This window comes from Cupriavidus sp. C3SS-1, from assembly GCF_057073755.1.
In genome coordinates this window covers 3,330,905-3,388,575 of the sequence record NZ_CP172699.1, presented here as the reverse complement: position 1 = coordinate 3,388,575, position 57,671 = coordinate 3,330,905, and the positions used below count along the sequence as shown (strand labels likewise).

The window sequence follows — 57,671 nt, the reverse complement described above, 5'->3', positions numbered from 1 at the left end:
CCAGTGCCACCACCGGCTGGTACAGCGGCCACTGCCAGCCGCTGCCGCCGGCCTGCGCGATCAGGTAGTCGGCGTCGGTCGGGCGTTCGCGCCGTGCGCGGTCGATGTCGGCCTGGCGTTCGCGGTCGAACTGTTCCATGGCAATCGCGGGGCGCCAGCCCTGCTCAACGGCGCGCGCGAGGGCGGCGAGCCGCTGCTGCTGTCCGGCGGCGTTGTCATGGACTTCACCGAGCAGCACGTAGGACTTGCCGGCGAATGCTGCGCTGACCGCGTCGGGACCCGGCGCCGGCGGCGTGGCGGCGCAACCGGTGGCGAGCAATGCGGCCGCGGCAATGCGAGGCAAAGTCATGCAGTGGTCTCCAGGAGCTTGAACATCCGAAAGCGGTGCCGCGCCTGCGGGCACGGCACCACGGCTCAATGCTGGTGCGCCACCTCGCCATGCACCGGCTCGGCCAGGCGATTGCCTTCCGCGTCGATCTGCAACGGCCCGGTACCCGAGAACCGGTCCAGCGCCAGATAAATCACCGGCGTAATGAACAGCGTGATGACCTGCGAGAACAGCAGGCCGCCTACCACGGCCAGGCCCAGCGGCTGGCGCAGTTCGGCACCCGCGCCAAGGCCCAGCGCCAGCGGCAGCGCCCCCATCACGGCGGCGAACGTGGTCATCATGATCGGCCTGAAACGCAGCAGACATGCCTGGCGGATAGCCCGCGCCGGCGCCATGCCCTGCTCGCGCTGCGCGGCCAGCGCGAAGTCGATCATCATGATGGCGTTCTTCTTGACGATGCCGATCAGCATCAGCACGCCGATGGTCGCGATCAGCGACAGCTCCACGTTGAACAGGAACAGCGTCAGCAGCGCGCCGATGGCGGCCGACGGCAGGCCCGCCAGGATCGTCAGCGGGTGGATGTAGCTCTCGTACAGCACGCCCAGCAGCGTATAGATGACCGCGATGGCCGCCACCAGCAGCACGATCTGCGTGGCCTGCGACGACTGGAACACCGCCGCGTCGCCACCCCAGCTCGTGAAGATGGAGGTCGGCATGGCGATGTCCTGGCGATAGCGGTCGATCTTGGCCGAAGCCTCGCCCAGCGCCGCACCAGGGGCCAGGTTGAACGACACCGTCACCGAAGGCAGCTGGCCCTGGTGGTTCACGGCAATCGGCCCGACCCGGCGCTCGGTGGTGGCGAACGCGGAGATCGGCACCATCTGGCCGGTCTTGCTGCGCACGTAGAGCTTGGTGAAAGCGCTCTCGTCCTGGCGATCGACATCCGCGGCCTGCAGGATCACGTAGTAGTTGTCGATCGGCGTATAGATCGTCGATACCTGGCGCTCGCCGAACGCCGAGTACAACGCGGTGCGCACGTCCTGCATCTGCACGCCGAGCGCATTGGCCTTGTCGCGGTCGATCGACAGCTGCGCCTCCAGGCCCGACTGCTGCGAGTCGCTGGTGACGTCGCGGAAGATCGAGTCCGCGCGCATCTTCGCCATGAGCTTGTCGCTGAACTCCTGCAGCTGGCCGGCCTTTACGCTCTGCAGCGTGTACTGGTAGCGGCTCTTGCTCTGGCGCCCGCCGAGGCGCAGGTTCTGCACCGGCGAGAAGTACACCGCCAGTCCCGCGATGCCGGACACGTCCTTGCGCAGCGACTCCACCACCTTCGGCATCTTGGGCCGCTCGCCGAGCGGCTTGAGTTCGATGAACATGCGGCCGGTGTTGATCGCCGGCGACGGGCCGCCGCCAATCGACACCACGATGCTCTTCACCGCCGGATTCGCGCGCATGCGCTCGGCGGCATCGCGCAGCCGCTCGGCCATCGCATCGAACGAGATGTCCTGCGGGCCTTCGGCGTTCACCTGGATCTGGCCGATGTCCTCCTCGGGGAAGAAGCCCTTTGGAATCTTGACGAACAGCACGGCAGTCAGCACGAAGGTGAGGCCCGCGGCAGCCAACACCACGCGCCGGTGCGCCAGGCACCAGTCCAGGCCGTGCGCGTACTTGTGCAGCGTCCACTCGAACAGGTTCTCGAACCACTGCGTCGAGCGCATCCCCAGCGTCTGCTTCTGCACCACGGCCGGCGCATGGCCGGCGTGATCGCCGTAGGCGTGCTGCGACTCATCGATCGGCACGTTCTCGGCCGACAGGAAGCGCGCACACAGCATCGGGATCAGCGTCAGCGACACCAGCGCCGACACCAGGATCGACAGCGACACCACCGCGGCGAACTCGTGGAACAGCAGCCCGATCACGCCCGGCATGAAGAAGATCGGGATGAACACCGCCACCAGCGAGATCGAGATCGACAGGATGGTGAAGCCCATCTCGCGCGAGCCCACCAGCGCGGCCTTGAGCGGCGGCACGCCTTCCTCGATATGGCGCACGATGTTCTCGAGCATCACGATGGCGTCGTCCACCACCAGGCCCACGGCCAGCGTGATGGCCAGCAGCGACACGTTGTCCAGGCTGTAGCCGAACGCTTTCATCAGCGCCACCGTACCAATCAGCGAGATCGGCAGCGACACCGTGGGGATCAGCGTGGCGGCGGCGCGGCGCAGGAACAGGAAGATCACCATCACCACCAGCGCCACCGTCAGCGCCAGCGTGAACTGCACGTCGTGGATCGATTCCCGGATCGAGTTGGAGCGGTCGTTGACCACCGCCACGTTGACCGAGCCCGGCATCTGGCTGACCAGGCGGGGCAGGGCGCCCTTGATGGCGTCGACCACGGCCACGGTGTTGGCATCCGGCTGGCGCAGCACGGCCAGCACGATCGAGCGTTCGTTATTGAGCCAGCTGCCGGTCTTGAGGGTCTCGACACTGTCCTCGACCTCGGCCACGTCGGACAGGCGCACCAGGGCGCCGTTGGGCTGGCTGGCGACGATGATGTTGCGGAACGCAGCGGCGTTGGCGAGCTGCCGATTGGCCTGGATCGTCAGCGTCTGGCGCGCGCTGTCGAGCGTGCCGACCGGCGTATTGGCATTGGCGCGGTTCAGCGCCGTGGCCAGCTCGTCGAGCGTCAGGCCGCGCGCGGCCAGCGCATCCGGATGGGCGCGCACGCGCACGGCAAAGCGCTTCTGGCCAAACACCTGCACCTGCGCCACGCCGGACAGCGTGGCCAGCGTCGGCGAGATCAGGTTGTCGCCAAAGGCGTTGAGTTCGGCGAGGCTCATCGCCGGCGAGTTGATCGCCAGCAGCAGCACCGGCGCATCGGCCGGGTTGACCTTGCGGTACGACGGCGGCACCGTCATCTCGATCGGCAGCGAACGCTGCGCGCGGAACAGCGCCGCCTGCACGTCCACGGCCGCGGCATCGATATCGCGGTCGCTGTCGAACTCGATCGTAATGCTTGAATTGCCGAGCGTGTTCGACGAGCTGATGACCTTCACGCCCGGGATCGTCGCAAACTGCTTCTCAAGCTGCGTGGCCACCGAGGCGGCCATGGTTTCGGGGCTTGCGCCCGGCAAGGTCGCCGTGACCTGGATCACGGGCGAGTTGAAGCTGGGCAACGCGGCGATGGGGATCGTCGGGTACAGCACGATGCCGGTGACGATGACCGCGATGCACAGCAGCACCGTCATCACCGGACGGCGGATACAAAGCTCGGACAGCGTCATGGCTTAGTGCCCCTGGGCCGCGGCCGGCGCGCTCGCCGGCGTGGCAGCAGCGGCAGGCGTCGGCGCGACTTCGCGCACCAGCACGCCCGGACGCAGGTTCTGCGTGCCTTCCACGACCACGCGCGTGCCCGGCGGCACGCCTTCGATCACGGCCGACGTGGCGGTGGTGGTCACCAGCTTCACGGGCACGCGGGCGACCTTGCTGTCCGGCTGCACGGTGTAGACGAAGCGGCCTTCGGGCCCCGTCACCACGGCTTGCGGCGGCACCGACAGCGCGTCCTTGAGCGTCTGCACCACGGCGCTGACGTTGGCGTAGGTGCCGGGCCACAGGCGCTGCTCGTCATTGTCGAACTGCGCCTTGACGCGGATGGTGCCGTACTGGGGATCGACCGTGTTGTCGATGAAGGTGATCTTGCCCGTCACCGGCGTCTTGCTGCCGTCGTTGGGCTGGGCGGTGACCTTCACGGGCCCCGCACGCAGCGCGTCGCGCAGCGCGGCGAGCTGCCGCTCGGGCAGGCTGAAGGTCACGGCGATCGGCTGGACCTGCGCGATGGTGACCATCGGCCCGGTGCTGTTGGGCAGCACCATCGAGCCCGGGAAGACATTGATCACGCCGGTGCGCCCGCCAATGCTGGCGCGGATCGCGCCGTAGCTGACCGCGACGCGGCTGGCGTCGATTGCGGCCTGGTCGGCGCGGATGGTGGCTTCGAAGCCGTCCACCTTGGCCTGGGCCGTGTCCACCGCGCTCTTGGAGATGAAGTTGCGCTCCAGCAGTTCCTTGCTGCGCGCCAGGTTGCGGCGCGCGTCGGACAGGTCGGCCTGGTCGCGCAGCAATTGCGCCTGGGCCTTGGCCAGGTTGGCCTCGTCCATGCGCGTGTCGAGCGAGAACAGCAGGTCGCCCGGCTTGACGGTCTGGCCTTCCTTGATGTGGACGGCGCGCACGGTGCTGGAGACCTGCGGGCGGACTTCGACAGTGGATAACGCCGTCACATTGCCGTTGGCGGTGAACTGCAGCGGCACGTCGCCCTGCGTCACCAGTGCCGTAGCGACCGCCACCGGCGCGGGCCCCTTGGCGACGGGCTTCGGTACCAGCCAGGTGTGCCATGCAAACCATCCCGCTGCGGCGAGCACCGCAACGGTGATCACCACCACCCACGGCGATACCCGGCCACGGCCGGTTCCGGCGGATGCACTCCAGTTGCCGTCGACAAACCCCTTGGGCTGGTCGATCCTGTCTGTCTTCATCTTGTGTGGACCCTCTTGGCTGCAGCGCGCCCCCCGGTGACGTCCCGCCTCTGTTCCCGCCGTGGCCGCCCGGTACGGGCAGCCCGGGGGCCGGGCGGATACGTGTCGCGCAAACCTCTACTAGTACAGCGGTTCGCCCCGCGGAGCCAGCACGGACTATTACAGCGCGTTACAGCGGTAACGGCGTGATCCGGACCTGGCTTGGCTTGCTACGAGGGGTGGCGTGGCGGATGCGGGGCGGATTGCTTGTATCAAGACACAAACATTATCAGAAAAGCCGCCAGCCATCGCGACGCGAGCGGTTTATGCTGTCGATCGACAGCTTTCGCGGCCCATGCTGCACATGGATGGCATCGCCGGCGCGCACCTCGCCGGACCGCAGCACGCCGAGGTAGACGCCGGAGTAGCCGCTCTCGACCATGTCGCGGACGGCGTGGCGGTAGCCCAGCACGGCGTTGAACTTGCATGCAGGCTGCCGGGGCGACGCCACGCGCAGCACTGCGCTGCCGATGTACAGCACGTCGCCCATCCACAGGTCGGCCTCGACCAGGCCTTCGATGGTCAGGTTCTCGCCCATGGCGCCGAACGCAAGTCCGCGGTATGCCTCGGGCTGGCCCGCGGCGCGGCGGCGCTTGTTCCACCACGCCTAGTGCTCGGACGGATAGGCATACACAGCCTTGTCCAGCCCGCCGTGCACGGCCAGGTCGGCTTGCTCGTCGCCGGCCACGCCCTGCGGGCGCACCTGCACGCGCAACGGGTGGACCAGCGTGCTGACCGGGTGCTTGCGGATGCCGGACATCACCACCGCCTCGGTGCCGGCACGGGATACCACCAGCGGAATGGCCTTGCCGATATTGATCGCCAGCACGCGTGCACCACTCAGGATTCCATTCGGTTCGCTCAAGATGCCCCCGCCGCGCGAGTTGTGGACAACTCCGTGGATAACGCAGGGAACAGGTGGTGGACAGTGCGTTGGACAACACTGTGGAAAAGCTGTGGAGCGAGACCTGGCCCGGGGACGGGCGGGGCCGCTCAGGCCTGTTGCGGGACCTGCCGCGGCGGCCACTGGCAGCCGAGCGCGCGGGCCCGCTGCGAGATCACCAGCGCCGCCAGCATCAGTATCGCGGCGCCCCAGTGCAGCGAACCGGTGCCGGCCACTGTATACAGGGCCGCGCCCGCCATGGCGCCGATGGCCTGGCCGAGGTAGATCGACGACGAGTTGAGCGAGATCGAGACCGATGCGCGGTCCGGCGCGATCATCACCAGCCGGGCCTGCTGCGCGCTGTTGGTAGCGAAGCCTCCCACGCCCCACAGCATGAACAGCAGCACCAGCGGCACGGTGCCCAGCCCCGCCAGCGGCCACAGCACCATCGCCGTGATCGACGTCAGCAGCGCGAACTGGACGATGCGGCTGGGTGTGATCCGGTCCATGCGGGAGGCCGCCATGGCATTGCCGAAGACCCCGCAGGCGCCGTAGGCCAGGAACATCAGGCTCAGCGCAGCGCCCGAGATGCCGTGCACGTCGCGCATCAGCGGGGCAATGTAGGTGAACATCGTGAACATGCCGGCCGACTGGATCATGGTGGCGGCCACCACCAGCATGATCGGCCGGTGGCGCAGCACGGCGCTCCAGGCCTCGCGGCCCACAGCCGGCACGTAAAGGCCGCGCGGCAACGCGCGCCAGACCGCCGCCGACACCAGCAGCGCCAGCACGCCCACCACCGCCATGCTGACGCGCCAGCCTAGCGTGCTCGCGATCCAAGTGCCCAGCGGCACGCCGACCACGCTGGCGATGCTCCAGCCCAGGAACACGAAGCTGATGGCCCGGCCGCGGGTCTGCGCGTTGACCAGCAGCGGCAGGGTAGCGGCAGTCTGCGGCGTGTAGATGGCCGCGCCGATCGCGGTCAGGAAGCGGATCGCCATCAGCGTGGCGAAGTTCGGCGCCAGGGCGGCCGCAAGGTGCAGCACGGCGTAGATCAGCAATGAGCCGGACAGCAACAGGCGGCGATCGATGCGTGAACCGAGCGTGGCGAACACCGGCGCGCCCACGCAGGTGGCCAGGGCGAACACCGAGATCAGCTGGCCGGCACTGGCCACGCCCAGGCCAAAATCGGCGGCAATGTCGTTCAACATGCCGGTCACGATCATCGCGCCGGTGCCAATGATGAAATTGCCGACGCAGAGCGTCACAAGCCTGGGGTCCATGCCGGGGGTGGCGCGTGGCGCCTTGTCGTTGTTGTCGGGACGCGCCGCGGGCCATTGCGGCCGGCGGTCAGGGAAGTCTCGAGTGTAGCGGTTCCGCGAAATTCGCGTCCGCGGGCGGAAGCCTTGAAGCGCCGGACCTTTGCCGACGCCATTGGAAGGAGGCTCCCCTGGCCCGCGAAGGGGAGAGGGGAGCAAACCAGCGGTGCTGGATGGGGCTCAGCGCGACAGTACCGGCGTCAACGCCTTCGGATTCACAATGCTCTCATGCTGCCCCGCCAGCACATCCAGGATGTTCTGGAAGGCAATGCGGAAGTACATCTCGTAGCTATCCCGCTCCACATACCCCAAATGCGGCGTGCAGATGCAGTTCTCCATCCGCAGCAGCGCGTGGCCCTGCAGGATCGGCTCGGACTCGAACACATCCACCGCCGCCATGCCCGGACGCCCGCGGTTGAGCGCCGCGACCAGCGCGTTTTCTTCCAGCAGCTCGGCGCGGCTGGTGTTGACGAACAGCGCCGTCGGCTTCATGCGGGTCAGGTCGGCCAGCTTGACCACGCCGCGCGTGTCGTCGTTCAGGCGCAGGTGCAGCGACAGCACATCGCTGTCGGCAAAGAACTGGTCCTTTGACTCCGCCACCGCCAGGCCATCGGCACGGGCGGCTTCCTGCGACGCCTCGCGTCCCCACACCAGCACGTTCATGCCGAAGGCGCGGCCATAGCCAGCCAGCAGCCGGCCGATCTTGCCGTAGCCCCAGATGCCCAGGGTCTGGCCGCGCAGCACCTGGCCCAGCCCGAAGTTGGGCGGCATGGTGGTCGACTTCAGGCCCGACTGCTGCCAGGCCCCGTGCTTGAGGCTGGCCACGTATTGCGGAATGCGGCGCTGCGCCGCCATGATCAGCGCCCAGGTCAGCTCGGCCGGTGCCACCGGCGAGCCCGCGCCTTCGAGCACCGCCACGCCGCGGTCGGTGCAGGCATCGACATCGATATGCGTGTTCGGCGCGGCGCCGACGCGGCCGGTCTGGCTGATGATCTTCAGCTTGGGCAGCTTCTCCAGCAACTGGCGCGTGATGCGCGTGCGTTCGCGGATCAGCACGACCGCTTCCACGTCCGACAGGCGCGCGGCCAGCTGGCCTACGCCCTTGACGGTGTTGTTGAACACCTTGACGTCGTGGCCTTCCAGCAGGCTGAAGCAAGGCAGCTTGCGCACGGCGTCCTGGTAATCGTCGAGTACGGCAATCTTCATCGGCAACTCTTTTTGTCTGCTGGCCTGGTGACCCGGGATTGGTGCGCGCGGCAACGGAGCACGCGCGCGACCAGCGCTATTGTCGGGTATCCGGGGCCGGCACATTCCATGCGTGAATCGGGGTCCGGCAATGCTGCGGAGCAAAAAACAGCGGTGTGCGGCAGTGGTATCCTTGCCCGTTCCGGTGCCGCCGGGGAATGTTCGGTCGAGCTTGGCTCCCGACATCCGGTGCCGCCGGACAAAGCCCGCTGGCCCCATGCAGCTAGCCCCGCGCGGGCGAAGCGCAACTTTAGCGCAGGCGCAGGGACTGCCGCGACCCTTTGCGTTACCCGGGCCGCAGAGGAGTTGTAACGGGATGTGACGACCGGTGCGAGTCGCTGACTTGAGCCGCAAAAGTGCGCCGCGACATGCATCGGCCTGGCTGGTTTCAGGTCGGGCATTTGAAAAGATTTCCCCTTCCTTCCCTTTACACATTTTGGAGTTGCAGGATGAACCACCCCTCGATGCAAGGCACGGCGGCGTTGAACGTGCCGGCCTGGGTCAAGAACCAGAAACTGGTGGCCTGGGTAGCCGAGATCGCCGCGCTGACCAAGCCGGAGCGCATCCACTGGTGCGACGGTTCGCAAGAAGAGTACGACCGCCTCTGCGAGCAGATGGTCGCTGCCGGCACGCTTAAGCGCCTGAACCCGGCCAAACGCAAGAATTCCTACCTGGCCCTGTCCGATCCGTCCGATGTGGCGCGCGTCGAAGACCGCACCTTCATCTGCGCGGACAAAAAGGAAGACGCCGGCCCCACCAACAACTGGATCGCCCCGGCCGAGATGCGCCAGACGCTCAACGGCCTGTTCGACGGCTGCATGCGCGGCCGCACGCTGTACGTGGTCCCGTTCTCGATGGGACCGCTGGGCTCGCCGATCGCGCATATCGGCGTGGAACTGTCCGACTCCCCGTACGTGGCCGTCAACATGCGCATCATGACGCGCATGGGCAAGGCCGTGTATGACGTGCTGGGCACCGACGGCGACTTCGTGCCGTGCGTGCACACCGTCGGCAAGCCGCTCGCCGCCGGCGAGAAAGACGTGCCGTGGCCGTGCAACCCGACCAAGTACATCGTCCATTTCCCGCAGACGCGCGAGATCTGGTCGTTCGGCTCGGGCTACGGCGGCAACGCGCTGCTCGGCAAGAAGTGCTTCGCGCTGCGAATTGCCTCGACCATGGGCCGCGACGAAGGCTGGCTGGCCGAGCACATGCTGATCCTGGGCGTGACCTCGCCCGAGGGCAAAAAATACCACGTGGCCGCCGCCTTCCCGTCGGCCTGCGGCAAGACCAACTTCGCCATGCTGATCCCGCCCAAGGGCTTCGAGGGCTGGAAGGTCACCACCATCGGCGACGATATCGCGTGGATCAAGCCGGGCAAGGATGGCCGCCTGTACGCGATCAATCCGGAGGCCGGCTACTTCGGCGTGGCCCCGGGCACTAGCGAGAAGACCAACTTCAACGCCATGGCGACGTTGAAGGAAAACGTCATCTTCACCAATGTGGCGCTGACCGACGACGGCGACGTGTGGTGGGAAGGCATGACCAAGGAAGCGCCGGCGCACCTGGTCGACTGGCAAGGCAAGGACTGGACGCCGGAAATCGCCAAGGCCACCGGCGCCAAGGCGGCGCACCCGAACGCGCGTTTCACCGCGCCGGCGGTGCAATGCCCGTCGATCGACGAGAACTGGGACAACCCTGCCGGCGTACCCATTGATGCGTTCATCTTCGGCGGCCGCCGCTCGACCACCGTGCCGCTGGTGACCGAGGCGCGCAACTGGACCGAAGGCGTCTACATGGCCGCGACCATGGGCTCCGAAACCACCGCCGCTGCCGCCGGCCAGCAAGGCGTGGTGCGCCGCGACCCGTTCGCCATGCTGCCGTTCTGCGGCTACAACATGAGCGACTATTTCGGCCACTGGCTCGAGCTCGGCAAGAAGCTGGAAGCGTCGGGCGCGAAGCTGCCGAAGATCTACTGCGTCAACTGGTTCCGCAAGGACGCAGACGGCAGCTTCGTGTGGCCGGGCTTCGGCGAGAACATGCGCGTGCTGTCGTGGATGATCGACCGCGTCGACGGCAAGGGCCAGGGCGCCGAGCACGTGTTCGGCACCAGCCCGCGTTATGAAAACCTGAACTGGAACGGCGTGGAGTTCTCGCCGGCGCAGTTCGCGCAGGTTACCTCGATCGACGTCGACGCCTGGAAGCAGGAGCTGGTGCTGCACGACGAACTGTTCACGCAGCTCAAGCACAACCTGCCTCAGGCGCTGGCCGAAACGCGGGCGGCACTGGGCAAGCGGCTGGAAGGTTGATTCTTGCCGCTGTCTGACTCCCCTCTCCCGCTTGCGTGAGAGGGGTTGGGGGAGAGGGGCGCAAACCGAGGGTTTATTGCCTATCCCCCTTCGCTTTCCCCCGACTGCTCCACCGCATACTTCACCAACCCCGCCCGGCCCTCGATACCCAGCTTGCGCTTGAGATTGAGCCGATGGGTCTCCACCGTGCGCACTGACACACCCAGCTGCGCCGCGATTTCCTTGTTGGCCATGCCGCGCCCGATGTAGCCCAGGATATCGCGTTCGCGCTTGGTCAGGGCGTCCAGCGGGCCCGCCGCCGGCATCTGTTCCGCCATGCCGCGCGCAATGCGCGCGCTGTAGAACACGCGCCCCGCCAGTACCGCCTGGATGGCGGCCATCAGCTCTTCCGCAGGGGCATCCTTCAACACATAGCCGTGCGCGCCGGCACGCACAGCCTGGCGCGCGTATTCCAGGTTGTCATGCATGCTGACCACCAGCACGGCAATTTCAGGGTATTGCTCATGCAGCACGCACGTCAGCGCAATGCCGCCCATGCCGCGCATGCCGATGTCGGTGATGACCAGGTCCGGGCGCTCGGCCGCGCCGGCACGATCGAGCCACGCCAGCGCGGCTTCCCCGCCGTCGGCCTCGCCCACCACGCGCAGGCCGGGCTGCAGCGCCAGGTGCATGCGCATGCCGTCGCGCACCAGCGCATGGTCGTCGATCAGCAGCACGCGCGCAGGCGTATCAGCGGCGTGGCCGGATTGGCCTTCGGCCGGGTCGGGGATCTGGGTCATGACTGCGAAGGTTCTTCCGGAATGGGGACGACGGGCCGCGCCTGTATTTTCACGAGCGGCAGCGCGGCTACCAGTTCCGTGCCGCCCATGCCCGAAACAATGCCGAACTGCCCGCCCAGCGCCGCAATCCGCTCGCGCAAATTGCGCAGCCCGATGCCACGCCGGGGATCGACCTGCATGCGGGCCACGTCAAACCCGCGGCCATCGTCGCGCACGGTCAGGCGCGTCGCGTCGGCATCGAAAGCCAGGGCCACCGTGACTTTGCGGGCGCCGGCATGGCGCTCGACATTGGTCAGGGCCTCCTGGGCGATCCGGTACAACGCGGTGGCCTGTTCGTCAGGCAGCTCGCGCGGCGTGCCGGCCTGGGTCACGCTGATCTGCAGGTGGCTGCCGCCCTGCATCTCGCGCGCCAGGTGCTCCAGCGCGGCAACCAGGCCGAGGTCATCGAGCAGGGCGGGCCGCAGGTTGCGGGCCACGCGCCGGACCTCGTTGAATACCGTGTCGAGCCGGTTCAGCGCCATGCCGAGAACCGGCGCCACCGCCGCGCCTTCTGCCGGCGCCAGGCGCAACCGGTTGGCGGCCGCTTCCAGCACCAGCTTGACCGACACCAGCAACTGGCTGATGCCGTCATGGAGTTCGCGCGACAGCCGCGCGCGCTCCTCTTCCTGTGACTGGACCACGCGCTGCGCCAGCTGGCGCAGCTTGGCGTCGGCCTCGCGGTGCTCGCTGATATTGAGGGCCAGGCCGCTCGCCGCCACCAGCAGGATGCTGACCGCGGCAATCACGCCGATCCACGCCATGGTCTCGCGGATATCGGTCGCGGCGCGCGCATCGAGCTGGCGCAACGTGTTTTCCACATCGTCCAGGTAGATGCCGGTGCCGAGCATCCAGCCCCATTCGGGCACGGCCACCACGTAGCCGAGTTTGGGCGCGAGCTGCCGGGACGATGGCTTCCTCCACAGGTAGCGCACCGAGCCCCCGCCGGCCTTGGCCGCGGCAATCAGCTTCTGGATGGTCAGGGCGCCCTGCGGGTCACGCAGCATCCACAAGTCCTGCCCGACCAGTTCTGGCTGGCGCGGATGCATCAGGTTGCGGCCCTGCAGGTCATACAGGAAGAAGTAGCCGTCGGGCCCGTAGTCGAGCCGCGCCAGTGCGTCCATGGCGGCCTGGCGCGTGGCGGCGTCGGTGCGGCCCGAACGCACCATCGGCGCGATCGCGCTCTGCGCCAGCTCTACGTAGTGGCGCAGTTCGGTTTCCTTGCTCTGGAGATAGGCCGACTCGACCAGCGCGCGCTCATGCCTCGCCAGCTGCGTCGCCTGGAAACGCACGGCAAGTGCAATGCCAAGCATGGCCACCGCCAGGGGCGCGACGGCTAGCAACAGGATCTTGTGGCGGAGTTTCATACATGAACCGGACGACCGGGGGTAAACACCGATGCCGCGTGGGCGGCATGCCACCGTCGATTTGCGTAGTACTACGCAGAAGTGCTGCGTAGTTACGCGCTTGTGCGGGGTTTGGCGGGTGTCAATACTACACGCCGGACGCTTGAGCCGCCCCAACAAGGCGCGTGCGTCGACGCAGCTGGTGCGCCGCCCACCCGGATGGTGCATTGCCTGCCTGCAAGACGAGACCCGGAAACGACAAGAACCGGGCGAGCAGCAGCAAGATCCGAAGAGACACCCTCACCGCCGGATTGCCCCGCTGCCCGCCCTCAGGCGCGCGCCCGCCGTCGACCTGCCAGTTACCAGTCCTTCGCCGCCGCAGGCTATCGAAATCCCCCGGTCTGAGGAGACCTTCACTATGAATCGCATCGGAGAACACCTGGTGTGGCTGGCCGTCGCCATCCTTGGCGCGTTTGCCTTCGCCACGGTCGCGCTGTCGCGCGGCGAGGCGGTCAGTGCGCTGTGGATCGTGGTTGCCGCGCTCTGCATCTACCTGATCGCCTACCGCTACTACAGCCGCTTCATCGCCGACAAGGTCATGCAGCTGGACCCGAAACGCATGACCCCGGCCTGGCGCCACAACGACGGCCTGGACTACGTGCCGACCAACAAGGCGGTGCTGTTCGGCCACCACTTCGCCGCCATCGCCGGCGCCGGCCCGCTGGTCGGCCCGGTGCTGGCCGCCCAGATGGGCTATATGCCGGGCATGCTGTGGATCCTGGCCGGCGTGGTGTTCGCCGGCGCGGTGCAGGATTTCATGATCCTGTTCATCTCCACGCGCCGCGACGGCCGTTCGCTGGGCGACCTGGTCAAGTCCGAAATGGGCACGGTGCCGGGCATGATCGCGCTGTTCGGCTGCTTCATGATCATGATCATTATCCTGGCGGTGCTGGCGCTGATTGTGGTGAAGGCGCTGGCCGGCTCGCCGTGGGGCACGTTCACCGTGGCGGTGACCATTCCCATCGCGCTGTTCATGGGCATCTACACGCGGTACATCCGTCCCGGCCGCATCGGCGAGGTGTCGGTGATCGGCTTCGTGCTGCTGATGCTCGCCATCCTGGGCGGCCAGTACGTGCATGAAAGCGCCGTGCTGGCGCCGCTGTTCACGTATGACGGCAAGGCGCTGACCTGGATGCTGATCATCTACGGCTTTATCGCCGCCGTGCTGCCGGTGTGGCTGCTGCTGGCGCCGCGCGACTACCTGTCGACCTTCCTGAAGATCGGCACCATCATCGCGCTGGCCATCGGCATCCTGATCGTCGCGCCGGAACTCAAGATGCCGGCCTTCACGCAGTTCGCCCAGGGCGGCGGGCCGGTGTGGTCGGGCAACCTGTTCCCCTTCCTCTTCATCACCATCGCCTGCGGCGCCGTGTCGGGCTTCCATGCGCTGATCTCGTCGGGCACCACGCCCAAGCTGCTGGAGAATGAAAGCCACGCGCGCTTCATCGGCTACGGCGCGATGCTGGCCGAATCCTTCGTCGCCATCATGGCGCTGGTGGCGGCCTCGGTGATCGAGCCCGGCGTGTACTTCGCGATGAACAGCCCCGCCGCCGTGATCGGCACCACGCCGGACGCCGTGGCCCACGCCGTATCGACCTGGGGCTTCGTCGTCACCCCTGACGTGCTGATCCAGACTGCCAAGGACGTTGGCGAGAACACCATCATCTCGCGTGCCGGCGGCGCGCCGACGCTGGCGGTGGGCATCGCCCATATCCTGCACCAGGTGGTGGGCGGCCAGGCCATGATGGCGTTCTGGTACCACTTCGCCATCCTGTTCGAGGCCCTGTTCATCCTGACCGCCGTCGACGCGGGCACCCGCGCCGGCCGCTTCATGCTGCAGGACCTGCTGGGCAGCTTCGTGCCGAGCATGCGCCGCACCGACTCGCTGCCGGCCAACCTGATCGCCACCGCGCTGACCGTTGCGGCCTGGGGCTACTTCCTGTACCAGGGCGTGGTCGATCCGCTGGGCGGCATCAATACGCTATGGCCGCTGTTCGGTATCTCCAACCAGATGCTGGCCGCCGTGGCACTGGTGCTTGGCACCTGCGTGCTGGTCAAGATGAAGCGCGGCCAGTACGCCTGGGTGACGCTGCTGCCGACCATCTGGCTGCTGATCTGCACGCTGACCGCCGGCTGGCAGAAACTGTTCGATGCCGATCCGAAGGTCAGCTTCCTGACCCACGCCGGCAAGTTCAGCGCCGCCATCGCCGAAGGCAAGGTGCTGGCCCCGGCCAAGACCATGGAGCAGATGCACCGCATCGTCTTCAATGACTACCTGGACGCCGGCCTGTGCGCGCTGTTCATGTTCGTGGTGCTGTCGATCGTGGTCTACGGCTTCAAGACCGCCATGCAAGCGCGTGCCGCGAACCGTCCGACCGACAAGGAAACGCCGTTCGAGCCGCTGCCGGCAGCCGCCTCGGCACAATCCTGATCGCCCGGTTCAAAGGAGCCCCGCCATGCTGGAACAACTTGGAACGATGGGACGCTACCTGGGGCAGTCGCTGCGGCTGATGGTCGGCCTGCCCGACTACCAGACTTATGTGGCCCACATGGAAAGCACCCACCCGGACCGCGCACCGATGACCTACGAGGAGTTCTTCCGCGAACGCCAGGAAGCCCGCTACGGCGGCGGGCAGGGCAAGTGCTGTTGAGCTGCACCGGCTGGGTCTGATGGAACGGGCAACCTTCGGGTTGCCCGTTTTTTTGGGCGTCGGGATCCACGCCTCTGCCGTGTTGTCGCTCAAACCATACGTTTCAGCAGCGGGTTACATGGCTTTACACGTGGTTACAGCAAGACGGAGGATCGTTCTCTACACTTGCGGCACAACATGGCAAAGAAAGGAAACGATATGTCTCGCCATCCCGTTCGCAATATGACCCTGGCTCTCGCCCTGGCGGCGTCCGCGCTGCCGGCCTTCGCGAGCGACATGAACAATGCCCTTGGCGGCGCCCTCGGCGGCGTGGCAGGGGCGGCTGTAGGCGGCGCCCTGGGCGGCAGCACCGGTGCCGTGATCGGCGGTGCCGTTGGCGGCGGCGCGGGCGGGGCGGTGACGTCCAACCGGCGCGAGCGCACGGGTGCCATCATCGGCGGCGCGCTGGGCGGTGGCGCAGGTACGGCAGCGGGTAACGCCATGGGCGGCCGCACCGGCGGCCTGGTCGGCGCGGCGGTGGGCGGTGGCGCAGGCGCAGCGCTGGGCGGCAACGTTTCGCGCAGCAATTCTTATGAGAACGACCGCCGCTACTACGATGGTGGTGGCCACTACAAGCATAAGAAGCACAAGCACCACCATCATTACGACGACTGAGCCCATCCTCAGCCGGGCAGGATCCAGGAACGGGCCGCTGGCCCGTTTTTCTTTGCGTGCTCTGGCATAATGCCAGGCAGAAGCAGTCCCTCCTGACCGGACACAGAAACAAAGAAGCCCGCAAACCAGTGCGGGCTTCTTCTCCGGATAAACAAGGAGAGGTCTGTCAGACGCTCTCCAAACGACCTGTGGAGACCAGGTTGAGAGGTAGGGGCCGCATAGGGGAGATACGGCCCCGGACCGCGGCTTGCGGGCCCTGTCGATTACAGGGGCGCGCGGTCGGAAGACAGATCGTACTTGGCGCCGTCGCTGTACACGTCGTACTTGCCGGCCTTGGCGCCATCGCTGTAGACGTCGTACTTACCAGCCTTGGCGCCGTCGCTGTAGACGTCGTACTTGCTGCCGGCCTTGGCGCCATCTGCGTACGGGTCAAACTTGCCGGCCTTGGCAAACGCCGGTGCAGCGGAAAGGGCTGCGGCGAGGGTGGCAATAGCGATCAGGGAAAGACGGGGGGTTTTCATGGCTCAGTGTTTCTTCAACTTGGTGCCGGTTTGTGCAGTCTAGGTTGCTGCAATGCGGCATCCGATGGGTAGATATTAGGCGTTTCCCTCATATCAATAAATATCGCCTGGCACAATGATTAGTTCTGATTCCAACAATAAAGTCACCTGAACCAGGAAAAATTCAGGAGAACGACGGGAGACTATGTCATGGATCGCCTGCAATCGATGCGCGTGTTCGCCAAAGTGGTGGAGCTAGGCAGCTTTGCTCGTGCAGCGCAGCAGTTGGAGATGTCCAACGCGGTCGTGACGCGCTATGTGGCGGACCTGGAAAGCCACCTGGGTACGCGGCTGCTGAACAGGACGACCCGCAGCCTGTCGCTGACCGACGCCGGGGAAACCTACCTGCAGCGCTGCCAGCAGATCCTGGAAGACGTGGAAGAAGCCGAAGGCGTGGTGACGGCGCGCAGCCAGTCGCTATCGGGAACCTTGCGACTGGTGACTCCAGTGATGTTCGGACTGCACTTGCTACCAAGCCTGATGGCGCGGTTCCAGCAGCTGTACCCCGATGTGGTCTTCGACGTGCTCCTGTCCGACCGCAACGTGGATATCGTGGAAGAGGGACGGGACGTCGCGGTCATGCTGTCGGATCTGGGCCTCGGCTCGCACCTGGTGGCCCGGCCACTGATCTCGGCCGAAATTGTGCTGTGTGCCTCGCCTGAATATGTCCGCATGCACCCGCCGCTGCGGCACGCGCACGAGCTGACCAATCACCGCTGCATCGCCATGCGGCTGCCCAACGTGGAACACGAGTGGACGCTGCTTGGGCCCGAAGGCGAAGTGACGGTGCCGATCCGTCCTGGACTGCTGTGCAGCAATGCCGAACTCGCGCACCAAGCGGCACTCGCGAATATGGGCGTGGCGATGCTGTCGTCCTACCTGGCCAAGCAGAATATCGAGTCAGGCAGCCTCGTGCACGTCCTGCCGCAGTACCAGTTGCCGCGGCGCGATGTCAGCGTGGTTTATCCGAGCCGCAAATTCCTGCCGACCAAAGTCCGGGCGTTTATCGACTTCCTGCTGGAAGAGGGCGTCCGGGGCCGCGAGCAGCTTTCGTAAGGCAAACGGGAGGACGCAGGCGCTGACGCGCCGTCTCCCCCCGCCCTATACCATTACTCTTCGGCCTCGACCGTGGCCTTGCCCGCGTCGCGGGTCTTCTTGGCCGCGACCGTCTTGGCGGGCGCCTTCTTGGCCGCGGTCTTGGTCGCGGTCTTGGTCGCGGCGGTCTTGGTGGCTGCCTTCTTCGCCGGCGACTTGGCCGCACCGGCCTCGGCTTCGTCCGGCTTTGCGGCCGTGCGCGACGCAGTCTTCGCCGATGCCTTGGCGCCGGCCTTGGGCTCGCGGGCCTCGAATTCGAAGCCGATCTTGCCGTCCGCCTGCCTCACCAGGAACGCCTTGAAGTTGCGGCCCGTGCGCGACGACTTGAAACCCGTCAGCAGGTCGGTACGGCCGTCGTTGAGCAGCTTGCCGACCTGTTCGCGGCTGATTTCCTGCTGCAGGATGATCTTGCCGGTGGTGAAGTCACAGGTCTTCGGGCTGGCCACGCTGTTCTCGCACACATACTTCATGCCGTGCTCGAACACCGCGCCACTGCACTTCGGGCAGGTGCCGACCGGCTCCTGCCCGCTGAAATCGACCGGCTCGCCGTCGCCCTCGTCATCGTTCTGGCCGAAATCGAATTCCATCTTGTAATGGCCTTCGTCGTCCTTGGCGATCTTGAGGATGGCGGCAAACGGCCGGCCCATCTTGCTGCGGAATCCTTGCAGCGGGCCGATTTCCCGCTTCAGCAGCAGTTCTTCAACCTCGTTGATCTCGAACTGGCGGCCACCAGGGATCTTGCTGATCGAAAATTCGCACGCGGTGCAGGCAAAGCGGCGGTAATTCTCCTTCACCTGGCCGCCGCACTGCGGGCAGGGCGTCGCCAGCGTGGCGTAGTCGCCAGGGATGGTGTCGCTGTCGTATTCCTTGGCGCGCTTGACGATCTGCTGCGTCATCTGCGCGATCTCGAGCATGAACTCGTCGCGCTTCAGGCGTCCTCGCTCGATCTGCGACAGCTTGTGCTCCCATTCGCCGGTCAGCTCGGCCTGCGTCAGTTCCAGCACGCCCAGGCCGCGCAGCAACGTCATCAACTGGAACGCCTTGGCGGTTGGGATCAGCTCGCGGCCTTCGCGCACCAGGTACTTTTCCGTGAGCAGCCCTTCGATGATGGCCGCGCGCGTGGCCGGCGTGCCCAGGCCTTTGCCGGCCATGGCTTCGCGCAGCGCGTCGTCGTCCACCAGCTTGCCGGCGCCTTCCATGGCGGACAGCAGCGTGGCTTCGTTGTAGCGCGCGGGCGGCTTGGTGGTCAGGCCCACGCTCTCGACCTTGTCGGTCTTGACCTTCTCGTCCTTGGCTACCGGCACCAGGTTGGCGGCATCCTTGTCGCCCTGCGCCTCGCGGCCATAGATCACGAGCCAGCCCGGATTGACCAGCACCTTGCCTTCGGTCTTGAAGTGATGGCCGGCGACTTCCGTGATACGAGTCGTGACCTGGAACTCGGCGGCCGGGAAGAACACCGCCAGAAAGCGGCGCACGACCAGGTCGTACAGCTTCTGCTCCGGCTCCGACAGGTTCTTGGGCGCCTGCAGGGTCGGGATGATAGCGAAGTGATCGCTGATCTTGCTGTTGTCGAAGATCTTCTTGTTCGGCTTGACCCAGCCCTGCGACAGGATCTTCTTCGCGTGCGGCAGGTAGTTGGGCGAGCTGTCCGACAGCATGGTCATGGTCTGCTTGACCGTTTCCATGTAGTCCTCGGGCAGCGCGCGCGCGTCGGTACGCGGGTAGGTCAGGACCTTGTGCTTTTCATACAGGGCCTGCGCCAGGCCGAGCGTGTTCTTGGCCGAGAAGCCGAAGCGCGAGTTGGCCTCGCGCTGCAGCGTGGTCAGGTCAAAGAGCGCCGGCGACTGCTGCGTCGACGGCTTCGATTCTTCGGTGACAGTGCCGGGCTTGTCGCGGCACGCGGCGACGATGCTCTTCGCCTCGGCCTCGCTCCACAGGCGCGACTCGCGCGCCTCGGGATCGAACTCGCTCTTCTTGAATTTCGGATCGAACCAGCGGCCTTCGTACAGGCCGGCTGCGGCGATGAACTCGGCGTGCACTTCCCAGTAATCGCGCGGCACGAAGTGCTTGATCTTCTCCTCGCGCTCCACCACGATCGACAGCGTCGGCGTCTGGACGCGGCCGACGGTGGTCAGGAAGAAGCCGCCGCCCTTGCTGTTGAAGGCAGTCATGGCACGCGTGCCATTGATGCCGACCAGCCAGTCGGCCTCGGACCGGCAGCGCGCGGCATCGGCCAGCGGCAGCATGTCCTGGTCTTCGCGCAGGCTGGCGAAGCCGTCGCGGATCGCCTGCGGCGTCATGGATTGCAGCCAGAGCCGGCGAATCGGCTGCTTGGCCTTGGCCTGCTGGGCGATCAGCCGGAAAATCAGTTCGCCTTCGCGCCCCGCGTCGCAGGCATTGATCAGGCCGGTGACGTCCTTGCGCTTGATCAGGCGGTTGAGCACCTTCAGGCGCGACTCGGTCTTGGCGATCGGGCGCAGGTCGAAGTGGGGCGGGATCACCGGCAGGTTGGCGAAGCTCCACTTGCCGCGCTTGACCTCGTATTCCTCGGGCGCGGCGATCTCCACCAGGTGGCCCACGGCGGACGACAGCACGAAGTCGTCACTTTCAAAGTACTCGTCGTGCTTGGTAAAGCCCCCGAGGGCACGGGCGATATCGGCCGCGACCGATGGCTTTTCCGCGATGATGAGGGCTTTTGACATTGAACGGGTCCTTGCGGGTTGCTTCCGGCAACGCGCGATTTGCACTGCAATATAAGTAGACATCGCCCCCGGGGGGCTTAGAGGCGCCAATCATAAGCGCGGTTTCGACGGCGGTGCAAGCCAGCCGCAGCAGCGTGAAATCCGCCGCTACGCCGCGCGCCGCCCCCCGGCAAGCAACCACTCCAGCACTTCCGGTACATCCTCCTGCGCTCCGGGCATGGCCGTGCCCCGGGCGAGCATCCGTTCCAGTACCTCGATATGCGGCAGCAGCGTGCCATAGAACTGCGTCGGGCCCCCCGCTACGGGCTGGACCAGCAGCGTGGGGAAATTCTCAATATCGATGTCGCCAAGCCGGTCCGCGTGCGTCTCGATGTCGATCCACACATAGCAGTCCTCCGGGTGGCGTACGGCCAGCGCGGAGAACGCCTGCAAGTAATCGCGGCATGTCCCGCACCATTGCGCGCACAGACAGGCGACCAGCCGACCTTGCGGGCGGTCGGACAGCGCTGCGCCGATGGCGGCAACGTCACGTTCGGGAAAGTAAACGGTCATTACGGTTCAAACATGAGCCTCTTGCGACACCGAGGACCGCCGATTGTATCGGCAATACGTCCGGGGCCACTGGCGAAGTCTAGGACAGACCGCGAAAGAGGTTCCCCGGTAGACGCTCCGCGCGCCCCTCCAGTTCCAGCTCGAGCAGCCGGGTCGCCAGCGTTTCCGGTGCCAGCCCGCTGCGCTCGCATAACGTGTCAAGGGTGACGGGCTCGTGTGTCAGCATGGCGAGCAAGGGATCATCCGGCGCGTCGGACCGTGGCAGTGCTGCGTTCGCCACCTTCTCCGGCCCGACCGCGAGGCCGAACTCTTCCATCACGTCCTGTGGCGACTCGACCAGCTTGGCCCCCTGGCGGATCAGGAAGTGGCATCCGCCCGAAAGCGGCGCGTGGATGGAACCCGGAATGGCAAATACCTCGCGGCCCAGGTCCGCAGCGAGACGGGCGGTAATCAGCGAACCCGACCGGGCCGCCGCCTCCACCACCAGCACGCCTCGGGCGAGCGCCGCGATCAGGCGGTTGCGCCGCGGGAAGTTGTCTTTGAACCCCTGCATGCCCAGCGGGAACTCACTGACGATCGCGCCGTGTTCGGCGATGCGGTGCGCCAGGTCGAGATGGCGCGCAGGGTAGACCCGGTCGGCGCCGGTGCCGATCACCGCCACCGTACCGCCTTCGCCCGCCAGGCCGCCCTCGTGGGCCGCCGCATCCACGCCCCGCGCAAGCCCCGAAACCACCGTCTGGCCGGCCTGGGAGAAGGACCGGCCGAACGCCTCGGCATCGGCCTTGCCCTGCGCCGTGGCATCGCGCGCACCGACGATGGCAAGCGCTGGCCGCGCCAGCGCGGCGGGGTCGCCCTTGATATATAGCAGCGGTGGTGGGTCCGTCAGGTCGAGCAGGCGCACCGGGTAGCGCGGATCGACCAGCGTCAGCAGATAGTTTCCGGGTTGCTCCAGCCACGCCATGGTCTTGGCCAGCGCCTGGCTCAAGGTGGCGCCGGGCGCAGCCAGAATCGCTGCGGCGAGCTTGCGCGGCACCACCGACGACAGCGCCTCCACGCTTTGGGCGAATACCTGCTGCGGCAGGCCGAATGCCGCCAGCAGCAGGCGCACCGTCACCGGTCCGATGCCCGGAGCGCTGGCCAGTCGCAGCCACGCCAGCGTGTCATCCGCGTCCGGCCATGCGGCGGCCGGCACCAGACGGGCCGTCAACGCGGAGAGATGACGCGATCGCCGACCTCGATCACGTTCGAGGCATCGGTCACCAGCGCGTACGACACGGTCGGGAACACCCGGAACACAAAGGCCAGCCCGTAGCGCTCGTCGGGAAGCACGATATGGCGGTTGCCATCGGTCCGGTCGGCCACGACTTCGCCGGTGCGCGAGAGCGCGAGCACGTGGCCCGGCTCCAGTCCGGCATTGGTGCCGACATTGAGCACCACGACCTGCTTGGCGCCACCGTATTGCACACCGCCGTAGACCTTCGCGACACGGCCGTCGACCTGGGTTTCCGGTGCGCGCGGCACGTAGCGGAAGGCCTCGCGCGTCGGCTGGGGCACCAGCAGCGTGCCCACGCCCATTTCCTGCTGGGCCTGCGTCACGCGCAGCGTGGAAACCGCGTCGGGACCGTCGGCAGCGCGGGCCACGCGCACATTGCCTTCATATTCGGCCTCATACCCGAGTACCTGCCCCGTGACCGGATCATGCACCGGCGTGACCGGCCGGAAGGCCTGCCAGTCGCTGCCCACGGCAGCCGCGTCCGGCGCGATGCCGCGCGCGTAGGCGGTGTCGCCGCGGCCCAGATAAACGTGCGATTCGGGCACGGCAACGATGCGCGCCGAGGTGTCCAGGGTGCCCTGGTCCACCACCAGCGGACGGATCAGGAAAGGCTCGATGTCCTTGGCCGGAATACTGAAAATGGCCGCGCCTTCGGCGTCGCCGCGCACGTGCGGCGTCAGCTTGACGGCGTCGTTGGCGCCCGGCGTGGTCGACAGCCAGGCCCGGCCATCGCGCTGGATCAGGTACAGGACCTGGCCGGGATAGATCAGGTGCGGATTGCGGATCTGCTGCCGATTCATGCCCCACAGCTCGGGCCAGCGCCATGGCTGGCGCAGGTACTGCCCCGAAATGCCCCACAGCGTGTCGCCCTTGCGAACCGTGTACTGCGACGGGGCATTGGGCGACAGCTCGCTGGCGGGAATCCCTTGCTGCGCCACGCGCTGCGCTGCGGCGTGCTGGGCCGGTGATACCGTGAGATCTGCCGCCATGGACGGAGCAGTTGCGGCGACAGTGATGCCGGCAGCACTCCAAATGGCGAGGGTGAACGCATGCAGCCTGCGGCCCGACGCCGCCTGGTGTTCTTTGGTAAGATCGCGCATTTTCTTGAACCGGCTGGTAGAGCAGCCGGATTGACCCTGGAGAGCGTGCCTGCTGCGGCGCGCCTTGAATTTTTGTACCAGCGCCCCGATTCTGCATGTAATCCCCCGCCGCCGCAACGCGGCCGGACAGCCCAGAGCCGCCGGCGTTGCGCCCTAGCATCATGGCAAAACTCGACATCCTGACCTATCCCGATCCCCGTCTGCATACCGTGGCGAAACCCGTCAAGGAAGTGGACGACCGCATCCGCCAGCTGGTGAAGGACATGGCGGAAACCATGTACGAAGCACCCGGCATCGGGCTGGCGGCCACGCAGGTCAACGTGCACGAGCAGGTGGTGGTGATCGACTTGTCGGAGACACGCGATGCGCTCCAGGTCTTTATCAATCCCGAGATCGTCTGGACCAGCGACAACCGCAAGGTCTGGGAAGAGGGCTGCCTTTCCGTGCCCGAGGTCTATGACCGCGTAGAGCGCCCCGACCGCGTGCGCGTGCGCGCGCTCAACGAAAAGGGCGAGCGCTTCGAACTCGACGCCGATGACCTGCTGGCCGTCTGCATCCAGCACGAGATGGACCACCTGCTCGGCAAGGTGTTCGTCGAATACCTGTCGCCGCTCAAGCAGACCCGCATCAAGTCCAAGCTGCACAAGCGCGAACGCGCGCGCATGTAACGGACATCCACGACGGGACATGCACGGCGCCAAGGCTGGGACAGCCGCGCCGTGTCTGCTATCGTTATGGCTTCCGAAGTCAGGAACGTACCGGCCGCTATGCGGCCGGTTCTGTTTTCAGGTCCGCTTCTGTTTTCAGGTCCGCATCAGGGAGCCAGTCATGTCCGCAGCCAAGTCCCTGCGTGTCGCCTTTGCCGGCACGCCCGAATTCGCGCGTGTCGCGCTTGAAGCCATCCATGCCGCCGGTTTCCCGGTGGTCGCCGTGCTCAGCCAGCCGGACCGTCCGGCCGGACGCGGCATGCAGTTGCAGGCGAGCCCCGTCAAGCAGTTCGCCGTCGCCCATGGCCTCGAGCCGGTGCTCCAGCCGCGCTCGCTGCGCCGCACGGGAAAATATCCTGAAGAGGCCGCGGAGGCCGTCGACACGCTGGCGAAGATCGCGCCCGATGTCATGGTGGTGGCCGCCTACGGACTGATCCTGCCGGCCGAGGTGCTGGAACTGCCGCGGCTCGGCTGCCTGAACATCCACGCCTCGCTGCTGCCGCGCTGGCGCGGCGCAGCGCCGATCCACCGGGCGATCGAAGCCGGCGACGCCGAGACCGGCATCACACTGATGCAGATGGACGAAGGCCTGGATACCGGCGCCATGCTGTCGCGCGAGTCGGTGCCGATCGGCGTCGACGACAGCACCGGCACGCTGCAAGACCAGCTGGCGTCGCTGGGCGGCCGCATGATCGTCGACGCGCTGCGCAAGCTCGCCGCGGGCGAGACGCTGCCCGCGACGCCGCAGCCCGATGCCGGCGTCACCTACGCCGAGAAGATCGGCAAGGACGAAGCCCCACTGGACCTGCGCCGCCCGGCGGCCGAGCTGGCCAGCCAGGTGCGCGCGTTCAACCCCTTTCCGGGTGCCACGCTGCAACTCGACAGCACCGTGATCAAGTGCTGGCAGGCCGTGCCGCTGTCCGCCGGCAGCAGTCTTCCGCATCCGGCGGGCACGGTGCTGGCCGCCGACGCCACTGGCGTGATCATCGCCTGCGGCGACGGCAGCGCGCTGCAGGTCACGGAACTGCAGAAGCCGGGCGGCCGCCGCCAGCCCGCGCAGCAGTTTCTGCAAGGGACGCCGCTGCTGCCGGGAACCCGCTTCGCCGTGCCGGCCGCGGCAACCTGACGCCCCCATCTGAAGTGCGGATTGCGTACCCTGGCGGGCACGGTCATCATCTCTGGGTGTGCGGCCGGCGTGGCTGCCACGCTGCATTCCGCGAGCCGCGCAAACCCGTTGAATTTTCAGCGTTTCATCCCTATCTAACGTTCAGCGCGCCCCGCAGTGGCGGCGGCGCACCGGACGACTACACGGAGATCACGTCAATGTTCAACTGGGTCAAGACCTTCATGCTGATGGCCGCCATCACGGCGCTGTTCATCGTCATCGGCGGCATGATCGGCGGACGCAACGGCATGATGTTCGCGCTCGTGATGGCGCTGGGCATGAACTTCTTCTCCTACTGGTTCTCGGACAAGATGGTCCTGCGCATGTACAACGCGCAGGAGGTCGATGCCGGCAGCGCGCCGCAGTTCTATGGCATGGTGCAGGACCTGTCGCAGCGCGCCGGCCTGCCGATGCCCCGCGTCTACCTGATCAACGAGGACGCCCCCAACGCTTTCGCCACCGGCCGCAACCCCGAGCACGCCGCCGTCGCCGCCACCACGGGCATCCTGCGCGTGCTGTCCGAGCGCGAACTGCGCGGCGTCATGGCGCACGAGCTGGCGCACGTGCGCCATCGCGACATCCTGACCTCGACCATCGCCGCGACCATGGCCGGCGCGATCTCGGCACTTGCCAACATGGCGATGTTCTTCGGCGGACGCGACGAGAACGGCAACCGCAGCAATCCGATCGCCAGCATTGCCGTGGCGATCCTGGCGCCGCTGGCCGCTTCGCTGATCCAGATGGCGATTTCCCGCGCGCGCGAATTCGAAGCCGATCGCGGCGGCGCGGAGATCAGCGGCGACCCGCAGGCGCTCGCCAGCGCGCTGGACAAGATCCACCGCTATGCGCAGGGCATCCCGTTCCAGGCCGCGGAAGAACATCCGGCCACGGCGCAGATGATGATCATGAATCCGCTGTCGGGCGGCGGCATCGCCAACCTGTTCTCGACCCACCCGGCGACCGAAGAACGCATTGCCCGCCTGATGCAGATGGCGCAGACCGGTACGTACCCGGCCTGATGCCAGCCGGGCCGCGGCGCCAAAAACCGGGTGCCCCGCCTCGCACAGGGTAAACTGCCCGCTGTCTTGCTTGCCAGGCCAGCGGGCTTTTTCTTGCCCGCGCGGCGCCGCCTGCGCCTGCCTGGCCTGTCGGCCGTTGCCACGCCCCTTGTCCTATTGTCTTAAGCCTTACCGATATGCGCCTGCCCCACGAATCGCTTGCCTTCCAGATGCTCGGTGCCGCCATGGCCGTGCGTGCCGTCAATGAAGGCACGGCCCTGCCGCAGGCCATCGAAGATACCGCCACGCATCTGCGCCTGGACCGCGTGCGCGATGCCGCCACGCGCGGCGCGCTGCAGGACCTCGCCTACCGCACCATGCGCCAGTTCGGCACGGCACGCGCGCTGGTGACGCAACTGGTCACGCGGCCGCCCGGCGCGCAGGTGGACTCCTTGCTGGCCGTCGCGCTGTCGCTGCTGCTCGAAGGCGAGGAGGGCGACTCGGCCAAGGTCGGCCGCGGCGGCTACAGCGCGTTCACGGTGGTGGACCAGGCCGTCAGCGCCGCCGCCTCCGAACCCAAGACTGCGCACGCGCGTGGCCTGGTCAATGCCGTGCTGCGGCGTTTCCTGCGAGAACAGAAGCCACTGATGGCCGAAGTGAACCGCGACGAGCAGGCCCGCTGGAACCTGCCGGCATGGTGGCTGCGCATGCTGCGCGAAGCGTATCCCGACCATTGGATGGCGCTGGCCGAAAGCGCCAACGTACGTCCGCCGATGACGTTGCGGGTCAACACGGCACGCATCCCGTTGCAGCAATACCTGACGGAACTGGCCAATGCCGGCCTGGCGGGCCAGGCCATCGGCGCCCAGGCCGTGCGCCTGGTGCGCGCATTCCCGGTAACGCAGATTCCGGGATTCGCGCAGGGCGACGTGTCGGTGCAGGATGCCGGCGCGCAACTGGCTGCGCCGCTGCTCGAAGTGGCCGACGGCATGCGCGTGCTCGATGCCTGCGCCGCGCCCGGCGGCAAGACCGGCCACCTGCTGGAACTGGCCGACATCGACGTGACCGCGGTCGAAAGCGACGCGCAGCGCGCCGGCCGCATCGACGAGAACCTGTCCCGGCTGGGCAAGCGCGCGCATATCGTAGTGGGCGATGCCAGCCGGCCCGGCGACTGGTGGGACGGACAGCAGTTCGACCGCATCCTGGCCGACGTGCCGTGCTCCGCGTCCGGCATCGTGCGCCGCCACCCCGATATCCGCTGGCTGCGCCGCGAAGCCGATATCGCCCGGCTTGTCAATGAACAGCGACGCATCGTTTCGCAACTCTGGCCGCTGCTCAAGCCGGGCGGCATTCTGGTCTATGTCACCTGTTCTATTTTCCCAACGGAAGGGGAGGAGCAGGCGCGCTGGTTTGGTGCACAGTTGACAGATGCGATACGATTGCAGGCACCGGGGCAGCTATTGCCCGGTTCCCAAGCAACACAGCCCGCCAGCGACAACGATGCTGGCCGGGACGGCCTGCCGTCTGATCATGATGGCTTCTTCTACGCCCGCTTCCAGAAACGCGCCTGATCTGATCCGATGGTAAGCACGCTGCGCTTGTCAGACTTCCGCGTCCCTGCAGACCGCGTACGCGCGGTTGCCGTGGCGTGGTGCGGTGACACGGCCGGCGCGCTGCGGCGCACGTGCGCGGTGCTGGCATTGGTGCTGGCCTGCCTGCTCTGGGCGGGCGCCGTCGGCGCGCAGGCCATCGAAGCCACCGAGGCGCGCATCGAATACCAGGACAACGGCTTCGACCTCACGGCAAGCTTCGACTTCGACCTGCCGCCGGCGCTCGAAGACGCGCTGAACAAGGGCATCTCGCTGTATTTCATGGTCGAGTTCCAGCTCACCCGCCCGCGCTGGTACTGGTTCGACGAAAAGCCCGTCAATACCAGCCGTACCATCCGCCTGTCCTACCAGCCGCTCACGCGCCAGTACCGCGTGTCCACGGGCGGCTTGCAAGTTCCGTTCGCGCGCCTGAAGAGCGCGCTGCAGTTCATCCAGCGCGTGCATGGCTGGCGCGTGTTCGACCGGGGCGCGGTCAAGCCCGGCGAGTCCTATCATGCCGAGGTGCGCATGAAGCTGGACCTGTCGCAGCTGCCCAAGCCGTTCCAGATCAATGCGGTCAATACGCGCGAGTGGAACCTGGCTTCGGACTGGCGCCGCTTTACCTATACCGTGCCCACCGACCTGAACGCGCCACCGCCACCGCCACCGCCGCCGCCTGCGCCCGTACCCGCGCCTGCGCTGCCGGCCTCGCCGGCCATGCCGGCATCGCCTCCGCTACCCGCGTCGGCGCCGGCCGCGGCAGCCGAAACGCGTGGCAGCCCGTTCGCCCAGACCGTGTCGACCGCACTCTCGCCGTTCGCGCTGGTGCAGACTGTCCCCGGCCAGCCATGAACAGCAGCAGTCTCTGGGACAGCCGGTTTCGCCGCGTGCTTTACCGGGTGGTGGTCGGGATCATCGTGTTCCTGGCGCTGGTGCTGGTGGGCCTGCTGGCCGGCGCTTCGGCCAACACCGAATTTTTCGACCGCTACTTCACGCTGCTGTTCAAGATCAACCTGGTCGTCGGCGCGCTGCTGGTGATCACGGTCGGCGCGCTGGCGTTGACGCTGTGGCTGCGCTATCGCCGCGGCAAGTTCGGCACGCGCCTGATGACCAAGCTCGCCGTGTTCTTCGGCGTGGTGGGCGTGCTGCCCGGCGTGCTGATCTACCTGGTGTCGCTGCAGTTCGTTTCGCGCAGCATCGAATCATGGTTCGACGTGCGCGTGGAAACCGCGCTCGAAGCGGGCCTGAACCTGGGACGCTCGACCATCGACAGCGCCCTGGCCGATCTGCAGGGCAAGGCGCGCCTGATGGCCGACCAGCTGAGCGGGCCGTCCGGCATGGCCACCTCGCTGCAGCTCAATCGCCTGCGCGAGCAATACGGCATACAGGAAGCCGCGATCTTTACCGGCAGCGGCCGCGTGCTGGCCACGGCTTCCAGCAGCTATGCCACGCTGGTCCCGGACCTGCCGTCGGGCGTGCTGGCCGAGCAGGCGCGCCTGGCAGGCGGCTACGCCGCGGTGGAAGGGGGGTCGGATCCGTCCGTGGATGGCAACGGCACCGAGCGCATCGACAGCAGCCACCTGTACCGGCTGCGCGTGATCATTCCGCTCGGCGCCGCGCCTGCCGGCGATACCGGCACGGCCACGGCCGCCGCCAGCGCCCCGCGCGCCGCCGCGCCGAAGACGCGCTGGGCCGGCTCCGGCCTTTCGGTGGAGCGCCGGCCCGAGGATTCGCCGTCGAGCGGGTTCGGGCTGGTGGGCGACACCGTGCGTGAAGAGCGTTACCTGCAGGTCGTGCATCCCGTGCCGGCCGTGCTCGCGCGCAATGCGGATGAAGTGCAGCGCGCCTACCAGGAGTACCAGGAAAAGGCGCTGGGCCGCACCGGCCTGCGCAAGATGTACATCGGCACGCTGACGCTCACGCTGTTCCTCGCGGTGTTCATCGCGGTGATGCTCGCGCTGCTGCTCGGCGGCCAGCTCGCGCGTCCGCTGCTGATGCTGGTGCAGGGAACCAAGGAAGTGGCCGAAGGCGACCTCTCGCCCAAGCGCGAACTGAAGAGCCGCGATGAACTCGGCATGCTCACGCAGCAGTTCAACCAGATGACGCGACAGCTTGCCGAAGCGCGCCTGGCGGTCGAGGAAAACCGCAGCGCGCTCGAGCAATCGAAGGCCTACCTGGAAAGCGTGCTGCAGAACCTCACCGCCGGCGTGCTGGTGTTTGACCGGCGCTTCGTGCTGATCACCGCCAACCCCGGCGCCGAGCGCATCTTCCGCCAGCCGTTCGGCGCCGTGCTGGGGCTGCCGATGGAACATATTCCCGGCATGGGTCCGTTCGGCGAGATCGTGCGCCAGGCCTTTTCCGACCAGAGCACGCGCGAAGTGCTCGGTGGCGCCGAGCACTGGCAGAAGCAGATCGAACTGCCGCAAGGCCATGAAGAGCAGCCGCTGACGCTGCTGGTGCGCGGTGCGCGCCTGCCCGGCGGCGAACGCGACGAGCCCGGCTACGTGGTCGTGTTCGACGACATCTCCGACGTGATTTCGGTCCAGCGGTCGGTGGCCTGGGGCGAAGTCGCGCGGCGCCTTGCGCATGAGATCAAGAACCCGCTCACGCCGATCCAGCTGTCTGCGGAACGCCTGCAGATGAAGCTCTCGCCAAAGCTTGAGGACAAAGATGCCGAGGTCCTCAAGCGCGGCGCGGCTACGATCGTTAACCAGGTGGCGGCGATGAAGCGCATGGTCGACGACTTCCGTGACTATGCGCGCACGCCACCGGCGGTGCTGCAGTCACTGCAGATCAACGCACTGGTATCCGAGGTGTTGCACCTGTATGGCATCGACGACCACACCGTGCACGAGCATCCGGTGATCCATGCGACGCTGGACCCGGGCCTTCCCGAGATCAAGGGAGATCCGACGCAACTGCGCCAGGTGATACACAACCTGTTGCAGAACTCGCAGGATGCCGCGGCCGAGAACGTCGCGGCGGGTAGGGCGGCGCCCCGTATCGCTCTACACACCGAGACTGTAGAATATAAAGATTCTGCCGGCGAAAACCGTCAGGCAGTCAAGCTAACCATTGCGGACAATGGTCCCGGCTTCGCACCGCGTATCCTGAGCCGTGCGTTCGAGCCTTATGTGACCACCAAAGCCAAGGGCACGGGCCTCGGCCTGGCGATGGTAAAGAAGATCATTGACGAACACGGCGCGCGCATTGAACTGCGCAATCGAATGGACGGTGCCGAGATCGTCGGTGCACAGATCTCGATCCTGTTCGTTAAACTGGCATAGTCAACTTGGCGGTCCGTCACGGAGCGCTACGGTGGGGTTAAGAGGGGAAGTATGGCAACGATCCTCGTAGTCGATGACGAAATGGGTATTCGGGAACTGCTCTCGGAAATCCTGAGTGACGAAGGCCATGTGGTCGAGGTCGCCGAGAACGCGCAGCAGGCACGCGAGTACCGGGCGGGCACGACCCCTGATCTCGTACTGCTCGATATCTGGATGCCGGATACCGATGGCGTGACGCTGCTCAAGGAGTGGTCCGCGCAAGGCCAGCTGACAATGCCCGTGATCATGATGTCGGGCCATGCCACCATCGACACCGCGGTCGAGGCCACCAAGATCGGCGCACTGAATTTCCTGGAAAAGCCGATCGCGCTGCAGAAGCTGCTGTCGGCGGTCGAGCAGGGCCTGGCCCGTGGCATCGAACGCCCGCGCACGACGACTGCTGCGGCACCCGCACCCTCGGCGCCTGCCGTGGACGCTGCCCTGGCGCCGGCAGCCGCCGAGGCCGGCAGTGAAGCCGCGCCAAATGGCAGCAACGCGGCCCGCCCGCCCGAAGCCGAGATGCATTTTTCGTTCGACATGCCGCTGCGCGAGGCGCGCGACCTGTTCGAGCGTGCCTACTTCGAGTACCACCTGGTGCGCGAACACGGCAGCATGACCCGCGTGGCCGAGAAGACCGGCCTGGAGCGCACGCACCTGTACCGCAAGCTCAAGCAGCTCGGCGTGGAACTGGGCCGCAACAAGCAGGAACCCGCGGAGCAGTGATGCAATGAACGCTTGACGGGCACAAGATCCGTTGCTATAGTTTCGCTTCTTTGGCCCGGTAGCTCAGTCGGTAGAGCAGAGGATTGAAAATCCTTGTGTCGGCGGTTCGATTCCGTCCCAGGCCACCAGAACATCAAAAGCCCGACTCATCGAGTCGGGCTTTTTGTTTTGGCGCCGCCGTTCCGCACGCCGCTATCCGCCCGGCGATACAAACCAGATCTAAAAAGATTTGACTTGGCTGTCGTTAGACATATCTCTACGATTGCCTGATGCCGAAGACGTATCGGACTCGCGCACACAGAATGCGCGGCCGGCTCAGGCTGTTTCTATTTGGGGGTCAATATGGATACGCTGTCCGAGGCAGGCATCGGCTGGCCGCAGGAAACCGAAGCCGCCGAACGCGGCATCTGGAAGAGCACCATGGCCGCGGCCAGCCACGCGCTGGGCGCGGCAAGGAATGTGCAGCAGGCCATGGCGCAGACCCTGAAGCTGCAGCAGAAGATCCGCGCATTGCGCGATGAACTGCACCACGCCGAGGCCGAGCGCGATGTCTACCGCGAGCTTCACGCGCGCACGGTGGACGAACTTCACCAGGCTGTCGACCGGAGCCCCGCCGAAACCAAGCGGCTGCGCGCCGAAGCCGACGCCCTGCAGATCCGTCACCGTGCCTACAAGCTGCTCGTGCAGCATTACATGCGCATTGGCACGCCCATCGATCCGACGGTGTTCGCCGAACAGCGCAGCCGCGTGCAGCAGCACATCCTGTTCCAGCGCCGCCGCGGCATCCCTGTCGCAAAGATCGGCGTAGAGGATATCGCCTTCCTGTTGCGCTGAGCGCGTTGCGCCTGGGCTTCGGCCACACCGCGTCCTGATTCCATACCTGCGGTCTGTTCACAAGATCGCGCGCGCGCATTGACGCCCATCGCCGCCGGCGGAAAACTTCGCGTTCCGGCGGACCCATGCCTGGGCGCCGGTTTTGTTCCCGATCGAGGCGTCGTCTCAGGCGACGTTGCGCATCCCGCTGCTACGCTGCTGTCGTCCTCTCTTTCGGCCTGATGTCCTGTTCCGTGCAGGACATGCCCGCACCCCGGCCACACATGCCCCAGCCCCTGAAGACCTTGCGCCGCGCCAAGCGGTCGCTCCGCATGACCTGTTCCCTGATGACCGCCGCCGCGGGGGCGCAGCAGTGAGTACGCTTTCGCGCCGGCTGGCGGCAGAGGGACTGGGTACGGCACTGCTGATCGCCGTGGTGGTGGGTTCAGGCATCCGCGCCGAGCGGCTGGCCGGTGGCAATGTCGGCCTGGCGCTGCTGTGCAATGCGCTGGCCACCGGTGCGGGGCTCATGGCGCTGCTGGTCGCGCTGGGACCGGTGTCCGGCGGGCATTTCAACCCGGTGGTGAGCCTGTCGGGGCTGGTGCAGGGCACGCTCTCGCCGCGCACCGCGCTGGCCTACGTGCTGGCGCAGGTCGGCGGCGGCATTGCCGGTGTGATGGCCGCGCATGCGATGTTCGGCGAACCGGTGCTGGCGTGGTCGGCCCAGAGCCGCACGGGCCTGCCGATGTGGTGGAGCGAGTTCGTGGCGACGTTCGGGCTGGTCGGGGTCGGCATCGGCACGCTGCGCAGCCGTCCGGGCCTGGCGCCGTTTGTCGTGGCCGGCTATATCACCGCCGGCTACTGGTTCACGTCATCGACGTCGTTCGCCAACCCGGCGCTGACGATTGCGTGCGCGATGACCAATACTTTCACCGGCATCCGTCCCGTCGATGTGCCAGGCTTCGTGATCGCGCAGATTGCCGGCGGACTGAGCGCTACGCTGCTGTTCCACTGGCTGTACCGCAAGCCGGCCACAGCGGTACAGGCCGCGCCCGCGGCGCACTGGCACCAGGCCAGCGCTGGCGCGACTACCAGCGCCGATTGAGCTGCACACCAAAGATCGAGCCGCTGTTCTGCGTGGCCCAGGCCTCGGCCGGGGCCGTGAAGGCGAGGCCATCGACATCGGTGGCGCGGCTGTAGGTGTAGAACGCGCGCAGGTTCGCATTGCCGGCGGACTTGCCCAGCGTCAGCGTCGGCGCGACGGTCAGCGCGGTGCGCTGTCCGCTGGCGCCGAAGCCGGACGAGATCTGGTCCCGCGCCAACTCGAAGACCAGCTTGAACTGGTCGCTGGCGACATAGGCCGGGCGGATCCGCGTGGCCGCCCACTGCAGCGTACCGACAGGCGAGCGGTCGAACTGCATGCTCGATTCGACCGAACCGCCAAGACCCGACTTCCCTTTCCACTCCAGCGATTCCGCGACCCGCACGCGCGACAGCGACTCCCCCATGCCCGTGTAGCCCGCCATGGCACTGCGCGCTCCGGAGCCGAACTGCAGCCCGACCCGGTTGGTACCGGCGAGCACGCCTTTCTGCTCATGCATCGCCGACGCCCACCAGGCACTGCCCGAGTCCGCCACCACGGATTGTGCTTCGACGCGCGTGAAGCCCAACTGCACCGAACCATGCGGATTGGTCGCGATGGGCGCCGTGCGCAGCGAGTGGTAGCTCGGCAGGTTCTGCCCGTTCTGGTCATTGCGGGCGGTGTACTGGTAGCTCAGGCCGATATCGCCGAGCACGCGCGCATTGTCCACGCCGAAGCGCATGGCAGCGGAATTGGGGGGCAGCAGGCCGGACGACATCAGCAACGGATCGCTGTCGCGGCGGCCAGCCCACATGGTGGCGCCGTCCAGCACCGACAGGCCGTTCACGGCCGTGTAGAACTGCGGCACCAGCGCGTAGGGATCGACCGCCGCGGGCCGGCCGTTGACGGAAGTGGCATCCGTGCCGCGGGCCTGTGCGATCAGCATGACCTGGGCGCCCCCGTCGAGGTCGAGCACCGACTCGCGGATCTTGACCTCGCCCGCGCTGCGGCAGGCCAGGCCGTGGCCGATGCCCGTGGACAACGCGCCGCCGGCACAGGCGCGCATGGTGGCGTCGCGCTCTTCAGCGGCGGCACGGCCGCTGTAGCTGAGGCGCCAGACGGAATCGACCGCGGCGTCGTCGGCCGGGAGCTGCGAGCGCAGTACCGGCGGTGCGTCTGACGGCGTGGCATCGCTGTTGTCACCTTCCGCAGGCGGTTCGGGCAGGAAGTGGCCAAGCTTTGCGGGGAACAGCACCACGGGCGCAGGGGGCGGGGCGGCGGAATCGGGCGGGCCGACGAAGTCATCCTCGGACGGCGTGGTGGCCTGTGCCACCTGTGCATCTGCCGAAGCGGGCGCAGCGGGCGGCTCCGCAGCCTTGGGCGGCGCTTGCTCGCCGGCAATCAAGGCAGCGAGCGGATCATCGGCCGGCGTGGCCATGGCCAGCACGCGCGGAGCCGGTTGCGCTGCCTGGATCCGTGGCGGAGCCAGCGACTGGAGGTCCTGCGGCGTCTGCGCGCACGCCGTCATCCCCCAGGCAGCCAGTACGGCAACACTCAGGCGGCGGCGGGGAAAGCGACGGCAGGAAGCGGCAAGGAATTCGGACAGCATGCAACGAACGGACCGGTACGGCAGACCCGGTGTGGGGGTCTTTTTTTAACAGCCGCACGATTTGACCGCAAGCCGGGTTACAAAATCCCACTACGTTGTCCTAATCACAATACGAAAAGGGCAGGGCGCATGGCACGGCTTCGGACGCGATGTTCCGATTGCGAAGCCGCCTTCCAGATTAGCGAAAACCCGGACTTGCGCAGGGCTCCGTGCCGAAAAAGGCACCGCTATAATCGGTGGTCTTGTCTTTCGGGTAAGACAGCTCCGGCCTGTTACGAACGGGTGTCTCAAGGCGGTTGGATATCGTCCCGCCATCGCAAGGGTTCTCGTCCGCAACACGCACCGCGTGCGCCCACGGCACCATCCCGGCCAAGGGCCCGTCACGGTCGGTGCAAGGCGCGATGACACGATCGGCGCCCAGGCCCGCATCCGCACCAATATCTATAAAAGAGGAGAAGTCAATGCAGCGTCGTTCCTTCCTGTTGAAAGCGTCGGCAGTGGCCGCAACCGGGGCACTTGCCGCATGCGGCAAGGATGAAAAGGCCGCAGCACCGGCCGCAGGCGCCCCTGCCGCCCCGGCCGTCGTCGGCAGCAATCCTGCCGTGGAATGGCGCCTGGCATCGAGCTTCCCCAAGTCGCTGGACACCATCTTCGGCGGCTCCGAGCTGCTGGCCACCCGCGTCAAGGAGCTGACCGACGGCAAGTTCAACATCAAGGTCTTCGCCGCCGGTGAAGTCGTACCGGGCCTGCAGGTGCTGGACGCGGTGCAGAACAACACCGTGCAGATCGGCCATACCGCCGGCTACTACTACTTCGGCAAGAACCCCACGCTGTGTTTTGACACCACCGTCCCGTTCGGCCTGACCGCGCGCCAGCAGAATGCCTGGATGCTGCAAGGCAACGGCATGAAGCTGATGCGCGAGTTCTTCAAGGAATACAACGTCGTCAACTTCCTGGGCGGCAACACCAATGCGCAGATGGGCGGCTGGTTCCGCAAGGAAATCAAGACCGTGGCCGACCTGCAGGGCCTGAAGTACCGCATTGCCGGGTTTGCCGGCGTGGTGCTGTCGCGCCTGGGCGTGGTGCCGCAGCAGATCGCCGGCGGCGACATCTACCCGGCGCTGGAAAAGGGCACTATCGATGCAGCCGAGTGGGTGGGCCCGTACGATGACGAGAAGCTCGGCTTCTACAAGGTGGCGCCGTACTACTATTACCCGGGCTGGTGGGAAGGCAGCGCGCAGTTGTCGTTCTACGCCTCGGCCAGCGAGTTCGAGAAGCTGCCGGCGCTGTACAAGCGCGCGCTGGAAACCGCCACGATCGAGGCGCACACCACGATGATGGCCAAGTACGACACGGTCAACCCGCAGGCGCTGGCCCGCTTGCTGGAAAACGGCGTGAAGCTGCGCCCGTTCTCCAAGGAAATCATGGAGGCCTGTTTCAAGGCGACGCAGGAAGCCTACGCCGACGAAACCGCGAAGAACCCGTCGTTCAAGAAGATCTACGACGACTGGCGCGTGTTCCGCAACAACGAGGCAGCCTGGTTCAACGTGGCCGAGCAAGCATTCGCGCAGTTCAGCTACTCCCGCAAGCTGTAAGGACGCGACGCGGGGGCAGACCCGTCCCCGTCAGCGCAAACCCCGTGTTCCTGTGAAGGCACGGGGTTTTTTGTTTTGGGCGAATGCAATGCCGGAGCCTGCCGCGCTTCGGCAACAAAACACCCCCGCCGGTAGAATCGCGCGCAGCATCTATCGGAACTCTCCATGCGACTCGGCATCCTTTACGCACTCCTGGCCTACACCATCTGGGGGCTGCTCCCGCTCTACATCAAGTCGCTGCCCGGCATCGCGCCGGCCGAAATCCTGCTGCACCGGATGGTCTGGTCGCTGGTGTTCCTGGCGGCTATCCTGGCCGTCAGGCGCCAGTGGGCCTGGCTTGGCAAGGTGGTCACGGACCGGCGCCTGATCCTCGCCTTCGCCGCAAGCGCCGCGCTGCTGTGCGGCAACTGGTTCCTCTATATCTGGGCCGTGTCGGCCAACCGCGTGGTCGATGCCAGCCTGGGCTATTTCATCAACCCGCTGTTCAGCGTGCTGCTCGGCGTGATGTTCCTGCATGAACGTCTGCGGCCGGGGCAATGGTTGTCGATCGCGGTGGCGGCAGGCGGGGTGGCCTGGCTGACGATCGCTTCCGGCCAGCTGCCGTGGATTGCCCTGGCACTGGCGGCGACCTTCGGCGGCTACGGGCTCCGGCGCAAGACGGGCGCCCTGGGGGCGCTTGAAGGCCTGTCGCTCGAGACGCTGCTGCTGTTCCCGCTGGCCGCCGCGGCGCTGGCCTACCTGTTCGCCACCGGCCAGAACAGCTTCCGGCACGCAGCACCAGGTACGCAATTCTTGCTGCTGATGGCAGGTCCGGTCACCGCGGTGCCGCTGCTGTTCTTTGCCGCCGGAGCCCGGCGTATCCCGCTGTCCCTGCTGGGCCTGCTGCAGTACACCGGCCCGACGCTGCAGCTGCTGCTCGGCGTCTGGCTATGGCATGAGCCGTTTCCGCCGCAGAAGCAGATGGGTTATGCGCTGATCTGGATATCGCTGGTGATGTATGCGGCGGAAGGACTGTGGGCGGGCACCCGGCAAAAGTCCAATTCCATGAACGTGAAAGATGAAATAGCAAATCAATGATCATCTTTCATTCATTGCATTGATGAAATACAAAGCCGGATCGTACCATTTTGGCCTGAATCCATCGATACGACAAATGACGTAGCAGCCATCAACGACATCATCATAAATAGCTTCGATGGATGGAGACGTTCCACCATCCCTTCTCCGCATGTCCGCCAACCCGCCTCCGTCCAGAGAACCTGCCGTCCAGCGCAAGATCATCCATTGCGACTGTGACTGCTTCTACGCGTCGGTCGAAATGCGCGACGACCCGTCGCTGCGTGGGCGCCCCATGGCGGTTGGCGGTGCCGCTGACCGGCGCGGCGTGATTGCCACCTGCAACTACGAGGCACGCGCATTCGGCGTGCGCTCGGCCATGTCGTCGGCGCAGGCACTGCGGCGTTGTCCCGACCTGCTGATCGTGCGCCCGGCCATGGACAAGTACCGCGAGGTCTCGCGCCGGATCTTCGCCATCTACCGCGAGTACACGGCCCTGGTCGAACCGCTTTCGCTGGACGAGGCCTATCTCGATGTGAGCGCGTGTGCGCACCACGGCGGCAGCGCCACGCGCATCGCCGAGGAAATCCGGCGGCGCGTGCGCGAGGAGGTGGGCGTCACGGTATCGGCAGGGGTCGGGCCGAACAAATTCGTGGCCAAGATCGCGAGCGACTGGAACAAGCCCGACGGGCTCTTCGTGGTACGGCCGCTGGCAGTGGACGCCTTTATCGCCGAACTGCCGGTCGGACGCATCCATGGCGTGGGTGCGGTCACCGCGGCCAAGCTCAAGCGCCTGGGCGCCGAGACCTGCGGCGATCTGCGCGACTGGCCGGCGGACCGGCTGCATCGCGAGTTCGGACGCTTCGGCGCGCGGCTCTATGACCTGTGCCGCGGCATCGACCCCCGCACGGTATCGCCCGAGCGCGAACGCAAGTCGATCAGCGTCGAGGAGACCTATGCCGACGACCTGCCCGACCTGCAGGCCTGCCTGGCGGAACTGGAGCCCCTGATCGCCATGCTCGAAGCCCGCATTGCCCGGGCGCAGGCGCACGACACCATCGACAAGCTCACCGTGAAGCTGCGCTTCGCGGACTTCCGCCAGACTACAGTGGAATGCCGCGGCCACGCGCCGGATCGCGATACCTACGCCCGCCTGCTGGCCGAGGGCCATGCACGGCGCGGCTTGCCGGTACGGTTACTGGGCGTCGGCGTGGGCACGAGCGATCGCGATACGTCGCAGCTCGAACTGTTTCCCTGAGCATATCTACGCAACCAATCAACACACTATAAATATTAAAAATCTGATTCGTCACGCGAATAATCTACTGCAGATTATTCCGCATGATCAGCAGCCAGGGCATATGCGAGTTGGTCACGCCATCGAGCAGACCCGAATCGCCCAGTTCGATCTCCTCCATCGATACGGATTGCTGGACGTTGCCGCCAATGGCCTTCACCAGCCGCGCGGCGCGATCCACCGAGACCACGATGTCGCAATGCATAGGCGTCGTGCCAAAGCCGATCTCGGCGATGTCATCGAGGTACCTGTCCCGCCCGCGTGGCGCGCAGATGATGTCGCCGGTGCGCGGCAGCGCAGGAACGGGTTCAATGCGGAAGGCGGGCCGGGGCAGGATGCCGTCGCGCGCGTCCGCGACATACATCGAATGTGACTGGCCGGTCAGGAACTGGCGGTCGTCGAGTCCGGCCTTGCGCAGGACCCACGAAATGAACACCGCCGACCATGCCCAGGATGGCCGCGTGACCTGCCGGCAATCTGGCGCCTGGCCGACGATGCCCCAGTAGCGCCGCGCCATCTGGCAGCCCAGCGGCGTGGCTTCCATGCCGGTGCCATCCGGAAAGGAAACACAGCCGGCCCCGGCACTGTCCTGGTCCGCATCCTGGTCGGCGGAACCCTGGGCCGGTAGGCTGTCCGTGTCGGCCTGCGCTTCAAGCGGTGGTGGCGCGGGCAGCGGACTGAACGTCACGCACGCGGTATCGTCGCGGCCCAGCCGCACAGTCTGCGAGCCCCAGCGCCGCCATTCCTGCATGGCGATTTCGACGATGCGTTCGCGCGCCGTCGCGCCCGGCGTGGTGACGGGCTGTTCCAGGTCGGGCAGGGGAGTGGCTTGCGGGCGCGCGGGTTCGCTTACCGTGCTGCAGCCAGCGAGCAGTGCCAGCGCGAGGGCCGCACCGAGAACCCAACCCCGCGCCTGTGGAGAAACCTGTGGAATCCGCTGTGGAAAGCGCTGTGAATAACGCTGTGGAAAGGTGCCCTGGTCCGATCGGGGAAGCATATGGCCCCCAATGTTGCGCCGTCCATGCCGCGGCCTTGATCAACCGTGCCTGAACGGCTGTTTGCGGGTCTTGCCGGCCAGCCGCTGGACGGGCCGGGCCCGGGTACACAGGCCTTTGCAGAAGTCTCCTGCCGGCACTGTGGATAACGTTTCCCCGCCCGGCGCGCACCTGCGCCCTTGGGCGACACGGTGGCGGCATGGCGGGAACATGCAAAGCCGGGGGTGCGCAGTGGCCCGCCGGACTTTCCGGGCTTACTGGTTGACGGCGTCCTTGAACTTCTGGCCAGCCTTGAACTTCACCGTCTTGGCTGCTTCCACCTTGATTTCTTCGCCGGTGCGCGGGTTACGGGCCATGCGCTCGCCGCGCTCGCCCTTGCTGAACGTGCCAAAGCCGACCAGGCTCAGCGTATCGCCCTTGGCAACGGCGTCCATGATGGCCGACAGGGTCACGTTCAGTGCCTGCTCGGCCTTTGCCTTGGTCAGACCGTCCACACCGGCTGCGATAGCGTCGATCAGTTCGGTTTTCGTCATGCTTCACTCCGTATCGAGTTGATAAAACACAGACGTCCAGGCACGGAAGGCCGCTAGCGGACCGGACCGGCAAAGACGTCGCGGGCCACATGATACCGTGCCGGACAAGGCGCACTGGACGAGATTGTTACGAGAAGCTATCCGGAAAGCCGCTTCTGGCCGTGACTTTGCTGACCCTCAGCCCCTCTACCCATGGTAAAGCGGCGCTCTATGTGCGGTTTACGCTGCTCTGCCCTGTTGAGGCGCCTCGGCGCCCTTAAGCGCGTATACGCGCCTGGCAGCCATACGACCTTCCGTTGGGTACCGGAGTGCCCTGAGCAGGCTCCAAAGGCCTGTACGGCCCTTTCCCAAGGCTTGCGCCGGCATCCCGCATCACCCGAGGCGGCCTCGCTCCCTGCCTCCACTACCCACATGCACTATGTTGCAGGTCCCCACATGGGGTTTGCAGCGCTTTTTGCGTATACCTCGGTCGACGTATACGGCGGGTAGGCGCAGTCGACGTGGCAACTGGCCCCGGCGGCAGGTTACATCCTCGTTCCCGACCTCGGCTTTCAGGCCACGCGAGGGGTGGTCCGTTGGGTTTACATCTTTCTTTTCATGTATACAAATAGTGGTAGTAGGTAAACGGGGGCGTTTTCTGTGGATAAGCAGGTAAACATCAGGCGGATCAAAGGTTTACGTAAACGAAAACCACAGGGATGCAGTGTTGGCGGACGTGGATGACTTCCGGGTATACGGAAAACGCGCTCGCCGATGGCCAAACTTGTTCCAGTCGCGTCCCCATGCCAGCCCCAGGCAGCCCACATGCAATCCGGCTTCTTATCCACAGAAACGGGCGCCCTTATCCACATTCCCGGTGGTTGCGTATAAGGCTTTGGCGGCCTGATGCGACCCGCTTCCGGGTTGTGATTCGACGTATACGCGCCGTCGATGTCGAGGCCCGCGTATACGGTGCCCGGGCACGCCGGTATCATCCCGATCGCGTCGAGCGGATCGGCGCCTGCAATGCAACGGAAAGCGACCAGCACGGAAAGGCAAATGGCTGACAAGGCAAAGCGCAAGGACATCGGCAAGGCAAGCAAGGCGGGCAAGTCGGCGAGCGACCGCATCGAGGTACGCCAGTCGGGCGTGCATGGCAAAGGCGTTTACGCGCTGGCGCCGATCGCCGAGGGCGAGCGCGTCATCGAATACAAGGGCGAGCACATTTCCTGGAAGAAGGCGCTGGAACGCCACCCGCACGACCCGACCGATCCCAACCACACGTTCTATTTCAGCCTGGACGACGGCAGCGTGATCGATGCCAAGTTCGGCGGCAACCGCGCGCGCTGGATCAACCACGCCTGCGCCCCGAACTGCGAGGCGCGCGAGAAGAAGGGCAAGGTGTTTATCCACGCGCTGCGCGATATCGCGGCCGGCGAGGAGCTCTTTTATGACTACGGGCTGGTGATCGAAGCCCGCTATACGAAGAAGCTGAAGAAGGAATTTGAGTGCCGCTGCGGCAATCCGGAATGCCGCGGCACCATGCTTGCGCCCAAGAACAGGAAGTCGGGTAGCAAGTAAGCCTGGCTCAAAGCCTGGCCGCGGCCTGAGCCGCTCGCGTCAGGCGGCCAGCCCGGCCGCTTCGCACGGGATCCGGATCACGAAGCGCATGGTCGGGCGCCGTTCAGGGCTCGCGGCCGGCTCGCGGGCAGTATCTGCCGCCGTGTCCGAGTTGCCGGCCGGCACATCCTCGATGCGGATGGTGCCGTGGTGCAGGCCGATGATTTCATGCACGATCGCGAGCCCCAGCCCGGCGCCAGCGGCCTGGGTCGCCGGCACCTGGTCGCCCTGGCGATCGCCACGGAAGAAGCGCTTGAAGACCTCTTCGCGCCGCTGGGGCGCGATGCCCGGGCCATTGTCTTCCACCATCACCACGGCCATGCCGCGATTGCCGAGCGCCTCGCCGCCCGCGCGTACCGTGATGCGGCCGCCCGGGGGCACGTATTTCACGGCGTTGTCGATCAGGTTGGACAGGGCTTCGCGCATCAGCAGCCGGTTGCCGCGCACCATGGCCGGCGAGCCGCCGGTAAAGGTCGGGCCCGGCAGGACCTCGAAGCCCAGGTCGAGGCGGCGCGCCAGCGCCTGAGGCACCCATTCCGCGCCGGTCTCGAAGGCCAGCGCAGCCAGGTCGAAATACTCCACCGGGCCCAGCCGCTCCAGCGACAGCCCGGGCTCTGCCCGCGCCAGCGACAGCAGCTGGTTGGACAGGCGTACCGCGCGGTCGGAGGCGGTTTGCAACTCGCGCAGTGCGTGGCGGGCGACTTCGAGCGAATCGGCTTCCATGGCACGGTCGGCGTGCAGCTTCACGGCGGTCAGCGGCGTGCGCAACTGGTGCGCGGCATCGGCAATGAATTTGCGCTGGGCGTCCAGCGCGTCCCGCAGGCGCGACAGCAGCGCATTCAGGCCGCGGATCAGCGGCGCCACTTCGGCCGGCACCTGGGTTTCGTCGAGCGCCGCGAGGGAGCGCGCGGTCTGGCGGTTCAGCTTGTCGGTCAGGATCTGCAGCGGCACCAGCTCTTCCTTGAGCACGTGCGAGAGGATCAGGCTGCCCACCAGCAGCAGCAGGATCAGCGGCACCGATACCGACAGCAGGATCTCGTTGGCCGCCGTTTCGCGGCGGTCCAGCAGTTCCGCCACTTCCACCACGATGGGGCCGCGCGTCGCCTTGCCGTCCTCGCTGGTGCCGAGTTCATCGGTTGCCGCGCTCGGCAGCATGATCGGCAGCCGCACCGCGCGGACCTGGCGGCCGCTGAACCAGGCATAGAACAGGCGTGCGTCGTGCAGCGTGGTCTGGCCGGTGCCGTAGCCGAGCCAGGTGTCCATGCCGCCGATCAGCCCGTCCGGGCCATGGATGCGCCAGTAAATGCGGTCGGTGCCTTCGGCCTCGACCAGCGTCTGCGCGATCATCGGGATGTCCTGCTCCAGCCGTGGCCCGGCAATGCGGATCTGCTGCGCGATGCTGTTCGCCACGCCATACAGCGCACGGTCGAATACCTGCGTGGTGTAGTGCGCGGCCAGCCAGTACGAGAGCGAGCCGCTCACCAGCACCAGCGCGAACAGCGGCGTGGCCAGGGCGCGCAACAAATGCACGCGCAGGCTGGCGTTGACCGCCACGCGCGGCGCCTGCGCCGTGCGGCGGGTCTGCGGCGGCGGCGACGGGGTGCCGGGTTCGGCAGCGGAACGGGAGATGCGGGATCGCGGCCACATGGCGCGGAAGCTTCAGTCAGCCGGCCGGCGCCGTCCCGGCCCGTGCCACGCGCGCGCGCTCATTGGCCGGCGCGGACCTGCAGCAGGTAGCCGAAGCCGCGCACCGTGACGATCTCGACGTCGCTTTCCTCGAGCTTCTTGCGCACGCGGTGCACATAGACCTCGATGGCGGTATCGCCGACGGTATCGCCGCCTTCGCCGGCCGGATGCGCGAAGGTCGCCAGGTGGTCCTGCAGCTGGGCCTTGCTGACCACGCGGCCCTGGCGCTGCAGCAGCAGTTCCAGCACCGCGAACTCGCGTGGCGACAGTTCCAGCGGCTTGCCGTCGATGAACATGCGGCGATCGTTCCCCGACAGGCGCAGGCGCCCCAGGCGCACATCACGGTCGGGCACGGCTTCGCCATGCTGGCTGCGGCGCAGCAGCACGCGCACGCGGGCTTCGAGTTCGGGCAGGGCAAACGGCTTGACGAGATAGTCGTCGGCGCCGGCGTTCAGGCCGGAGAGCTTGTCTTCGAGCTCGTCGCGGGCGGTCAGGATGATGACCGGCGTGGTGCGGTTGCGGGCGCGGTAGCGCGCCAGCAGCGTCATGCCGTCGATGCCGGGCAGGCCCAGGTCGAGGATGACCAGGTCGTGCTGCTCGCGCAGCAGGTGTTCGGTGGCGTAGACGCCGTCATGGACCACGCGCACCTGGTGGCCGGCGCGTGTCAGGCCGGCTTCGACGCCGCTGGCGATCTGGCGGTCGTCTTCGATCAGCAGGATTCGCATGGCGGCAATTCGGGCAGGACGTCGGGCATGGCTGGATCAGCCGGGAAGGAAGACAGGATGCGGCAGGCGCGGCGTGGCGCACACGCGAAACCGCGATCCGCAGATTGTACAGGCCACGGCGCAGGTCTTCCTTTCGGTTTGCCTTCAGTACCGCCGGTGCGCGCTTTACGCCACCTGCAGCGAGGCGGCCGCACGCTCGATGAAACGGGCCAGGTCGATGTCGCGCTGGGTCAGGCCGTTGGCGTCGTGCGTGGACAAGGTGATGTCGACGCGGTTGTAGACGTTGAACCACTCGGGATGGTGGTCGGCTTTCTCCGCCTGGATGGCGACGCGTGTCATGAACGCAAACGCGGCGTTGAAATCGGAAAACGTGAAGCGCTTATGGATGGCGTCGCGGTTGTCGACGTCGGTCCAGCCGGGCAGATCGGCGAGCAGGGTGGTGCGCGCCTGGGGCGAAAGGGGTGTCATGTTGGGCTCGATCAGTTGAAAGAAAAAGCCGGCCCGCCCTGGCGGGCTTGCCGGCATTGTTTCACAAAGCAGAAAACCGTGCGGTTAGCCGACTGCGGTCAAATATCGTCGCTGTCGCCCCAGCCTTCGCGGGTGCCGGCATGAATCGCCTGGTCGCCCGCGGCCACATCGCCCGCGCCCAGCGTCGGCAGGTCGCGCAGTTCCTGGTACAGCGGCGCGAAGTCCGGCCGGGTCGCGTCGAACAGCTGCTCGAAGTCGTCGATCACGAAGTAGGTCTTCTGGAAGGTGTCGATGCGGTAGCGCGTGCGCATGATGCGCCGCACGTCGAAGCCGATGCGGTTGGGGCTGGCCGAATCGAGGCTGTAGACCGACTCGCCCTGGCTGGACAGGATGCCGGCGCCATAGATGCGCAGGCCTTCGGGCGTGCGGATCAGGCCGAATTCCACCGTGTACCAGTACAGCCGCGCCAGCATGTCCAGCGCGCCCAGGCCGGCCGCCTTCAGGCCGCCCTTGCCGTAGGCTTCCATATAGTCGGCGAACACCGGGTTGATCAGCAGCGGCACATGGCCGAACACGTCGTGGAAGCAGTCCGGCTCCTGCAGGTAGTCAAGCTGCTCGGGCTTGCGCATCCACCAGCTGGCCGGGAAGCGGCGATTGGCCAGGTGATCGAAGAACACCTCGTCCGGCACCAGGCCCGGTACGGCGACCACCTGCCAGCCCGTGGCGCGCATCAGCGTCTCGTTGAGCTGGTCGAACTCGGGCACGCGGTCCTTTTCCATGCCCAGCGTCGCCAGGCCTTGCAGGAATTCGTTGCTGACGCGACCGCGCAGCATCGACGCCTGGCGCTCATAGAGTTTGCGCCAGATGGCGTGGTCGGTGCTGCTGTAGCGGTGCACCGGCTGCGCGATGGTGAAGTCCGGGCGCAGGGTCTGGCCGGACAGCAGGCCGGCGTCGAACTGCTCCCTGAGCTTGTCCGTCATGGTGCCCTGGAAGGCGCCGTCAAACTGGCCGGGGGCTTCTTGAACGGGGGCGCTGGCGATAGCGGACATCGAATTTGTCTCCTGGGTTTGGCGCGGTGCGCTGTGTGCGGTTTATCTGCGTAGTTTAGGCGTCCGTTGGTGAAATTAAGCCGCAAAATCGGATCTTATGGCGTTAATGGCGCGTATAATTCGCGTCAATAAGACGATTAATGCGGGAATTGCGTATGGTTTCCCTTGACCACTTCGACCTGGCGCTGCTCGCGGCCCTGCAGGCCGACGGGCGCTCCACCCACCAGCAGCTGGCAGAGCGGGTACACCTGTCGTCGAGCCAGGTAGGCCGGCGGCTGGCCCGGCTGGAAGCCGACGGTGTCATCACGGGTTATCGCGTGAGCCTGTCGACGCAGGCGCTGGGACTGGGCGTACTGGTCTTTATCAGCGTCAAGCTGGCGCACCACGGCGACACCATCACCGAACGCTTCAGCGAGGAAATCCTGCTGCTCGAGGAAGTGCAGGAGTGCTATTCCGTGGCCGGCGAGGCCGATTACCTGATTCGCGTGGTCGTGCCCGACCTGCCCACGCTGGCCGAATTCACCATGAAGCGCCTGATGCGGGTGCCGGGCGTGGAAAGCATCCGTTCCAACATCGTCCTCACCGCGCTCAAGAGCGAAGGCGCCTTGCCGCTGTCGCACCTGCGCTGAAACTTTTGTCGGCCGCGCTGCAGGTTTGCGTGCCGGCCTTGCACTACCAAACGTCACATGTCACCCTCGCCGGGTGCTTTGACGGGAGGATCGCAGGATGATGGGAATCGTTGCCCGACGGGGTCGGGAACTTGGCCAGCACGCGTCGACAGGCCGTGTCGCGATGGCTGGCGTACTGGCATGGCTGTCGGTGTCGGCCGCGTTCGCGGCGCAGGTCACGCGCTTCTCGCCAGAGGGAACGGTTCCGCAGGTGCGCCAGATCGCGATCCGCTTCGACGAGGCCATGGTGCCGATGGGCGACGTCAAGGCTGCTGCGCCGGCAGCCCTCTCCTGTACCGGCGCGGCCACGGCCGGGCAGGGACGCTGGGTCGATGCCAGCAACTGGGTGTTCGACTTCGAGCACGACCTGCCGCCCGGTGTGCGGTGTTCCGTGCGCATGTCCGCCAGCCTGCGCAGCGTGGCCGGCAAGCCCTACGCGGGCAAGGCCGAGTACCGGTTCGAGACCGGCGGCCCCACGGTCGTGGCCAGCCGTCCGTCGGGCGGCGAGATCGAGGAGGACCAGGTCTTCGCGCTGCGCTTCAATGGCGCGGCCACCGCGGCCTCGGTGCGCGATCACGCGTGGTGCCAGGCGGAAGGCCTGGGCGAGCGCATCCCCGTGCGCCTGCTGGCCGGCAAGGAGCGCGACGCCGTGCTCGACGCCATCTACTGGAAGCGCCTGGCCAAGGACGCGCCCGACGCGATCCACCTGCTGGCCTGCCAGCAGCGGCTGCCGGCTGGCGCGCGCATGCAGCTGGTGCTTGGCGCGGGCATTGCCACGCCGTCGGGCATCGCCACGCGCGACGAGCGCCGCTTCGATTACACGGTGCGTGAACCATTCACCGCGAGCTTCAGCTGCGAACGCGAGCACGCGCAGTCGCCATGCACGCCACTGCGTCCGATGACGATCTCGTTCTCGGCGCCGATCGGGCGCAAGCTGGCCGAGCACGTGGTGCTGAAGATGCCGTCGGGCCCGCGCGCGCCGCAGTTCGATGCGGATCTCGCACCAGATGCCAGCGTCACGTCGCTTACCTTCGCTGCACCGTTTCCGGAGAAGGCCGATTTCACCATCGAGATCCCGCGTGACCTGAAGGACGACAGCGGCCGCACGTTGTCCAATGCCGACCTGTTCCCGCTCAAGGTGTCGACCGCCGCCATGCCGCCGCTGGCCAAGTTCGCCGCGGCGCCGTTCGGCGTGGTGGAGCGCTTCGGCGAACTGCCCAAGGGCAAGGCCCCGGCCGACTATCCGCCGCTGCTGCCGGTGACGCTGCGCAACGTCGAAGCCGACCTGCAGGTGCGCGGCGTGCAGGCGCAGGCGGGCACGGTGATGAAGCTCAAGGTCGATGACGATGGCGCCGTGCTGCGCTGGCTCGGCTTGGTGCGCCGCATGCACGAGACCAGCTGGACGCGCGCGGAACTCGACGCGGTGCTGGCCGGCCGATCGCCGTACGGCGTGAACAATCCGCGCAATGCGCCATCGATCGAAGCGCGTTCCGTGTCGCTGCTTGAACGCGCTGCGGGCGTGCAGAAACTTTCGGTGCCAAAGCCTTCCGGCGATGCGCCGCGGCCGTTCGAGGTGGTCGGGATTCCTCTGCCGGAACCGGGCTTCCATGTGGTCGAAATCGCCTCGCCCATGCTCGGCGAAGCGCTGCTGGGCAAGCGCGCGCCCATGTATGTCCGCACGGCCGCGCTGGTCACCAACCTTGGCGTGCATTTCAAGCTGGCGCGCGGCGAAGGCGACGGGGCGATGAGCGGCCTGGCGTGGGTGACTGCGCTGGATGACGGCAAGCCCGTGCGCGACGCCGCTGTTGCCGTGCGTGACTGTTCCGGCAGGCTGCTCGGCGAAGGCCGCACCGATGCCGGCGGCATCGTGCGTTTCGCCAAGCTCGACGATGTGCGCGGCCGCAGCTGCGACGGCAATGGCCTGTCGGGTTATTTTGTTTCCGCGCGCATCGCGGCCACGCATCCGGAGGCGCGCGGCAAGGCGGACATGGCCTTCGTGATGTCCGACTGGAACCGCGGCATCGAGACCTGGCGCTTCAACGTGCCGACCGATGCGAGCGCCGCGCAGACGGTGCGCGCGCATACCGTGTTCGACCGCACGCTGCTGCGCGCCGGCGAAACGGTGTCGATGAAGCATTTCATCCGTGCCGAGACCGCACAGGGCTTTGCCTTGCCGCCCGCGAACCGCAAGCTGCCGCAGACGGTGGTGATCCGCCATGAAGGCAGCGGCCAGACCTACGAACTGCCGCTGCAGTGGCGCAATACCGCGACCGGCGGGCGCAGCGCCGAAAGCAGCTTCCAGGTGCCGCCCGCGGCCAGGCTCGGGGTCTACGGCGTCGAACTGCAGACCGAAGCCAGTGGCGGCAATGACGCCGACGACAACCACGCGCGCACCTATGCCAGCGGCAGTTTCCGCGTGGAAGCGTTCCGGCTGCCGGTACTGACCGGCACGCTGCAAGCTACGGGTGGACAAGGCGGCAAGGGCGGCGCCCTGATGGCGCCGTCTGAAGTGCCGGTCGGTGTCGAAGTGCATTACGTATCCGGCGGCGCGGCCATTGGCCTGCCGGTGCGCGTGTCCGCGTTGCTGCGCGACAAGTGGGTCAGCTTCCCTGGTTACGACGAATACTCGTTCACGCCGCCGCGCGCCACGCGCGAGAACACCTCCGGCGACGAGGAGATGGATCAGGTCGACGAAGGCCAGGCTCGCGACGGCGGCCAGAAGCTGATCGCCGACAAGCTGGCGGTGACGCTCGACAAGAACGGCAATGGGACTGTCATGCTGCGCAAGATGCCGAAGACCGATGCGCCGCGCGACCTGGTGCTCGAAGCCGGCTTTGCCGACCCGAACGGCGAGATCCAGACGCTGCGCCAGACCGTGCCGGTATGGCCTGCCGCCGTGGTGGCGGGTATCCGCACCGATGGCTGGGTATCGGTAAAGCAGAAGCTGGCCGTGCACGGCCTGGTGCTCGACACGCAGGGCAAGCCGGTGGCCGATACGCCGGTGAAGTTCAACGCACGGGCACGCCTCACCACGTCGACGCGCAAGCGCGTGGTAGGCGGCTTCTACCGCTACGACAACCGCAGCGAGAGCCGCGACCTCGGCACGGTGTGCGAGACGCGTACCGACGCGCAGGGCCGCGCGCGCTGCGATATCACGCTGGACCAGGCGGGCCAGGTGGAGCTGGTGGCGATTGCACGGGACAAGGATGGCCGCAGCACGCAGGCGGCCTCGACGGTATGGGTCACGCGCCAGGGCGAGCTGTGGTTCGGCGGCGAGAACCATGACCGCATCGACGTGCTGCCCGAGAAGAAGCAGTACGCGCCCGGCGACACCGCCGTGTTCCAGGTGCGCATGCCGTTCCGCGAGGCAACGGCGCTGGTCGCGGTGGAGCGTGAAGGCGTGCTCCAGACGCAGGTGGTCGAACTCCATGGCAGCGATCCCACGGTACGCGTGAAGGTCAAGCCGGAGTGGGGCCCCAACGTCTACGTGTCGGTGATGACGATCCGCGGACGCCTGCGTGAAGTGCCGTGGTATTCGTTCTTCACGTGGGGCTGGCGCCAGCCGGGCGAATGGTGGCGGGCGTTCCGCAGCGAGGGCAAGGAATACGCGGCGCCGACTGCACTGGTGGACCTGTCCAGGCCGGCCTTCCGGCTTGGCCTGGCGGAGATCCGCGTCGGCAACGAGGCGCACCGGCTCGATGTCACCGTGACGCCGGACAAGGCGTCCTATACCGTGCGCGGCAAGGCGCGTGTCGCGCTGCAGGTCAAGCTACCGGACGGCAAGCCCGCGGCCAATGGCGAGATCGCGCTGGCCGCGGTGGACCAGGCGCTGCTGGAGCTGATGCCGAACAACAGCTGGGACCTGCTCGATGCCATGCTGCAGCGGCGCAGCTACGGCGTGGAGACCGCCACGGCGCAGATGGAAATCATCGGGCGCCGGCACTATGGGCGCAAGGCGGTTCCGGCCGGCGGTGGCGGCGGCAAGAGTCCGACGCGCGAACTGTTCGACACGCTGCTGCTGTGGAACCCGCGCGTGCAGCTCGATGCCGAGGGCAAGGCTACGGTGGAAGTGCCGCTCAATGATTCGCTGACCAGCTTCCGCATCGTCGCGGTGGCCGACCTTGGCGTGGGCCGCTTCGGTACCGGCAGCGCGACCATCGCGGCCACGCAGGACCTGCAGCTGATTTCCGGCCTGCCGCTGCTGGTGCGCGAGGACGACCGCTATCGCGCCATGTTCACGCTGCGCAATACAACAAAGCGGGCCATGACGGTGCAGGCCAGCGCACGCGCAGCGCTGGTCGACAATGCCAGCGCGCTGCCTGCGCAGACCGTGCAGATACCGGCTGGCGAGGCACGCGAGATCGGCTGGGACGTCACCGCGCCGGCGCTGCTCGCGTACTCGCGCAGCGGCACGATCCAGTGGGAAGTGCAGGCCGCCGAGCAAGGCGCGGGGGGCGCGGCGGACCGCATCAAGGTATCGCAGCAGATCGTGCCGGCGGAGCCGGTGACAGCGCAGCAGGCCACGCTGGCGCAACTGGCGCCGGGGCTGTCGGTGCCCGTGAAGGCGCCGCCGGATGCGCTCAAGGACCCGGCCGGCAAGCTGCGCGGCGGCCTGCAGGTGAACCTGCAGTCGTCGCTCGCGGGCGGCATGCCGGGCGTACGCGAGTGGTTCCTCAACTACCCGTTCAGTTGCCTGGAGCAGCGCGCGTCGAAGGCCATCGGCCTGGCTGACGGCACGGCCTGGGAAGCGCTGATGAATCAGTTGCCGTCTTACCTCGATGCGAATGGCCTGGCCTCGTACTTTCCGCTGCGCAGCGACAGCCAGAGCGGCAGCGTTGCCCTGACGGCCTATCTGCTGTCGGTCAGCGATGAAGCCGCGAAAGCGGGCCTGACGCTGCGCGTGCCTGACGAACAGCGCGCGCAGATGGAACGGGGCCTGACGGCGTTCGTCGAAGGCCGCATCCGTCCGGATGCGTGGAGTCCTTCGGCAGCCACGATGGATCTCGAAGTCCGCAAGCTGGCCGCGCTCGAAGCGCTGTCGCGCACGGGTCACGCGCAGGCGCGCATGCTCGGGTCGATCCAGATCCTGCCGGCGCAGTGGCCGACCTCGGCGCTGATCGACTGGACCCTGCTGCTGTCGCGCATGCAGGACATCCCGCAGCGCGAAGCGCGGCTGGCCGAAGCGCAGCAACTGCTGCGCGCGCGCCTGACGGTGCAGGGCACGCGGCTGGCGTTCTCGACCGAGCGCGGCGACGACTGGTGGTGGCTGATGGCCGGCGGCGACGTGAATGCGGCACGCCTGCTCGCGCTGGCCGCGGAACTGCCGGGCTGGAAGGACGATGCGCCGCAGCTTGCCACGGGATTGATCGGACGCCAGGTGCGCGGGGCATGGGGCACGACCAATGCCAATGCCTGGGGCATGCTGGCGATCGCGCGCTTTGCGCAGGCCTTCGAGAAGACGCCGGTGGCAGGCAGCACGCGCCTGTTGGTGAGCGGTGGGGGGGAAGGCGCGCGCAGCTTCGACTGGAGCCGCGCACAGCGCCGCGACGGCGTGGCGCAGGGTAGCGTCGACCTGCCGTGGCCGAGCGGGGAGGGCGGCGGCACGCTGCAGCTCGAACAGGCGGGCGCGGGGCATCCGTGGGCCACGGTGCGTGCCATGGCGGCGGTGCCGCTGCCGGGACCGCTTGCCGCCGGCTACCGCGTGCGCCGCACGGTGACGCCGGTGGAGCAGGCGGTGTCGGGCAAGTGGTCGCGTGGCGATACGTATCGCGTGAAGCTGGACATCGATGCGCAGGCCGACATGACGTGGGTGGTGGTCAGCGATCCGGTCCCGGCCGGCGCGACCATCCTCGGCAGCGGGCTGGGGCGCGATTCGGCCATCGCCACGCGCGGCGAGCGGCGCAAGGGGATGGCGTGGCCCGCTTACACGGAACGCACGCCACAGGCTTATCGCGAGTACTACGAGTACCTGCCCAAGGGCAGCAGCTCGGTCGAGTACACCGTGCGCCTGAACAACGCCGGCGACTTCGCGCTGCCGCCGACGCGCGTCGAAGCCATGTATGCGCCGGATGTGTTCGGCGCGGCGCCGAATGCGCGCCTGACCGTCGGAGCCCGCCCATGAGCTGGCTGGCGCTCATGATGCCGGCGCGCGTGCGCGAGTGGTGGCTGGCCGGCACCCTGGCGGGCGTGGTCTATGGTGCGCTGCTGGTGCAGGTAGCGATGGAGTTGCCCGACGGCGCGCCGCTGACCGGCCAGATCGCACTGCAGCCCGCGTGGAAGATCGCGATGGCGCTGATGCTGGCGCGTGCCGCGTGGTTCCATCGCCCGTTAAGGGAGCGGCGCTGGCTGGTGATTGCGCTGGTGTGCTCCGCGATCGGGGATTTGCTGCTCGCGGTGCCGGCGCTGCGCAGTTCGTTCGTGGGCGGCCTCGGCGCGTTCCTGCTCGCGCATCTCGCCTATCTGCGGGTGCTGGTGCCGCTAGCGGGCGACTGGCGCGCGCACCGGCTGGTCGCGTGCGGCGCGATGATCGGTGTGGCCGGCACGATGCTGGGCCGCTTCTGGCCCAACCTGGGCACGCTGGCGGGGCCGGTCACGGTGTACGTCATCGTGTTGGCGGCGATGGTCTGCGCCGCGCTGGTGGCGAAGCTGCCGACGCCGTTCACCGCGCTGGGGGCACTGTGCTTCGCGGCGTCGGACATGATGATCGGCATTGCGCGCTTTCTGGTGCCGTTCGACAGTTTCCAGTTGGGCATCTGGTGGACGTATGCGGCCGCGCAGGTGCTGATCGTCGCGGGCATCGTCGGGAATCGCGGAGAAGCTAGGGCATGAAGTGGTTGACGGGTAGGCTCGCGGCGGTTCGTGTTTCACCGGTTTGCTCCGCTCGCCCACTTGCGGGAGAGGGGAGCAAACTAGTAGCCCGGCATGCATCGGCTTTCGTGTTTGCCGTGGCACTGACATGGATGGCACCGCCCGCCCAGGCACTCCCATCCTTCACCCAGGTCCGCGCCGACTGGCGCAGCACCGACGTCGTCGTCACCGATCGCAATGGCGAAACCATTGCGCGCCTGCGCGATGACTTCCGCGTGCGCCGCGGCGATTGGGTCACGCTCGCGGAAACCTCGCCCGCGCTGCGTACCGCTATCGTGCTGTCGGAAGACAAGCGCTTCTACGCGCACAGCGGCGTCGACTGGCAAGGCGTGGCCGCGGCGGCGTGGGCCAATCTCTGGAACACGCGCACGCGCGGCGCTTCCACGCTGACCATGCAGCTCGCGGGGCTGCTCGATGAAGACCTGCGCCGACCGGGCAGCGCGGGCGCGGGGCGCAGCGTCACGCAGAAGCTGGGGCAGGCCGCCGGCGCCGCGTCGCTGGAGCGTAGCTGGAGCAAGGACCAGATCCTGGAGGCGTACCTGAACCTGGTCCCGTTCCGCGGCGAACTGGTCGGCCTGTCGGCGATGTCGCAGGCGTTGTTCGGCAAGTTTCCGGAAGGGCTCGATGCGCGCGAATCGGCGCTCGCCGTGGCGCTCGTTCGCGCGCCCAATGCCAGGGCCGCGCAAGTCGCACGACGAGCGTGCGGCATCTTGCGCGAGATGCGCGTGCCGCGCGAATGCGAGGGGCTGGAGGGCTTCGCGCAACTGGCGCTGTTGCGCACGGGCAGTGTCGTGCAGCGCGGGTCGGCGGCATCGGCCATGCCGGGGCAAGTGGCACCGCACCTTGGTCGGATGCTGTTGAGCCAGGCGCGCGGGCAAGCGGGCCCGCATGCGTCCGTTGTGCCGTATCTTCGCTCGACGCTCGATGCAGGGCTGCAGCGGGTGGCGGTGGCAAGCCTGCAGCGGCATCTGCGCGAACTCGCCGGCCGGCACGTGGAAGACGGCGCGGTGGTGGTGATCGACAACGCGAGCGGCGACGTACTCGCATACGTCGGCTCGTCGGGCGAACTGTCCGGCGCGGCGCAGGTGGACCACGCGCAGGCGCTGCGCCAGGCCGGCTCGACGCTGAAGCCGTTCCTGTACGAGCAGGCGTTGGAAGAGCGCCGGCTGACGGCCGCCTCGCTGCTTGACGATCGTCCGGTCAATTTACCCGTGGGCGGCGGGCTGTACGTGCCGCAGAACTACGACCATCGCTATGCAGGCTGGGTGAGCACGCGCGCGGCGCTGGCAGCATCGCTGAACGTGCCCGCCGTGCGCACGCTGGTGATGGTGACCCCGCACCGCTTCCACAAGCGGCTGGTGGCGCTGGGGCTGCCCCTGACCGAGGCGGGCGACTACTACGGGTACAGCCTCGCGCTGGGCAGCGCGGACGTGTCGCTGCTGGCGCTGACCAATGCGTATCGGGCGCTCGCGAACGGCGGCCGCTACGGACCGGTACGCATGCGCGCCGGCGTGGCGTCGGTGCCTTCGACGGCGGTGATGTCGCCGACGGCGACTTATGTGATCGGCGACATCCTGTCCGACCGGCATGCGCGTGCGCGCACCTTCGGTCTCGACAGCCCGCTGACCACGCGCTTCTGGACGGCGGTGAAGACCGGCACCAGCAAGGACATGCGCGACAACTGGTGCATTGGCTGGTCGCAGCGCTACACCGTAGGCGTGTGGGTCGGCAACGCCAGCGGGGCCAGCATGCACGATGTGTCAGGCGTCTCGGGCGCGGCGCCGGTATGGCATGACGTGATGGACGCGCTGCACCGTTCGCAGCCGAGCATGGCCCCCGGCGTGCCGGCGGGTGTCGAGCGTGTGGCACTGACCTTTTCCGATGACCTTGAACCCGCGCGCGAGGAAGTGTTCCTGGCAGGCACGGCGCTCACGCGCGTCAACGTCGGCACATCGTCGGCGCGCGCTGGCGCGCCGGCGATCGCAAACCCCGCCGACGGGACGATTTTTGCGCTCGATCCGGACATGCCGCCGTCCGCGCAGCGCGTGTGGTTCCACGCCGAAGGCGTGTCCGGCCAGACCGCGCGCACGGTGAGCTGGCGCATGGACGGCAAGCCGCTCGGGCGCGGTGGCGAAGTGGCGTGGCTGCCATGGCCGGGCCGCCATCAGGTGGAGCTGCTGGACGCGGCCGGCAAGGTGGTGCACCGCATCGGCATTGAAGTGCGCGGCGCCAGCGTGCGTGCGCCGGCCGCTTCAGCGGGACGCGGCGCCCGCTGAAACAGGCGCGCGCGCCTTGAGGAAATCGACGAAGGCACGCAGCTTCGGTGGCATCAGCGCGCGGCCAGGGTAGTAAAGGTAGAAGCCGTCGAATCGCGGCAGCCAGCGTTCCAGCACGGTGACGAGCCGGCCATCGTCGAGCGCTGCGCGGACGTGGTGGGGGAACTCGTAGATCAGCCCCGCGCCATCCAGCGCGGCCTGGTGCAGCAGCGTCTTGTCATTGGCGATCAGCGCCGCGTGCGTGTCCACGGTGAAGGTGCGGCCGTCTTCGATAAATTCCCACCGGTAGACGCTGCCATGCGGACCGAAGCGGTATTGCAGGCAGGCATGCGTGTGCAGGTCGGAGGGGGTCTGCGGGGTGCCGTGTTGCGCGAGATAGGCGGGGGCGGCTGCCACGACCATGCGCAGCGGGCCGGTGACAGGGATTGCCACCATGTCACGCTGCAGGGCCTCGCCCAGGCGCAGGCCGGCGTCGAAGCCTTCGGCGACCATGTCGGCAAAGCGGTCGTCGGTGACCACATCGACGCAAATGCCCGGGTACGCGCGCATGAAGGCCGCCAGCAGGGGCCGCAACACGATGACACCGGCGGTATTGGGCGTGGTCAGGCGCAGGGTGCCGACCGGGTTGTCGCGCTGCTGGCGCACGTCGTCGGTGGCCGCGCCGATTTCCTGCAGCGCGGGCTCGATGCGGGCGAGCAATGCCGCGCCCGCTTCCGTCAGCCCGACGCTGCGCGTGGTGCGCTGCAGGAGACGCACGCCAAGCCGCGCTTCAAGCTGGCGAATGGTCTGCGATACCGCAGACGGGCTGACCGCGAGCGCCGCGGCGGCGGCCGTGAAGCTGCCGTGGCGGGCCACGCGCACGAACGCCGCTAGTGCGGGCAGGGAATCAGCATCGATTGTGAAGTCAGGCTTCATGATGCATGCAGCGTAGCATGCTGGTTCCGTGGCCGTCGACTGTCCATACTTGCCTGCATTCGTCGCCGCGTGCGACGCCATCCATCAGGAGCCAGCATGACCGGAAACGCCACCTCGATTCCTTCACGCCAACTGGGCAACCACGGTCCCACGGTCTCGGCGATCGGCCTCGGCTGCATGGGCATGAGCGATTTCTATGGCGCGCACGACGATGCGGAGTCGATCCGCACCATCCGGCACGCGCTCGACCGCGGCATAACGCTGCTCGACACCGCCGACATCTACGGCCCGCACACCAATGAAGCACTGGTGGGACGCGCCATTGCCGGGCGACGCGACCAGGTCGTGCTGGCGACCAAGTTCGGCATCGTGCGCGACCTCTCGCAGCCGGCGGCGCGCGGCGTCAACGGCCGGCCCGAGTATGTGCGCGCAAGCTGCGAGGCGAGCCTGAAGCGGCTCGGCGTCGACCACATC

The 57,671-nt window shown here is 67.0% G+C and carries 43 protein-coding genes, 1 tRNA gene and 1 pseudogene (2 of these 45 running past the window's edge); 24 read left to right on the top strand and 21 right to left on the bottom strand.

Features of this window, described 5'->3' with window-relative positions; genetic code table 11:
* The 6 genes and pseudogenes from ACIGJC_RS15795 to ACIGJC_RS15770 all read right to left on the bottom strand — a co-directional run.
* Positions 1 to 349, bottom strand: the 5' end (the start) of a protein-coding gene (locus tag ACIGJC_RS15795; protein WP_483709930.1) for a ChaN family lipoprotein. Its footprint begins 503 nt before the window's first position; 349 of the gene's 852 nt are visible here — the first part of the coding sequence; its start codon is at positions 347 to 349; its stop codon lies off the left edge, out of view.
* 65 nt (positions 350 to 414) lie between these two features.
* Entirely contained in the window at positions 415 to 3,612 is a 3,198-nt protein-coding gene (locus tag ACIGJC_RS15790) for an efflux RND transporter permease subunit (RefSeq protein WP_483709928.1), read from the bottom strand.
* Positions 3,613 to 3,615: 3 nt separating this feature from the next.
* Complete coding sequence (locus tag ACIGJC_RS15785; protein WP_483709927.1) at positions 3,616 to 4,857, bottom strand: efflux RND transporter periplasmic adaptor subunit; 1,242 nt, start codon at positions 4,855 to 4,857, stop codon at positions 3,616 to 3,618.
* Between the two features lie 268 nt (positions 4,858 to 5,125).
* Positions 5,126 to 5,761 (bottom strand): annotated as a pseudogene (locus tag ACIGJC_RS15780) (MOSC domain-containing protein).
* A 128-nt stretch (positions 5,762 to 5,889) separates the two neighbouring features.
* On the bottom strand, positions 5,890 to 7,062 hold the full coding sequence (locus ACIGJC_RS15775) for an MFS transporter (protein WP_483709925.1): 1,173 nt from the start codon (positions 7,060 to 7,062) through the stop codon (positions 5,890 to 5,892).
* A gap of 216 nt (positions 7,063 to 7,278) precedes the next feature.
* Positions 7,279 to 8,304 (bottom strand): D-2-hydroxyacid dehydrogenase family protein, encoded by a 1,026-nt coding sequence (locus tag ACIGJC_RS15770; protein ID WP_483709923.1) that lies wholly within the window; start codon positions 8,302 to 8,304, stop codon positions 7,279 to 7,281.
* Positions 8,305 to 8,792: 488 nt separating this feature from the next.
* On the opposite strand from ACIGJC_RS15770, the gene ACIGJC_RS15765 reads away from it, so the two are divergent.
* Positions 8,793 to 10,649 carry a phosphoenolpyruvate carboxykinase (GTP) gene (locus ACIGJC_RS15765; RefSeq protein ID WP_483709922.1) on the top strand — a complete coding sequence of 619 codons (1,857 nt, stop codon included), beginning with the start codon at positions 8,793 to 8,795 and terminating at the stop codon, positions 10,647 to 10,649.
* Between the two features lie 80 nt (positions 10,650 to 10,729).
* Here the strand turns inward: ACIGJC_RS15765 and ACIGJC_RS15760 are convergent, their stop codons facing one another.
* Together ACIGJC_RS15760 and ACIGJC_RS15755 are read right to left on the bottom strand one after the other, a co-directional pair.
* Positions 10,730 to 11,428: a response regulator gene (locus tag ACIGJC_RS15760; protein ID WP_483709921.1), complete on the bottom strand. Its 699-nt coding sequence runs from the start codon at positions 11,426 to 11,428 to the stop codon at positions 10,730 to 10,732.
* Positions 11,425 to 12,831 (bottom strand): cache domain-containing protein, encoded by a 1,407-nt coding sequence (locus ACIGJC_RS15755; RefSeq protein WP_483709920.1) that lies wholly within the window; start codon positions 12,829 to 12,831, stop codon positions 11,425 to 11,427. Before ACIGJC_RS15755 ends, ACIGJC_RS15760 begins: the two co-directional genes overlap by 4 nt.
* A 397-nt stretch (positions 12,832 to 13,228) precedes the next feature.
* On the opposite strand from ACIGJC_RS15755, the gene ACIGJC_RS15750 reads away from it, so the two are divergent.
* The 3 genes from ACIGJC_RS15750 (at position 13,229) to ACIGJC_RS15740 (ending at position 16,175) form a co-directional block, all read left to right on the top strand.
* Positions 13,229 to 15,301: a carbon starvation CstA family protein gene (locus tag ACIGJC_RS15750; RefSeq protein ID WP_483709918.1), complete on the top strand. Its 2,073-nt coding sequence runs from the start codon at positions 13,229 to 13,231 to the stop codon at positions 15,299 to 15,301.
* Between the two features lie 25 nt (positions 15,302 to 15,326).
* Positions 15,327 to 15,521, top strand: coding sequence for a YbdD/YjiX family protein (locus tag ACIGJC_RS15745; protein ID WP_211946023.1), 195 nt, complete (start codon positions 15,327 to 15,329; stop codon positions 15,519 to 15,521).
* Between the two features lie 198 nt (positions 15,522 to 15,719).
* Entirely contained in the window at positions 15,720 to 16,175 is a 456-nt protein-coding gene (locus tag ACIGJC_RS15740) for a hypothetical protein (RefSeq protein ID WP_483709916.1), read from the top strand.
* A 263-nt stretch (positions 16,176 to 16,438) separates the two neighbouring features.
* Here ACIGJC_RS15740 and ACIGJC_RS15735 read toward each other — a convergent pair whose 3' ends face one another.
* Positions 16,439 to 16,696, bottom strand: a complete 258-nt coding sequence (locus ACIGJC_RS15735; RefSeq protein ID WP_483709915.1) for a hypothetical protein — start codon at positions 16,694 to 16,696, stop codon at positions 16,439 to 16,441.
* 189 nt (positions 16,697 to 16,885) lie between these two features.
* Between ACIGJC_RS15735 and ACIGJC_RS15730 the strand changes: the two genes are divergently transcribed.
* Positions 16,886 to 17,791, top strand: coding sequence for a LysR family transcriptional regulator (locus ACIGJC_RS15730; RefSeq protein WP_483709913.1), 906 nt, complete (start codon positions 16,886 to 16,888; stop codon positions 17,789 to 17,791).
* A gap of 53 nt (positions 17,792 to 17,844) precedes the next feature.
* On the opposite strand, the gene ACIGJC_RS15725 is transcribed toward ACIGJC_RS15730, so the two are convergent.
* From ACIGJC_RS15725 to ACIGJC_RS15710, 4 genes are all read right to left on the bottom strand, one after another.
* Positions 17,845 to 20,532, bottom strand: coding sequence for a DNA topoisomerase III (locus ACIGJC_RS15725; protein ID WP_483709912.1), 2,688 nt, complete (start codon positions 20,530 to 20,532; stop codon positions 17,845 to 17,847).
* A 147-nt stretch (positions 20,533 to 20,679) separates the two neighbouring features.
* Complete coding sequence (locus tag ACIGJC_RS15720; RefSeq protein ID WP_483709910.1) at positions 20,680 to 21,084, bottom strand: thioredoxin family protein; 405 nt, start codon at positions 21,082 to 21,084, stop codon at positions 20,680 to 20,682.
* Positions 21,085 to 21,163: 79 nt separating this feature from the next.
* The gene (gene dprA / locus ACIGJC_RS15715; RefSeq protein ID WP_483709909.1) at positions 21,164 to 22,276 is read right to left on the bottom strand and encodes a DNA-processing protein DprA; all 1,113 of its coding nucleotides are present in this window, start codon (positions 22,274 to 22,276) and stop codon (positions 21,164 to 21,166) included.
* Positions 22,277 to 22,287: 11 nt separating this feature from the next.
* Positions 22,288 to 23,457: a LysM peptidoglycan-binding domain-containing protein gene (locus ACIGJC_RS15710; RefSeq protein WP_483709907.1), complete on the bottom strand. Its 1,170-nt coding sequence runs from the start codon at positions 23,455 to 23,457 to the stop codon at positions 22,288 to 22,290.
* Between the two features lie 161 nt (positions 23,458 to 23,618).
* Here ACIGJC_RS15710 and def point away from each other — a divergent pair, with 161 nt between their 5' ends.
* The 10 genes from def to ACIGJC_RS15660 all read left to right on the top strand — a co-directional run bounded on the left by def (position 23,619) and on the right by ACIGJC_RS15660 (position 33,883).
* A complete protein-coding gene (gene def, locus ACIGJC_RS15705; protein ID WP_483709906.1) occupies positions 23,619 to 24,125 on the top strand; it encodes a peptide deformylase in 507 nt (168 codons plus the stop codon).
* A gap of 160 nt (positions 24,126 to 24,285) precedes the next feature.
* Complete coding sequence (gene fmt, locus ACIGJC_RS15700) at positions 24,286 to 25,290, top strand: methionyl-tRNA formyltransferase (RefSeq protein ID WP_483709905.1); 1,005 nt, start codon at positions 24,286 to 24,288, stop codon at positions 25,288 to 25,290.
* Positions 25,291 to 25,487: 197 nt separating this feature from the next.
* On the top strand, positions 25,488 to 26,348 hold the full coding sequence (gene htpX / locus ACIGJC_RS15695) for a zinc metalloprotease HtpX (RefSeq protein WP_483709903.1): 861 nt from the start codon (positions 25,488 to 25,490) through the stop codon (positions 26,346 to 26,348).
* Between the two features lie 176 nt (positions 26,349 to 26,524).
* Positions 26,525 to 27,898 carry a 16S rRNA (cytosine(967)-C(5))-methyltransferase RsmB gene (rsmB, locus tag ACIGJC_RS15690; protein WP_483709902.1) on the top strand — a complete coding sequence of 458 codons (1,374 nt, stop codon included), beginning with the start codon at positions 26,525 to 26,527 and terminating at the stop codon, positions 27,896 to 27,898.
* Positions 27,899 to 27,907: 9 nt separating this feature from the next.
* A complete protein-coding gene (locus ACIGJC_RS15685) occupies positions 27,908 to 28,768 on the top strand; it encodes a DUF4390 domain-containing protein (RefSeq protein ID WP_483709901.1) in 861 nt (286 codons plus the stop codon).
* Entirely contained in the window at positions 28,765 to 31,203 is a 2,439-nt protein-coding gene (locus ACIGJC_RS15680; RefSeq protein WP_483709899.1) for a sensor histidine kinase, read from the top strand. Before ACIGJC_RS15685 ends, ACIGJC_RS15680 begins: the two co-directional genes overlap by 4 nt.
* A gap of 51 nt (positions 31,204 to 31,254) precedes the next feature.
* Positions 31,255 to 31,965 carry a response regulator gene (locus tag ACIGJC_RS15675; RefSeq protein ID WP_483709898.1) on the top strand — a complete coding sequence of 237 codons (711 nt, stop codon included), beginning with the start codon at positions 31,255 to 31,257 and terminating at the stop codon, positions 31,963 to 31,965.
* Positions 31,966 to 32,017: 52 nt separating this feature from the next.
* Positions 32,018 to 32,093: transfer RNA gene (locus tag ACIGJC_RS15670), tRNA-Phe, on the top strand.
* A 214-nt stretch (positions 32,094 to 32,307) separates the two neighbouring features.
* On the top strand, positions 32,308 to 32,799 hold the full coding sequence (locus ACIGJC_RS15665) for a hypothetical protein (protein WP_483709896.1): 492 nt from the start codon (positions 32,308 to 32,310) through the stop codon (positions 32,797 to 32,799).
* 352 nt (positions 32,800 to 33,151) lie between these two features.
* Positions 33,152 to 33,883 carry an aquaporin gene (locus ACIGJC_RS15660; protein WP_483709894.1) on the top strand — a complete coding sequence of 244 codons (732 nt, stop codon included), beginning with the start codon at positions 33,152 to 33,154 and terminating at the stop codon, positions 33,881 to 33,883.
* Here the strand turns inward: ACIGJC_RS15660 and ACIGJC_RS15655 are convergent.
* On the bottom strand, positions 33,867 to 35,468 hold the full coding sequence (locus ACIGJC_RS15655) for a carbohydrate porin (protein ID WP_483709893.1): 1,602 nt from the start codon (positions 35,466 to 35,468) through the stop codon (positions 33,867 to 33,869). The two genes, ACIGJC_RS15660 and ACIGJC_RS15655, sit on opposite strands and share 17 nt — an antisense overlap.
* A gap of 461 nt (positions 35,469 to 35,929) precedes the next feature.
* Between ACIGJC_RS15655 and ACIGJC_RS15650 the strand changes: the two genes are divergently transcribed.
* The 3 genes from ACIGJC_RS15650 (at position 35,930) to dinB (ending at position 39,377) form a co-directional block, all read left to right on the top strand.
* Positions 35,930 to 37,063 carry a TRAP transporter substrate-binding protein gene (locus ACIGJC_RS15650; protein ID WP_483709891.1) on the top strand — a complete coding sequence of 378 codons (1,134 nt, stop codon included), beginning with the start codon at positions 35,930 to 35,932 and terminating at the stop codon, positions 37,061 to 37,063.
* 165 nt (positions 37,064 to 37,228) lie between these two features.
* The gene (rarD, locus tag ACIGJC_RS15645; protein WP_483709890.1) at positions 37,229 to 38,140 is read left to right on the top strand and encodes an EamA family transporter RarD; all 912 of its coding nucleotides are present in this window, start codon (positions 37,229 to 37,231) and stop codon (positions 38,138 to 38,140) included.
* Between the two features lie 151 nt (positions 38,141 to 38,291).
* Positions 38,292 to 39,377, top strand: coding sequence for a DNA polymerase IV (gene dinB / locus ACIGJC_RS15640; RefSeq protein ID WP_483709889.1), 1,086 nt, complete (start codon positions 38,292 to 38,294; stop codon positions 39,375 to 39,377).
* Between the two features lie 64 nt (positions 39,378 to 39,441).
* Here dinB and ACIGJC_RS15635 read toward each other — a convergent pair whose 3' ends face one another.
* Positions 39,442 to 40,413, bottom strand: a complete 972-nt coding sequence (locus ACIGJC_RS15635) for a DUF2272 domain-containing protein (protein ID WP_483709887.1) — start codon at positions 40,411 to 40,413, stop codon at positions 39,442 to 39,444.
* 252 nt (positions 40,414 to 40,665) lie between these two features.
* Positions 40,666 to 40,944, bottom strand: coding sequence for an HU family DNA-binding protein (locus ACIGJC_RS15630; RefSeq protein ID WP_211952706.1), 279 nt, complete (start codon positions 40,942 to 40,944; stop codon positions 40,666 to 40,668).
* 1,038 nt (positions 40,945 to 41,982) lie between these two features.
* Here ACIGJC_RS15630 and ACIGJC_RS15625 point away from each other — a divergent pair.
* Positions 41,983 to 42,504 carry an SET domain-containing protein gene (locus ACIGJC_RS15625; protein ID WP_483709885.1) on the top strand — a complete coding sequence of 174 codons (522 nt, stop codon included), beginning with the start codon at positions 41,983 to 41,985 and terminating at the stop codon, positions 42,502 to 42,504.
* Positions 42,505 to 42,543: 39 nt separating this feature from the next.
* Here ACIGJC_RS15625 and ACIGJC_RS15620 read toward each other — a convergent pair whose 3' ends face one another.
* From ACIGJC_RS15620 to phhA, 4 genes are all read right to left on the bottom strand, one after another.
* Complete coding sequence (locus ACIGJC_RS15620; RefSeq protein ID WP_483709884.1) at positions 42,544 to 44,190, bottom strand: sensor histidine kinase; 1,647 nt, start codon at positions 44,188 to 44,190, stop codon at positions 42,544 to 42,546.
* 59 nt (positions 44,191 to 44,249) lie between these two features.
* Positions 44,250 to 44,954, bottom strand: a complete 705-nt coding sequence (locus ACIGJC_RS15615; protein WP_211952709.1) for a response regulator transcription factor — start codon at positions 44,952 to 44,954, stop codon at positions 44,250 to 44,252.
* A 165-nt stretch (positions 44,955 to 45,119) separates the two neighbouring features.
* Positions 45,120 to 45,422, bottom strand: coding sequence for a 4a-hydroxytetrahydrobiopterin dehydratase (locus ACIGJC_RS15610; protein ID WP_483709882.1), 303 nt, complete (start codon positions 45,420 to 45,422; stop codon positions 45,120 to 45,122).
* A 98-nt stretch (positions 45,423 to 45,520) separates the two neighbouring features.
* The gene (gene phhA, locus ACIGJC_RS15605) at positions 45,521 to 46,471 is read right to left on the bottom strand and encodes a phenylalanine 4-monooxygenase (protein WP_483709881.1); all 951 of its coding nucleotides are present in this window, start codon (positions 46,469 to 46,471) and stop codon (positions 45,521 to 45,523) included.
* Positions 46,472 to 46,626: 155 nt separating this feature from the next.
* Between phhA and ACIGJC_RS15600 the strand changes: the two genes are divergently transcribed.
* From ACIGJC_RS15600 to pbpC, 4 genes are all read left to right on the top strand, one after another.
* A complete protein-coding gene (locus tag ACIGJC_RS15600; RefSeq protein ID WP_483709880.1) occupies positions 46,627 to 47,100 on the top strand; it encodes an Lrp/AsnC family transcriptional regulator in 474 nt (157 codons plus the stop codon).
* Between the two features lie 97 nt (positions 47,101 to 47,197).
* Positions 47,198 to 53,260 carry an alpha-2-macroglobulin family protein gene (locus ACIGJC_RS15595; RefSeq protein WP_483709879.1) on the top strand — a complete coding sequence of 2,021 codons (6,063 nt, stop codon included), beginning with the start codon at positions 47,198 to 47,200 and terminating at the stop codon, positions 53,258 to 53,260.
* Positions 53,257 to 53,967 carry a lysoplasmalogenase gene (locus tag ACIGJC_RS15590; protein ID WP_483709878.1) on the top strand — a complete coding sequence of 237 codons (711 nt, stop codon included), beginning with the start codon at positions 53,257 to 53,259 and terminating at the stop codon, positions 53,965 to 53,967. The genes ACIGJC_RS15595 and ACIGJC_RS15590 overlap by 4 nt, the downstream gene beginning before the upstream one ends.
* Positions 53,968 to 54,098: 131 nt before the next feature.
* Positions 54,099 to 56,282, top strand: coding sequence for a penicillin-binding protein 1C (gene pbpC, locus ACIGJC_RS15585; protein WP_483711570.1), 2,184 nt, complete (start codon positions 54,099 to 54,101; stop codon positions 56,280 to 56,282).
* Here pbpC and ACIGJC_RS15580 read toward each other — a convergent pair.
* Complete coding sequence (locus tag ACIGJC_RS15580) at positions 56,259 to 57,197, bottom strand: LysR family transcriptional regulator (RefSeq protein ID WP_483709877.1); 939 nt, start codon at positions 57,195 to 57,197, stop codon at positions 56,259 to 56,261. The two genes, pbpC and ACIGJC_RS15580, sit on opposite strands and share 24 nt — an antisense overlap.
* Before the next feature lie 96 nt (positions 57,198 to 57,293).
* Here ACIGJC_RS15580 and ACIGJC_RS15575 point away from each other — a divergent pair, with 96 nt between their 5' ends.
* Positions 57,294 to 57,671 carry the beginning of an aldo/keto reductase gene (locus tag ACIGJC_RS15575; RefSeq protein WP_483709876.1) on the top strand. Its footprint extends 636 nt past the window's final position, so 378 of the gene's 1,014 nt are visible here — the first part of the coding sequence; its start codon is at positions 57,294 to 57,296; the stop codon falls past the right edge of the window.

Bases quoted from the DNA above. Each gene is read 5' to 3' on its own strand.
- ACIGJC_RS15720 (WP_483709910.1), bottom strand. From the start codon at position 21,084: ATGACCGTTTACTTTCCCGAACGTGACGTTGCCGCCATCGGCGCAGCG.
- ACIGJC_RS15740 (WP_483709916.1), top strand. From the start codon at position 15,720: ATGTCTCGCCATCCCGTTCGCAATATGACCCTGGCTCTCGCCCTGGCG.
- ACIGJC_RS15580 (WP_483709877.1), bottom strand. From the start codon at position 57,197: ATGAAGCCTGACTTCACAATCGATGCTGATTCCCTGCCCGCACTAGCG.
- ACIGJC_RS15745 (WP_211946023.1), top strand. From the start codon at position 15,327: ATGCTGGAACAACTTGGAACGATGGGACGCTACCTGGGGCAGTCGCTG.
- ACIGJC_RS15655 (WP_483709893.1), bottom strand. From the start codon at position 35,468: ATGCTGTCCGAATTCCTTGCCGCTTCCTGCCGTCGCTTTCCCCGCCGC.
- ACIGJC_RS15635 (WP_483709887.1), bottom strand. From the start codon at position 40,413: ATGCTTCCCCGATCGGACCAGGGCACCTTTCCACAGCGTTATTCACAG.
- ACIGJC_RS15685 (WP_483709901.1), top strand. From the start codon at position 27,908: ATGGTAAGCACGCTGCGCTTGTCAGACTTCCGCGTCCCTGCAGACCGC.
- rarD (WP_483709890.1), top strand. From the start codon at position 37,229: ATGCGACTCGGCATCCTTTACGCACTCCTGGCCTACACCATCTGGGGG.
- dinB (WP_483709889.1), top strand. From the start codon at position 38,292: ATGTCCGCCAACCCGCCTCCGTCCAGAGAACCTGCCGTCCAGCGCAAG.
- ACIGJC_RS15765 (WP_483709922.1), top strand. From the start codon at position 8,793: ATGAACCACCCCTCGATGCAAGGCACGGCGGCGTTGAACGTGCCGGCC.
- ACIGJC_RS15785 (WP_483709927.1), bottom strand. From the start codon at position 4,857: ATGAAGACAGACAGGATCGACCAGCCCAAGGGGTTTGTCGACGGCAAC.
- ACIGJC_RS15790 (WP_483709928.1), bottom strand. From the start codon at position 3,612: ATGACGCTGTCCGAGCTTTGTATCCGCCGTCCGGTGATGACGGTGCTG.
- ACIGJC_RS15775 (WP_483709925.1), bottom strand. From the start codon at position 7,062: ATGGACCCCAGGCTTGTGACGCTCTGCGTCGGCAATTTCATCATTGGC.
- rsmB (WP_483709902.1), top strand. From the start codon at position 26,525: ATGCGCCTGCCCCACGAATCGCTTGCCTTCCAGATGCTCGGTGCCGCC.
- ACIGJC_RS15755 (WP_483709920.1), bottom strand. From the start codon at position 12,831: ATGAAACTCCGCCACAAGATCCTGTTGCTAGCCGTCGCGCCCCTGGCG.
- fmt (WP_483709905.1), top strand. From the start codon at position 24,286: ATGTCCGCAGCCAAGTCCCTGCGTGTCGCCTTTGCCGGCACGCCCGAA.
- ACIGJC_RS15600 (WP_483709880.1), top strand. From the start codon at position 46,627: ATGGTTTCCCTTGACCACTTCGACCTGGCGCTGCTCGCGGCCCTGCAG.
- ACIGJC_RS15630 (WP_211952706.1), bottom strand. From the start codon at position 40,944: ATGACGAAAACCGAACTGATCGACGCTATCGCAGCCGGTGTGGACGGT.
- ACIGJC_RS15680 (WP_483709899.1), top strand. From the start codon at position 28,765: ATGAACAGCAGCAGTCTCTGGGACAGCCGGTTTCGCCGCGTGCTTTAC.
- ACIGJC_RS15615 (WP_211952709.1), bottom strand. From the start codon at position 44,954: ATGCGAATCCTGCTGATCGAAGACGACCGCCAGATCGCCAGCGGCGTC.
- ACIGJC_RS15770 (WP_483709923.1), bottom strand. From the start codon at position 8,304: ATGAAGATTGCCGTACTCGACGATTACCAGGACGCCGTGCGCAAGCTG.
- ACIGJC_RS15595 (WP_483709879.1), top strand. From the start codon at position 47,198: ATGATGGGAATCGTTGCCCGACGGGGTCGGGAACTTGGCCAGCACGCG.
- ACIGJC_RS15750 (WP_483709918.1), top strand. From the start codon at position 13,229: ATGAATCGCATCGGAGAACACCTGGTGTGGCTGGCCGTCGCCATCCTT.
- ACIGJC_RS15625 (WP_483709885.1), top strand. From the start codon at position 41,983: ATGGCTGACAAGGCAAAGCGCAAGGACATCGGCAAGGCAAGCAAGGCG.
- ACIGJC_RS15610 (WP_483709882.1), bottom strand. From the start codon at position 45,422: ATGACACCCCTTTCGCCCCAGGCGCGCACCACCCTGCTCGCCGATCTG.
- phhA (WP_483709881.1), bottom strand. From the start codon at position 46,471: ATGTCCGCTATCGCCAGCGCCCCCGTTCAAGAAGCCCCCGGCCAGTTT.
- ACIGJC_RS15650 (WP_483709891.1), top strand. From the start codon at position 35,930: ATGCAGCGTCGTTCCTTCCTGTTGAAAGCGTCGGCAGTGGCCGCAACC.
- ACIGJC_RS15665 (WP_483709896.1), top strand. From the start codon at position 32,308: ATGGATACGCTGTCCGAGGCAGGCATCGGCTGGCCGCAGGAAACCGAA.
- def (WP_483709906.1), top strand. From the start codon at position 23,619: ATGGCAAAACTCGACATCCTGACCTATCCCGATCCCCGTCTGCATACC.
- ACIGJC_RS15735 (WP_483709915.1), bottom strand. From the start codon at position 16,696: ATGAAAACCCCCCGTCTTTCCCTGATCGCTATTGCCACCCTCGCCGCA.
- ACIGJC_RS15620 (WP_483709884.1), bottom strand. From the start codon at position 44,190: ATGTGGCCGCGATCCCGCATCTCCCGTTCCGCTGCCGAACCCGGCACC.
- ACIGJC_RS15725 (WP_483709912.1), bottom strand. From the start codon at position 20,532: ATGTCAAAAGCCCTCATCATCGCGGAAAAGCCATCGGTCGCGGCCGAT.
- htpX (WP_483709903.1), top strand. From the start codon at position 25,488: ATGTTCAACTGGGTCAAGACCTTCATGCTGATGGCCGCCATCACGGCG.
- ACIGJC_RS15710 (WP_483709907.1), bottom strand. From the start codon at position 23,457: ATGCGCGATCTTACCAAAGAACACCAGGCGGCGTCGGGCCGCAGGCTG.
- pbpC (WP_483711570.1), top strand. From the start codon at position 54,099: ATGGCACCGCCCGCCCAGGCACTCCCATCCTTCACCCAGGTCCGCGCC.
- ACIGJC_RS15730 (WP_483709913.1), top strand. From the start codon at position 16,886: ATGGATCGCCTGCAATCGATGCGCGTGTTCGCCAAAGTGGTGGAGCTA.
- ACIGJC_RS15760 (WP_483709921.1), bottom strand. From the start codon at position 11,428: ATGACCCAGATCCCCGACCCGGCCGAAGGCCAATCCGGCCACGCCGCT.
- ACIGJC_RS15590 (WP_483709878.1), top strand. From the start codon at position 53,257: ATGAGCTGGCTGGCGCTCATGATGCCGGCGCGCGTGCGCGAGTGGTGG.
- ACIGJC_RS15675 (WP_483709898.1), top strand. From the start codon at position 31,255: ATGGCAACGATCCTCGTAGTCGATGACGAAATGGGTATTCGGGAACTG.